This is a genomic window from Micromonospora sp. NPDC049107 (assembly GCF_040648595.1).
GTDB lineage: Bacteria > Actinomycetota > Actinomycetes > Mycobacteriales > Micromonosporaceae > Micromonospora.
Genome location: NZ_JBEZEC010000004.1, coordinates 456,034 through 510,878 on the forward strand (window position 1 = coordinate 456,034; position 54,845 = coordinate 510,878).

At 70.8% G+C, this 54,845-nt stretch carries 58 protein-coding genes and 3 tRNA genes (2 of these 61 only partly in view); 35 read left to right on the forward strand and 26 right to left on the reverse strand.

The features are described 5' to 3' along the window. From AB0B55_RS13300 to AB0B55_RS13315, 4 genes are all read right to left on the reverse strand, one after another. Positions 1 to 564, reverse strand: the 5' portion of a protein-coding gene (locus AB0B55_RS13300) for an iron-containing alcohol dehydrogenase family protein (protein WP_357131568.1). Its footprint begins 504 nt before the window's first position; the window shows 564 of its 1,068 coding nt (coding positions 1-564); its start codon is at positions 562 to 564; the stop codon falls past the left edge of the window. Beyond that, the gene (locus AB0B55_RS13305) at positions 552 to 1,283 is read right to left on the reverse strand and encodes a phosphocholine cytidylyltransferase family protein (protein ID WP_357171787.1); all 732 of its coding nucleotides are present in this window, start codon (positions 1,281 to 1,283) and stop codon (positions 552 to 554) included. The genes AB0B55_RS13300 and AB0B55_RS13305 overlap by 13 nt, the downstream gene beginning before the upstream one ends. Before the next feature lie 77 nt (positions 1,284 to 1,360). Further along, on the reverse strand, positions 1,361 to 2,128 hold the full coding sequence (locus AB0B55_RS13310) for a hypothetical protein (protein ID WP_357171788.1): 768 nt from the start codon (positions 2,126 to 2,128) through the stop codon (positions 1,361 to 1,363). Next, positions 2,125 to 2,304: a hypothetical protein gene (locus AB0B55_RS13315; protein WP_357171789.1), complete on the reverse strand. Its 180-nt coding sequence runs from the start codon at positions 2,302 to 2,304 to the stop codon at positions 2,125 to 2,127. Before AB0B55_RS13315 ends, AB0B55_RS13310 begins: the two co-directional genes overlap by 4 nt. Positions 2,305 to 2,418: 114 nt before the next feature. Between AB0B55_RS13315 and AB0B55_RS13320 the strand changes: the two genes are divergently transcribed. From AB0B55_RS13320 to corA, 4 genes are all read left to right on the forward strand, one after another. Beyond that, a complete protein-coding gene (locus AB0B55_RS13320) occupies positions 2,419 to 2,811 on the forward strand; it encodes a CBS domain-containing protein (protein ID WP_355048683.1) in 393 nt (130 codons plus the stop codon). A gap of 83 nt (positions 2,812 to 2,894) precedes the next feature. Beyond that, positions 2,895 to 3,353, forward strand: coding sequence for an ester cyclase (locus AB0B55_RS13325; RefSeq protein ID WP_357171790.1), 459 nt, complete (start codon positions 2,895 to 2,897; stop codon positions 3,351 to 3,353). A 106-nt stretch (positions 3,354 to 3,459) separates the two neighbouring features. After that, on the forward strand, positions 3,460 to 4,554 hold the full coding sequence (locus tag AB0B55_RS13330; protein WP_357131584.1) for a PLP-dependent aminotransferase family protein: 1,095 nt from the start codon (positions 3,460 to 3,462) through the stop codon (positions 4,552 to 4,554). Between the two features lie 305 nt (positions 4,555 to 4,859). Continuing rightward, positions 4,860 to 6,008 (forward strand): magnesium/cobalt transporter CorA, encoded by a 1,149-nt coding sequence (corA, locus tag AB0B55_RS13335; RefSeq protein WP_357131588.1) that lies wholly within the window; start codon positions 4,860 to 4,862, stop codon positions 6,006 to 6,008. A 79-nt stretch (positions 6,009 to 6,087) separates the two neighbouring features. On the opposite strand, the gene AB0B55_RS13340 is transcribed toward corA, so the two are convergent. Then, complete coding sequence (locus AB0B55_RS13340) at positions 6,088 to 6,855, reverse strand: hypothetical protein (protein ID WP_357171791.1); 768 nt, start codon at positions 6,853 to 6,855, stop codon at positions 6,088 to 6,090. An 84-nt stretch (positions 6,856 to 6,939) separates the two neighbouring features. Between AB0B55_RS13340 and AB0B55_RS13345 the strand changes: the two genes are divergently transcribed. Then, a complete protein-coding gene (locus AB0B55_RS13345) occupies positions 6,940 to 7,470 on the forward strand; it encodes a peptidylprolyl isomerase (protein WP_357131595.1) in 531 nt (176 codons plus the stop codon). Between the two features lie 100 nt (positions 7,471 to 7,570). Further along, entirely contained in the window at positions 7,571 to 8,488 is a 918-nt protein-coding gene (locus AB0B55_RS13350) for a rhomboid family intramembrane serine protease (RefSeq protein WP_357131598.1), read from the forward strand. On the opposite strand, the gene AB0B55_RS13355 is transcribed toward AB0B55_RS13350, so the two are convergent. Further along, on the reverse strand, positions 8,481 to 8,909 hold the full coding sequence (locus AB0B55_RS13355) for a PH domain-containing protein (RefSeq protein WP_357171792.1): 429 nt from the start codon (positions 8,907 to 8,909) through the stop codon (positions 8,481 to 8,483). The two genes, AB0B55_RS13350 and AB0B55_RS13355, sit on opposite strands and share 8 nt — an antisense overlap. A gap of 134 nt (positions 8,910 to 9,043) precedes the next feature. Between AB0B55_RS13355 and AB0B55_RS13360 the strand changes: the two genes are divergently transcribed. From AB0B55_RS13360 to AB0B55_RS13385, 6 genes are all read left to right on the forward strand, one after another. Next, positions 9,044 to 10,216 (forward strand): acetyl-CoA C-acyltransferase, encoded by a 1,173-nt coding sequence (locus tag AB0B55_RS13360; protein WP_357131604.1) that lies wholly within the window; start codon positions 9,044 to 9,046, stop codon positions 10,214 to 10,216. A 54-nt stretch (positions 10,217 to 10,270) separates the two neighbouring features. Next, positions 10,271 to 11,284: an aminoglycoside phosphotransferase family protein gene (locus tag AB0B55_RS13365; RefSeq protein ID WP_357171793.1), complete on the forward strand. Its 1,014-nt coding sequence runs from the start codon at positions 10,271 to 10,273 to the stop codon at positions 11,282 to 11,284. Positions 11,285 to 11,396: 112 nt separating this feature from the next. Then, positions 11,397 to 11,909 (forward strand): hypothetical protein, encoded by a 513-nt coding sequence (locus AB0B55_RS13370; protein WP_357131610.1) that lies wholly within the window; start codon positions 11,397 to 11,399, stop codon positions 11,907 to 11,909. Between the two features lie 78 nt (positions 11,910 to 11,987). Next, complete coding sequence (locus AB0B55_RS13375; protein ID WP_357131613.1) at positions 11,988 to 12,680, forward strand: response regulator transcription factor; 693 nt, start codon at positions 11,988 to 11,990, stop codon at positions 12,678 to 12,680. Then, a complete protein-coding gene (locus AB0B55_RS13380; RefSeq protein WP_357131616.1) occupies positions 12,673 to 14,139 on the forward strand; it encodes a histidine kinase dimerization/phospho-acceptor domain-containing protein in 1,467 nt (488 codons plus the stop codon). The genes AB0B55_RS13375 and AB0B55_RS13380 overlap by 8 nt, the downstream gene beginning before the upstream one ends. Positions 14,140 to 14,195: 56 nt before the next feature. Then, positions 14,196 to 14,789: a hypothetical protein gene (locus AB0B55_RS13385; protein WP_357131619.1), complete on the forward strand. Its 594-nt coding sequence runs from the start codon at positions 14,196 to 14,198 to the stop codon at positions 14,787 to 14,789. Positions 14,790 to 14,844: 55 nt separating this feature from the next. Here the strand turns inward: AB0B55_RS13385 and AB0B55_RS13390 are convergent, their stop codons facing one another. Continuing rightward, positions 14,845 to 17,100, reverse strand: a complete 2,256-nt coding sequence (locus AB0B55_RS13390) for a hypothetical protein (RefSeq protein ID WP_357171794.1) — start codon at positions 17,098 to 17,100, stop codon at positions 14,845 to 14,847. Between the two features lie 124 nt (positions 17,101 to 17,224). Here AB0B55_RS13390 and AB0B55_RS13395 point away from each other — a divergent pair, with 124 nt between their 5' ends. Beyond that, on the forward strand, positions 17,225 to 17,932 hold the full coding sequence (locus tag AB0B55_RS13395) for a glycosyltransferase family 2 protein (protein WP_355240514.1): 708 nt from the start codon (positions 17,225 to 17,227) through the stop codon (positions 17,930 to 17,932). A 48-nt stretch (positions 17,933 to 17,980) separates the two neighbouring features. After that, positions 17,981 to 18,436, forward strand: coding sequence for a redox-sensitive transcriptional activator SoxR (gene soxR / locus AB0B55_RS13400; protein WP_357131626.1), 456 nt, complete (start codon positions 17,981 to 17,983; stop codon positions 18,434 to 18,436). Here soxR and AB0B55_RS13405 read toward each other — a convergent pair. Further along, positions 18,419 to 19,396, reverse strand: coding sequence for an NAD(P)H-quinone oxidoreductase (locus AB0B55_RS13405; RefSeq protein WP_357171795.1), 978 nt, complete (start codon positions 19,394 to 19,396; stop codon positions 18,419 to 18,421). The two genes, soxR and AB0B55_RS13405, sit on opposite strands and share 18 nt — an antisense overlap. Positions 19,397 to 19,788: 392 nt before the next feature. Here AB0B55_RS13405 and AB0B55_RS13410 point away from each other — a divergent pair. Continuing rightward, positions 19,789 to 19,875, forward strand: a tRNA-Ser gene (locus AB0B55_RS13410). Positions 19,876 to 19,893: 18 nt separating this feature from the next. Here the strand turns inward: AB0B55_RS13410 and AB0B55_RS13415 are convergent. From AB0B55_RS13415 to AB0B55_RS13435, 5 genes are all read right to left on the reverse strand, one after another. Then, positions 19,894 to 20,067, reverse strand: coding sequence for a hypothetical protein (locus AB0B55_RS13415; RefSeq protein ID WP_357131632.1), 174 nt, complete (start codon positions 20,065 to 20,067; stop codon positions 19,894 to 19,896). Next, positions 20,052 to 20,435 carry a hypothetical protein gene (locus tag AB0B55_RS13420; RefSeq protein ID WP_357131635.1) on the reverse strand — a complete coding sequence of 128 codons (384 nt, stop codon included), beginning with the start codon at positions 20,433 to 20,435 and terminating at the stop codon, positions 20,052 to 20,054. The genes AB0B55_RS13415 and AB0B55_RS13420 overlap by 16 nt, the downstream gene beginning before the upstream one ends. Further along, positions 20,432 to 20,938 carry a helix-turn-helix domain-containing protein gene (locus AB0B55_RS13425; protein WP_357131638.1) on the reverse strand — a complete coding sequence of 169 codons (507 nt, stop codon included), beginning with the start codon at positions 20,936 to 20,938 and terminating at the stop codon, positions 20,432 to 20,434. The genes AB0B55_RS13420 and AB0B55_RS13425 overlap by 4 nt, the downstream gene beginning before the upstream one ends. A 69-nt stretch (positions 20,939 to 21,007) precedes the next feature. Beyond that, a complete protein-coding gene (locus tag AB0B55_RS13430; RefSeq protein WP_357171796.1) occupies positions 21,008 to 22,165 on the reverse strand; it encodes a low temperature requirement protein A in 1,158 nt (385 codons plus the stop codon). A gap of 71 nt (positions 22,166 to 22,236) precedes the next feature. Continuing rightward, positions 22,237 to 22,392 (reverse strand): hypothetical protein, encoded by a 156-nt coding sequence (locus AB0B55_RS13435; RefSeq protein ID WP_357131644.1) that lies wholly within the window; start codon positions 22,390 to 22,392, stop codon positions 22,237 to 22,239. 141 nt (positions 22,393 to 22,533) lie between these two features. On the opposite strand from AB0B55_RS13435, the gene AB0B55_RS13440 reads away from it, so the two are divergent. Beyond that, positions 22,534 to 23,076: a YbhB/YbcL family Raf kinase inhibitor-like protein gene (locus tag AB0B55_RS13440; protein WP_357171797.1), complete on the forward strand. Its 543-nt coding sequence runs from the start codon at positions 22,534 to 22,536 to the stop codon at positions 23,074 to 23,076. 111 nt (positions 23,077 to 23,187) lie between these two features. Here AB0B55_RS13440 and AB0B55_RS13445 read toward each other — a convergent pair whose 3' ends face one another. Then, positions 23,188 to 23,898 (reverse strand): class I SAM-dependent methyltransferase, encoded by a 711-nt coding sequence (locus tag AB0B55_RS13445; protein WP_357171798.1) that lies wholly within the window; start codon positions 23,896 to 23,898, stop codon positions 23,188 to 23,190. Positions 23,899 to 24,111: 213 nt separating this feature from the next. Between AB0B55_RS13445 and AB0B55_RS13450 the strand changes: the two genes are divergently transcribed. Then, a complete protein-coding gene (locus tag AB0B55_RS13450; RefSeq protein WP_357171799.1) occupies positions 24,112 to 25,941 on the forward strand; it encodes a hypothetical protein in 1,830 nt (609 codons plus the stop codon). An 8-nt stretch (positions 25,942 to 25,949) separates the two neighbouring features. On the opposite strand, the gene AB0B55_RS13455 is transcribed toward AB0B55_RS13450, so the two are convergent. The 3 genes from AB0B55_RS13455 to AB0B55_RS13465 all read right to left on the reverse strand — a co-directional run bounded on the left by AB0B55_RS13455 (position 25,950) and on the right by AB0B55_RS13465 (position 28,416). Continuing rightward, complete coding sequence (locus AB0B55_RS13455) at positions 25,950 to 26,732, reverse strand: IucA/IucC family C-terminal-domain containing protein (protein ID WP_357131656.1); 783 nt, start codon at positions 26,730 to 26,732, stop codon at positions 25,950 to 25,952. Between the two features lie 251 nt (positions 26,733 to 26,983). Then, positions 26,984 to 27,895: a hypothetical protein gene (locus AB0B55_RS13460; protein WP_357131659.1), complete on the reverse strand. Its 912-nt coding sequence runs from the start codon at positions 27,893 to 27,895 to the stop codon at positions 26,984 to 26,986. Then, a complete protein-coding gene (locus tag AB0B55_RS13465; protein ID WP_357131830.1) occupies positions 27,892 to 28,416 on the reverse strand; it encodes a SigE family RNA polymerase sigma factor in 525 nt (174 codons plus the stop codon). Before AB0B55_RS13465 ends, AB0B55_RS13460 begins: the two co-directional genes overlap by 4 nt. A 153-nt stretch (positions 28,417 to 28,569) precedes the next feature. Here AB0B55_RS13465 and AB0B55_RS13470 point away from each other — a divergent pair, with 153 nt between their 5' ends. After that, a complete protein-coding gene (locus tag AB0B55_RS13470; RefSeq protein WP_357131663.1) occupies positions 28,570 to 30,099 on the forward strand; it encodes a peptide deformylase in 1,530 nt (509 codons plus the stop codon). Between the two features lie 70 nt (positions 30,100 to 30,169). Here the strand turns inward: AB0B55_RS13470 and AB0B55_RS13475 are convergent, their stop codons facing one another. Next, positions 30,170 to 31,285, reverse strand: coding sequence for a globin domain-containing protein (locus AB0B55_RS13475; RefSeq protein WP_357131666.1), 1,116 nt, complete (start codon positions 31,283 to 31,285; stop codon positions 30,170 to 30,172). 144 nt (positions 31,286 to 31,429) lie between these two features. Here AB0B55_RS13475 and AB0B55_RS13480 point away from each other — a divergent pair, with 144 nt between their 5' ends. Next, positions 31,430 to 32,200 carry a CPBP family intramembrane glutamic endopeptidase gene (locus AB0B55_RS13480; RefSeq protein WP_357131669.1) on the forward strand — a complete coding sequence of 257 codons (771 nt, stop codon included), beginning with the start codon at positions 31,430 to 31,432 and terminating at the stop codon, positions 32,198 to 32,200. 4 nt (positions 32,201 to 32,204) lie between these two features. On the opposite strand, the gene AB0B55_RS13485 is transcribed toward AB0B55_RS13480, so the two are convergent. Then, positions 32,205 to 33,452 carry a hypothetical protein gene (locus AB0B55_RS13485; RefSeq protein ID WP_357171800.1) on the reverse strand — a complete coding sequence of 416 codons (1,248 nt, stop codon included), beginning with the start codon at positions 33,450 to 33,452 and terminating at the stop codon, positions 32,205 to 32,207. 313 nt (positions 33,453 to 33,765) lie between these two features. Here AB0B55_RS13485 and AB0B55_RS13490 point away from each other — a divergent pair. Then, a tRNA-Ser gene (locus AB0B55_RS13490) sits at positions 33,766 to 33,856 on the forward strand. Between the two features lie 35 nt (positions 33,857 to 33,891). Continuing rightward, positions 33,892 to 33,964, forward strand: a tRNA-Arg gene (locus tag AB0B55_RS13495). 115 nt (positions 33,965 to 34,079) lie between these two features. Here the strand turns inward: AB0B55_RS13495 and AB0B55_RS13500 are convergent. After that, positions 34,080 to 34,748 (reverse strand): hypothetical protein, encoded by a 669-nt coding sequence (locus AB0B55_RS13500; protein WP_357171801.1) that lies wholly within the window; start codon positions 34,746 to 34,748, stop codon positions 34,080 to 34,082. A 15-nt stretch (positions 34,749 to 34,763) separates the two neighbouring features. Continuing rightward, complete coding sequence (locus AB0B55_RS13505; protein ID WP_357171802.1) at positions 34,764 to 36,620, reverse strand: hypothetical protein; 1,857 nt, start codon at positions 36,618 to 36,620, stop codon at positions 34,764 to 34,766. Positions 36,621 to 37,227: 607 nt separating this feature from the next. On the opposite strand from AB0B55_RS13505, the gene AB0B55_RS13510 reads away from it, so the two are divergent. Both AB0B55_RS13510 and AB0B55_RS13515 read left to right on the forward strand, forming a co-directional pair. Further along, positions 37,228 to 37,749 (forward strand): GNAT family N-acetyltransferase, encoded by a 522-nt coding sequence (locus AB0B55_RS13510; protein ID WP_357171803.1) that lies wholly within the window; start codon positions 37,228 to 37,230, stop codon positions 37,747 to 37,749. 78 nt (positions 37,750 to 37,827) lie between these two features. Next, positions 37,828 to 39,108 carry an MFS transporter gene (locus tag AB0B55_RS13515; RefSeq protein ID WP_357171832.1) on the forward strand — a complete coding sequence of 427 codons (1,281 nt, stop codon included), beginning with the start codon at positions 37,828 to 37,830 and terminating at the stop codon, positions 39,106 to 39,108. 305 nt (positions 39,109 to 39,413) lie between these two features. Here AB0B55_RS13515 and AB0B55_RS13520 read toward each other — a convergent pair whose 3' ends face one another. Further along, positions 39,414 to 39,647 carry a GntR family transcriptional regulator gene (locus AB0B55_RS13520; protein ID WP_357131684.1) on the reverse strand — a complete coding sequence of 78 codons (234 nt, stop codon included), beginning with the start codon at positions 39,645 to 39,647 and terminating at the stop codon, positions 39,414 to 39,416. 349 nt (positions 39,648 to 39,996) lie between these two features. Here AB0B55_RS13520 and AB0B55_RS13525 point away from each other — a divergent pair, with 349 nt between their 5' ends. Continuing rightward, on the forward strand, positions 39,997 to 40,314 hold the full coding sequence (locus tag AB0B55_RS13525; RefSeq protein ID WP_357171804.1) for a hypothetical protein: 318 nt from the start codon (positions 39,997 to 39,999) through the stop codon (positions 40,312 to 40,314). A gap of 358 nt (positions 40,315 to 40,672) precedes the next feature. On the opposite strand, the gene AB0B55_RS13530 is transcribed toward AB0B55_RS13525, so the two are convergent. Further along, positions 40,673 to 40,873, reverse strand: a complete 201-nt coding sequence (locus AB0B55_RS13530) for a hypothetical protein (RefSeq protein ID WP_357171805.1) — start codon at positions 40,871 to 40,873, stop codon at positions 40,673 to 40,675. Between the two features lie 410 nt (positions 40,874 to 41,283). Here AB0B55_RS13530 and AB0B55_RS13535 point away from each other — a divergent pair, with 410 nt between their 5' ends. From AB0B55_RS13535 to AB0B55_RS13565, 7 genes are all read left to right on the forward strand, one after another. Beyond that, a complete protein-coding gene (locus AB0B55_RS13535; protein WP_357131693.1) occupies positions 41,284 to 41,499 on the forward strand; it encodes a hypothetical protein in 216 nt (71 codons plus the stop codon). A 100-nt stretch (positions 41,500 to 41,599) separates the two neighbouring features. After that, positions 41,600 to 44,668, forward strand: a complete 3,069-nt coding sequence (locus AB0B55_RS13540) for a type 2 lanthipeptide synthetase LanM family protein (protein WP_357171806.1) — start codon at positions 41,600 to 41,602, stop codon at positions 44,666 to 44,668. Beyond that, positions 44,661 to 44,843: a hypothetical protein gene (locus AB0B55_RS13545; RefSeq protein ID WP_357131699.1), complete on the forward strand. Its 183-nt coding sequence runs from the start codon at positions 44,661 to 44,663 to the stop codon at positions 44,841 to 44,843. Before AB0B55_RS13540 ends, AB0B55_RS13545 begins: the two co-directional genes overlap by 8 nt. A gap of 8 nt (positions 44,844 to 44,851) precedes the next feature. Further along, the gene (locus tag AB0B55_RS13550; RefSeq protein WP_357131702.1) at positions 44,852 to 47,020 is read left to right on the forward strand and encodes an ATP-binding cassette domain-containing protein; all 2,169 of its coding nucleotides are present in this window, start codon (positions 44,852 to 44,854) and stop codon (positions 47,018 to 47,020) included. Between the two features lie 19 nt (positions 47,021 to 47,039). After that, positions 47,040 to 48,293: a sulfotransferase gene (locus AB0B55_RS13555; RefSeq protein WP_357171807.1), complete on the forward strand. Its 1,254-nt coding sequence runs from the start codon at positions 47,040 to 47,042 to the stop codon at positions 48,291 to 48,293. Next, entirely contained in the window at positions 48,290 to 48,886 is a 597-nt protein-coding gene (locus tag AB0B55_RS13560; RefSeq protein ID WP_357171808.1) for a hypothetical protein, read from the forward strand. Before AB0B55_RS13555 ends, AB0B55_RS13560 begins: the two co-directional genes overlap by 4 nt. Next, the gene (locus tag AB0B55_RS13565) at positions 48,876 to 49,640 is read left to right on the forward strand and encodes a hypothetical protein (protein WP_357131711.1); all 765 of its coding nucleotides are present in this window, start codon (positions 48,876 to 48,878) and stop codon (positions 49,638 to 49,640) included. Before AB0B55_RS13560 ends, AB0B55_RS13565 begins: the two co-directional genes overlap by 11 nt. Here AB0B55_RS13565 and AB0B55_RS13570 read toward each other — a convergent pair whose 3' ends face one another. Beyond that, the gene (locus AB0B55_RS13570; RefSeq protein ID WP_357131714.1) at positions 49,641 to 50,018 is read right to left on the reverse strand and encodes a hypothetical protein; all 378 of its coding nucleotides are present in this window, start codon (positions 50,016 to 50,018) and stop codon (positions 49,641 to 49,643) included. A gap of 224 nt (positions 50,019 to 50,242) precedes the next feature. Then, a complete protein-coding gene (gene sigJ / locus AB0B55_RS13575; protein ID WP_357171809.1) occupies positions 50,243 to 51,178 on the reverse strand; it encodes an RNA polymerase sigma factor SigJ in 936 nt (311 codons plus the stop codon). A gap of 140 nt (positions 51,179 to 51,318) precedes the next feature. On the opposite strand from sigJ, the gene wrbA reads away from it, so the two are divergent. The 4 genes from wrbA (at position 51,319) to AB0B55_RS13595 (ending at position 54,729) form a co-directional block, all read left to right on the forward strand. After that, positions 51,319 to 51,927 (forward strand): NAD(P)H:quinone oxidoreductase, encoded by a 609-nt coding sequence (gene wrbA / locus AB0B55_RS13580; protein WP_357131720.1) that lies wholly within the window; start codon positions 51,319 to 51,321, stop codon positions 51,925 to 51,927. A 284-nt stretch (positions 51,928 to 52,211) separates the two neighbouring features. Continuing rightward, positions 52,212 to 52,637 carry a peptidase inhibitor family I36 protein gene (locus AB0B55_RS13585; protein WP_357131723.1) on the forward strand — a complete coding sequence of 142 codons (426 nt, stop codon included), beginning with the start codon at positions 52,212 to 52,214 and terminating at the stop codon, positions 52,635 to 52,637. 140 nt (positions 52,638 to 52,777) lie between these two features. Next, positions 52,778 to 53,980, forward strand: a complete 1,203-nt coding sequence (locus AB0B55_RS13590; RefSeq protein WP_357131726.1) for a low temperature requirement protein A — start codon at positions 52,778 to 52,780, stop codon at positions 53,978 to 53,980. A 152-nt stretch (positions 53,981 to 54,132) separates the two neighbouring features. Beyond that, positions 54,133 to 54,729, forward strand: coding sequence for a TMEM175 family protein (locus AB0B55_RS13595; protein ID WP_357171810.1), 597 nt, complete (start codon positions 54,133 to 54,135; stop codon positions 54,727 to 54,729). 96 nt (positions 54,730 to 54,825) lie between these two features. On the opposite strand, the gene AB0B55_RS13600 is transcribed toward AB0B55_RS13595, so the two are convergent. Beyond that, on the reverse strand, positions 54,826 to 54,845 hold the 3' end of the coding sequence (locus AB0B55_RS13600; protein ID WP_357171811.1) for a cellulose binding domain-containing protein. 1,264 nt of this gene lie beyond the right edge of the window; only the last 20 of its 1,284 coding nucleotides appear in the window; the start codon falls outside the window, past its right edge — the gene reads right to left on this strand; its stop codon occupies positions 54,826 to 54,828.

A 54,845-nucleotide genomic window follows, 5' to 3' on the forward strand; every position in this document is an offset into this window, starting at 1 on the left:
GCGTACCTGCCGGGCCAGCTCCCAGTCGGCCAGCGCGCTGATGTTGCTGACCACGTCGCCGATGCCGGCCCGGTTGTGCCGGTCCGGGCCGCTCTCCACGAAGTCCAGGTCAACGATCACCGCGATCGGGATGTGCACCCCGTAGGAGCCCTTGATCCCGTCCGTGATGAGGCTGGCCACCGGGGAGCCGATCCCGTCGTTGGCGAGGCTGGTCGCCACCGACACCATCGGCAGCCCTCGGCGGGTGGCGGCGTACTTGGCGACGTCTATCGTCTTGCCACCGCCGATGCCGACGACCGCGTCGTACGAGCGGGTGCGGAGCTTGCCGCCCAGGTCGTCGGCGGCCTCGAGCGTCCCGCCGGAGACGGTGAAGACGTCCGCCGAGCGCAGCGACGGTTGGATCAGCTCGGCGATCTGGGCGCCCTGACCCGGGCCGAGCACCACCGCGACGTCGCCGCCGGAGGAGATCCGCCCGTCGGCCAGGATCGCGGCCAGGTCGGCGACCGCCCCGCGTCGCACGTCGATGTGCAGCGGGGTGAGGACGCTCCGGGCTAGTAGCGGCACGCGATCTCCCGCGCGCGGGCCAGGTCGGCGTGGTTGTCGACCTCGACCCACGGGACGTCACCGATCGGCGCGGCCCGGACCTCGCCACCACGGTCGGCGAACTCCTGGTAGCCGTCCTCGTAGTAGAGGTTCGGGTCCCGCCGCCAGGTCGCCTCGAGGGCGTCGGCGAGCGCGTCGGCGACCTGCGGCTCGATCAGCGTCGCGCCGATGTACTCCCCGTACGCCTCGCCCGGATCCATGATCTTGGTGATCCGGGTGAGCTGGCCGGCGGCGTCGAAGGTGGTCTTCATCTCCTCCTCGGCCAGCGGCTTGAGGGTGTCCACCGCGAGCAGGATGCCCGGTCCGCGCTCGGCCAGCAGGGTCTTCTCCACGCTCACTGGGTGCACGGTGTCGCCGTTGACCAGCAGCACGCCGCGCGCGAAGTGCTCCCGGGCCAGCCAGAGGGAGTACGCGTTGTTCCACTCCTCGGCCTTGTCGTTGTGCACCAGGGTGAGCGTGACCCCGTACTTCTTCTCCAGCTCGGCCTGCCGTACGCGGACCGCGTCCGCCGCGTAGCCGACCACGATCACGATGTCGGTGAGCCCGACCTCGGCGAGGTTGCCCAACGCGATGTCCAGGATCGTGATCTCGCCGTCCACCGGCACCAGCGCCTTCGGCAGCGTGTCGGTGTACGGGCGCAGCCGGCGCCCCGCCCCGGCCGCGAGCACCATTCCGATCATCGCGACATCCTCCCTCGTCCTGCTGCCGTCACCGGTGGAGGATAGCCCCGGCAAGCCCGGCGACTCCGGCCAACCGGTCAGCCGGGCAGCGCCGCGAGGTCGGCCAGCATGGTCAGCCGCTCCTCGGCGGCGAGCACGGCGTACGGCCCGGCGGCCCGGCGGTCGGTCTCCAGCTCGATGGCGAGCCGCTCCGGACCGGGTGGCAGGGCGGTGACGCTGGACGCGGTGTGCCCGGCGGCGGTCCAGGCGGCGGCGTGCGCGTCCGCCCGGTGGTAGCGCAGCGCGCCGAGGCGGTTGAGCAGCAGCACACCGGGCGGGCTGCCGTCCGGCTCGTGCGGGGGCGCGAGCGCGGCGAAGGCGGAGCCGCTCCGGGTCCCCTCCTCGTCGGCCAGCACGAGGGCGTACGCCACCAGCCGTCCGAGCACGGCGACCAGTCGCGCCACCCGCTCGTCGTGCCCGGACCACAGTTCCTCGGTGACCTCGGCGTGCACCTGGTACAGCTCGCCGAGGAAGGCGGCACCGCGCTCGGTGGCGGAGAGGGCGCCGTCCGGGCTCCGGTAGATCATCGCGTGGGCCACCTGCTTGTCCACGGCTCGTCGGCAGGCGATCGGATCCCGGTACCTGGTGATCGCCGCGAACCCCGCCCCGTCGACAGCGCCACCGGGCGCGGCCAGTCGGGTGCGCAGGTCGACGAGGAAACCGCTCGCCGCCGCCCCGCCGTAACGCTGGGACAGCTCGGCCCCACCGCCGTGGTGGCCGGCGAGCATGGTGGCGCGGAAGGTGCGGTCCACGGCCGGGGCGAGCAGTCCGGCGATCCGGTGCGGCGGTAGCGCGACGCTGTTCACCGGCCGATCGACCGCAGGAGCGCGAAGCCCTCCTCCGCGATCCGCCGGATCAGGCCGCCCCCGATGTCCCACCAGTCGGGAAGCAGGCGCCGGTGTGGTGAGCGGCGCTGGAAGAAGATGCGGCCGTCGCGGTCGACGATCAACGCGCCGGCGCAGCGCAGGGGCTCGGTGGACACGCGTCGACAGTAGCGAGCGTCGCCGCATCCCGACGATGTCCGGTCTTGTCCTGGAAACATCCACGGACGACCATGTCCGTACCGAATGCCACGGTCCCAAAGGGGTGATGCGTGATGCAGGTACGGGAAGCAATGTCCAGCCAGGTCCTCGTCGTCGGTCCGGAGCACACGCTCCGTCAGGCGGCCCGGATGATGTCGGCCCGCGGTGTCGGGTCGGCGGTCGTGATCGATCCCGAGTCCGAGGGGGTCGGCATCATGACCGAACGCGACGTGTTGAAGGCCATCGGCGCGGGTCTCGACTGCGACACCGAACGCACCGGCGCCCACCTCACCTGGGACGTCGTGTACGCGGCGCCGGAGTGGACGGTCGCCGAGGCGGCCGCCGCGATGGCCCGGGGTGGTTTCCGGCACCTCGTGGTGCTCGACGGCGGGGAGGTGGCCGGGGTGATCTCGGTGCGGGACATCATGCGCGTCTGGGCCCGGAGCGAGGTGGCCGCCACGACCTGAACCGCGCAGGTGTGCCGGGTCGGATCGACGGGTAAGGATCCCTCGCGGGCGCGGAGATGCCGTGGCCCGTGGGGGAGGGCCCGATGCGTGACGCGGAGCGCCTGGTCGAGCAGCAGTACGCGATGCTCCTGCGGCGGGACGTGGCCCGACTGCCGGACCTGTACGCCCCGGAGGCGTTCTACTCCATGCCGGGTGTCACGGTCCGACCGATCGAGCTGCCGGCGCTGCTGCGTACCTGGACGGGGGCCTTTCCGGACCTGCTGGTCGACCCGCTGGGCACGGTGCGCACGTCCAGCGGCGCGGCCGTGGAGCTGCGTCTCAGTGGCACCCACACCGGCACGTTGCACTCGCCGTACGGCACGGTCGCCCCGACCGGCCGTTCGGTGAGTTGGGAGGTCGCCGACGTGGTCCGGGCACGCCGGGGTCGGATCGTCGCGTGGCGCTCCTACTTCGACTGGAGCCAGCTCCTCGACTCGCTCGGCGTGCAGTTTGACGGCCTCTCCCGGGCGGCGCAGCACGACTCGCTCGCACTTCCGGTCTGATCTGTCGCCGTCCGGCCCGGCCGGGTCACCCGTCCCGGTGGCTCAGGATGCGGACATCGCCGTGCCGTCGGCGCGTCCCCCGCCGCCGCCCGTACGCTCAATATCCATGACCGCCGAGCAGCTGATCTCCTTTGCCCGTGGGGCCCCCTCGCTGGACATCGTCGATGTCGAAGGGCTCAAGGCCGCCGCCGTACGCGCCTTCGACGCCGATCCCGCGGGGGTCACGGCGTACGGCACCTCCGTCGGCTACGTGCCGCTGCGCAAGTGGATCGCCGAGAAGCACGGCGTCGCGGCCGACCAGGTGCTGGTCACCAACGGGTCGCTGCAGGCCGACGCGTTCCTCTTCGACCACCTGATCCGCCCCGGCGACGCGGTGGTCGTCGAGCGCCCCACGTACGACCGCACGCTGCTCAACCTCCAGCGGATGGGCGGCGAGCTGCACGGTGTGACGGTCCAGCCGGACGGCCTGGACACCGCCGAGCTGCGCAAGCTGCTGGAGTCCGGGGTGCGCCCCCGGCTGGCGCACGTCATCCCGAACTACCAGAACCCGGCCGGCGTGACGCTGTCGCTGGAGAAGCGCCGTGAGCTGCTCGACCTGGCCGCCGAGTACCACTTCACGATCTTCGAGGACGACCCGTACGCGGACATCCGCTTCCGGGGCGAGGCGCTGCCGTCGATGCTCTCGATGGACACCCGCAACGTCGTCGTGCACGCGTCGAGCTTCACGAAGACGGTCTGCCCGGGGGTACGCGTCGGCTACCTGGTCGGTCCGGCGGATCTGATCGCCGACATCGCCAAGAACGCGACCAGCCTCTACATCTCGCCCGGCATGGTGTCGCAGGCGATCGTGCACCAGTTCTGCGTCTCCGGCGACATCGACCGCTCGATCGAGACCGTCCGGGCGGCGCTCGGCGAGCGGGCCCAGGTGCTGGCCGAGTCGCTGCGCCGGCACCTGCCGCAGGCGCGGTTCGTCGAGCCCGACGGCGGCTACTTCCTGTGGGTGGAGTTCCCCGAGGACGTGCTGGTGGATCGGCTCGCCCCGGCGGCGGCCGAGCGTGGCGTCGCCGTCGTCAAGGGCAGTGACTTCGTCCTCGACGGCGGGCGGCACGCCCTGCGGCTGGCCTTCTCCGCGGTGACGGCCGACCGGATCGACGAGGGCGTCCGCCGGCTCGCCGAGGCCGTCGAGGCCAGCCGAAGCTGAAAATCTGTCGGGTTTCCGACAAAAAGACGATGCCGGCCGTCTCAGGTCTCCCCAGCGGGCGGCCGGCGGCCCACAATGCTGCGAGCGTCATCCGTCAGGTGTAGCGGAGATCACCGCCCGCCCACCTCGGATCACGCGTGCAGCACAACCCCCGCCCCCACGGGCGCCGGGTGGGCCGTGTCGTCCCTTCACCCCCCGATGCGGCCCGGCCCGCCCGGCGCCGCACCCGCGACCGCCGTCACACCTGCCGATGGCCACCATCGGCGTAGCCTGCAAGCCGCAGGCGAGCGCGGGGAGGTGTCGCGATGACGGATCGGGCGGAGCGGGGCCGGACGGCGCCGTTGAACACATCTCGGGTGCTGCGACCCCGAGCCTGGCCGTCCCCGGTCCGGGCGATGACCCGGATGCTCAACGCCGACGGCTCACCACCCACCCCGGCGCCCAGCGGCGCCGGGCGCAGCGGAGTGGTCGACTGCGCGCTGTACATCGACGGCAGGCGGCAGCCCGGCGACTGGTCGTACGCCGAGGCGCTGGAGGCCGCACGTCGCGAGGAGCACGGCTTCGTCTGGATCGGGCTGCACCAGCCCGAGCTGGCCGAGATGAGCGCCATCGCGGAGACGTACGGCCTGCACGAGCTGGCCGTCGAGGACGCCGTGAAGGCCGAGCAGCGGCCCAAGCTGGAGCGCTTTGGCGACGTCAGCTTCCTGGTGCTGCGCACCGCCCGGTACTGCGAGCACACCGAGCTGACCGAGACCTCCGAGGTGGTCGAGACCGGTCAGGTGATGCTCTTCATCGGCCCGAACTTCCTGATCAGCGTCCGGCACGGTGACGCCTGCCGGCTCTCCCCGGTCCGGGCGGATCTGGAGACCAAAGAGGAACTGCTGCTCCAGGGCCCGTGGGCGGTGGCGTACGGGGTGACCGACCGGGTGGTCGACCTCTACCTCGAGGTGGCCGAGCAGCTCGAGGACGACCTGGACCAGTTGGAGGCCGAGGTCTTCGACCGCAACAGCCACGGGCGCATCCAGCGGATCTACCAGATGAAGCGGGAGCTGGTGGAGTTCAAGCGGGCGGTGGTCCCCTTGCAGCGGCCGCTGATGAACCTGACCTCGCAGGTCAACCGGGACGTACCCAAGGAGATCCGCAAGTACTTCCGGGACGTGCAGGACCACCTGAGTCGTACGGTCGAGCAGGTGAACTCGTACGACGACCTGCTGAACTCGATCCTCCAGGCGCGGCTGGCCCAGGTGTCCGTCGACCAGAACAACGACATGCGCAAGATCGCGGCGTGGGCGGCCATCGCCGCCGTCTGGACCTCCATCGCCGGGGTCGAGGGCATGAACTTCGAGAACATGCCCGAGCTGAAGATGACCTACGGCTATCCGGTGGCCCTGGCCCTCATGCTCGGCGTCTCGCTGGCCCTCTACCGCTGGTTCCGCCGCAACGGCTGGCTCTGACCGGCCCGGCAGACGCGCGAAGCGCCGGTGCGCGGGGGCAAGCCCGCGTCGCCGGCGCTCGTCGCGCTGCTGTCAGGGGTCAGCGGCGGCCGTTGGTGCGGGCGGTGTCCTTGCCCAGCGCCTTGGTGAGGTCGTCGGCCGGGCGTCCCGAAACGTCCTTGGCGCCCTCGGCGACCGACGGAACCTTGTCGGTCGGGCGGACAGCGGTCGGCTTGGCCGTGGCGGTGGTGCTGGCGCTGTCGCCGCCGGCCACCGCCGAGCTGCCCGCGCCGGTCATCCCGGAGATGGCGGACCCGTCGGAGCCCTTGGTCGCGGCCGGGGTACGCACCTCGATCGAGTCGACCTCGTCGCGCATCGGCTCCAGGGTGTGGGTCGGGTCGTACTCGGCCCACTCCTGCTGCTCGCGGCGGCGGCGCAGGGCCACCGCACCGACCAGACCGACGACGGCGCCCGCGGCCAGCAGGCCGGTCATCTTCGAACCGCGACGGCGCGGCTGCTTCTTCTTCCCCGTGATCCGCATGGTCTTCGACTTGGCCTTCCTGGTCAGCGGCCCTGCCTGCGCGGCGCCGTCCCGAGCCGCCGCGGCCAGCGGTGCCAGCGTGGTGAGTGTCGTACCCCAACCGGTCGACGCGCGGTCGCGCACCTTCACCGCGGCCGGCCCGACGTAGCCCCGGGCCGCCTGGACCCGCGGGCCGACCGAGGAGCCGGCGCCCTTGGCGGCGTGGTTGGCTGCCTGCATCAGGTGGCTGATGCTCTGGTTCAGCTCTGCCTTCGCGAGCTGGCCCTGGGACTTACGCCGCCCGATTCCAAACACGGTCCTACCTCCTGGGAGTTGTTCCTTCGTCATCCTCCACCTTCGGATGCCTCCGCGATGCCAGATCGGGCACATGGGAGGATCCGCATGGAACTGACCAACAAGTGAGGAGTACCCGTGGCCGAGGCTGTCTACGCCACCCTGCACACCAACGCTGGCCCGATCCGGCTGGAGCTCTTCCCGAACCACGCGCCGAAGACCGTCCGCAACTTCGTCGACCTGGCTGAGGGCAACCGGGAGTACACCGACCCGCGCACCGGTCAGCCGGGCAACGGGCCGTACTACGACGGCACCATTTCGCACCGTGTGATCAGCGGTTTCATGGTCCAGATGGGCGACCCGACCGGCACCGGCCGGGGCGGGCCGGGCTACAAGTTCGCCGACGAGTTCCACCCGGAGCTGCGGTTCGACCGCCCCTACCTGCTGGCGATGGCGAACGCCGGACCGGGCACCAACGGTTCGCAGTTCTTCATCACCGTGTCCCCGACGCCGCACCTCAACAACCGGCACACCATCTTCGGCCAGGTCGCCGACGAGGAGTCGGTGAAGATCGTCGACTCGATCGCGAACACCCCGACCGGCCCGAGCGACCGTCCGCTGCAGGACGTCGTCATCGAGCGGGTCGAGATCGAGCGATCCGCTTCCTGACGACATCGCGAGGTACCTTTGCTCGCATGATTGAGCGCTCCGGAGCATCACGCCGGCCGGCGTCGGTGCCTCGCGCGGTGGCGGACGGAGGGTCGGCCCGGTGAGCGAGTCTCCGCCGACCACCCCGGTCTGCTACCGGCACCCCGGTCGGGAGACCTACGTCCGGTGCACCCGCTGCGACCGGCCGATCTGTCCGGAGTGCATGCGGGAGGCGTCCGTCGGGCACCAGTGCCCGGAGTGCGTCAACGAGGGTCGTCGTAGTGTCCGGCCGGCGCGTACCGCCTTCGGAGGCGGTGCCGCCGGCCGGCACGGCTACGTCACCAAGGCGCTCATCGCCCTGAACGTGTTGTTCTTCCTGCTCTCCGTCGCCTCCGCCCGGTCCTTTACCGCGGTGCTGGGCGGCTCCGGCTTCGGCGGGCTGGCCGGGGACGGAACGCCGCTGACCCGTTGGGGTGGCGTGCTCGGCTACGCCTCGTACGTTGCCTTCGGCCCGGTGCACGGTGTCGCGGCCGGTGAGTGGTACCGCCTGGTCACCGCCATGTTCCTGCACTACGGCGTGTTCCACCTGCTGCTGAACATGTGGGCGCTGTGGGTGCTCGGGCGGGAGTTGGAGGGCGCGCTCGGGCGGGTGCGTTTCCTCGCCCTCTACCTGATCGCGGGGATCGGGGGCAATGTCGCCGTCTTCCTGACCAGTGCTCCCAACGAAGGTCTGACTGTCGGCGCGTCGACGGCCACCTTCGGGCTCTTCGCCGCGATCTTCGTGATCATGCGTCGTCTCGGCCTGAACACCTCGGCGATCGTTCCGCTCCTCGTCATCAACCTGGTATTCACCTTCGCCGTGCCGGGCATCTCGAAAGCCGGGCACATCGGTGGCCTGGTGGTCGGCGGGGCGATGGCGGCGGTGCTCGCGTACGCGCCACGGGAGCGGCGCACGCTGGTGCAGGTCGTCGGCGGCTCGGTCATCGTGCTGATCCTGCTCGCCGCGGTGATCTTCCGAACCGTGCAACTGCTCAGCTGACCGGGCGGGCGGCCCGCAGCGCCGTGGCCACCTCTTCCGGGGTGGCTCCCAGGTCGTACCTGCCGAACAGGTGCAGCGACTCGCCCGCGTCGATCTCCAGGACCTCGCCGGTCAACCCGAGCCGTTGCCGGCGGTCCACGCTGATCACCTCGACCGTCGACCAGGGCAGCAGTCGCCGGCCGGCGAAGCCGTGGATGACGGTGAGCCCTGCCGGGTCGACCGCCAGCCGGACCGGCGCCACCAGGTCGCGTACCGCCCAGACGGCCAGCGCGGCGGCGGCCACGCCGGCCACGACCAGCCGCACCGGGTCACCGTCGGCGAACAGCAACCCGAGTGCGATCAGCAGAACGGCACCGGCGAGCTTCGCCGTGGGCAGGGTCGACGGCACCCGCCACTGCCGAGTTCCGGGAATGTCATCCACCCGCCCAGCATGCCAGCGGTCATGGCCTCCCGCTTCTGCCCACCACCACTCCATGATCGACGCCGGAGAGGGGCGGGCGGCGGCCCGCCGCGTCAGCGTAGGATCGGGACAGCCCAAGTTACCGGGGAGTAAACATGAGTGACGCGGTCATCGTCGGCGCGGTACGCACCCCGGTCGGGCGGCGCAAGGGCGGTCTCGCCGGTGTCCATCCGGTCGACCTGTCGGCGCACGTGCTGCGCGCCCTCGCCGAGCGTACGGGGCTCGACCCGGCGCAGGTCGACGACGTCTTCTGGGGCTGCGTGTCCCAGGTCGGCGAGCAGTCGTGGAATATCGCCCGCAACGCCGTCCTCGCCGCCGGCTGGCCGGAGGCGGTGCCCGGCACCACGCTCGACCGGCAGTGCGGTTCCAGCCAGCAGGCCCTGCACTTCGCCGCCGCGACGGTGCTCTCCGGCCAGGCCGACCTGGTGGTCGCCGGTGGGGTGGAGTCGATGACCCGGGTGCCGATGGGTTCCAGCGTGGCGGACGGCCTGCCGTTCAGCGACCAGCTCCGCGCCCGCTACCGGGGTGTGGAGGGCTTCGCGGACGACGCGCCGCTCCCCTTCAACCAGGGCGTCGGGGCCGAGCTGATCGCCCGGCGCTGGCGCTTCTCCCGTACCCAGCTCGACGAGTTCGCCCTGGCCAGCCACGAGAAGGCCGCCGCCGCGCAGGACGCCGGCGCGTTCGACCCGGAGCTGGCGGCGGTGCCCCTCGACGACGGTGGCACGGTCGCGGCCGACGAGGGCATCCGCCGGGACACCTCACTGGACCGGCTCGCCGAGCTGCCCACCCCGTTCCGCGCCGACGGTGTGGTCACCGCCGGTTCCGCGTCGCAGATCTCCGACGGCGCCGCCGCGCTCGCGGTGACCACGTCCGACTGGGCCAGCCGGCACGGCCTGCGCCCGCTGGCCCGCATCCACACCGCGGTGGTCGCCGCCGACGACCCGGTCACCATGCTCACCGCGCCCATCCCGGCCACCGCGAAGGCGCTGCGCCGCGCGGGGCTGGGCATCGAGGAGATCGGGGTGTACGAGGTGAACGAGGCGTTCGCCCCCGTACCGCTCGCCTGGTTGGCGGAGACCGAGGCGGACCCGGAGCGGCTGAACCCGCGTGGCGGGGCGATCGCCCTCGGGCATCCGCTCGGTGGCTCCGGCGCCCGGATCATGACGACGATGTTGGCGCACATGCGGGACAACGGAATCCGCTACGGCCTGCAGACCATGTGCGAGGGCGGCGGCATGGCCAACGCCACGATCGTCGAGCTGGTCTGATCCGCCCCGGAAATGCTCTCGCCGAGGTCGGGCACGCCGCCTAGGGTGCCCATCGTGACGACGATCGCCGACGAGCGCGCTCCCGACTGGTCCAGCGTGCAGTGGCAGGAGCAGGCCCGGTCCTGGGTCGACGAGCGACTCGCGGGCACCGGCCGGCGAATCAGTGGGCCGGTCGAGCCCCGGGTCCGGCCGTGGTCGCTGGTCTGGCGGGTGCCGACCGACGACGGGCCGGTCTGGTTCAAGGCCAACAACTCCGGCACGACGCACGAGGCGGTCCTGATCGCGACGCTGGCCGCGCTGACGCCCGAGCGGGTGCTGGCCCCGATCGGGGTGGACCGGGAGCGGGGCTGGTCGCTGCTCCCCGACGGCGGGGAGACGCTGCGCGACGTGCTGGGCCGCGACCCCGACCTGACGCGCTGGGAGCGGGCCCTGCCCGGGTACGCGGCGCTGCAACTCGCCACCGCGTCGCGCGCCGACGAACTGGTCGCCCTCGGCGTGCCGGACCACCGTCCGGAGGCGCTGGCCGGGCTGCTCGCCGACCTGCTCGACGATGCCGAGTCGCTGCGCGTCGGCGCGGAGGGCGGACTGACCGTCGAGACGTACGAGCGGTTGCGGGCGGAGGTTCCGGCGTACGCGCGGCGGTGCCGTCGGCTCGCGGACATCGGCATCGAGGCGACCGTGCAGCACGACGACCTGCACGACGGCAACGTCTTCGCCGGGCCGGCCGGGTACCGCTACTTCGACTGGGGCGACGCCTCGGTGGCGCACCCCTTCGGCACGCTGCTGGTGACCCTGCGCTCCATTCGGTACGCCACCGCGCTGTCCGCCGACGACGCCAGCCTGGCCCGGCTGCGCGACGCCTACCTGGAGGCGTGGACCGACCGTTACGACCGCCGCACCCTCGTCGAGGCCGCCGACCTGGCGATGAACCTGGGCGCGGTGAGCCGGTCGCTCTCCTGGCGGCGGGCCCTCGACACGACCGACCCGGCCCGCGCGGAGTACGCCGAGGCGGTGCCCGGGTGGCTCGCCGAGCTGTTCGCCGCTACCCCGCTTCAGCCCGAAAGCTGACCGGCATCCGTCCAGGTCGGAAATCGGACAGGCAGTGCGACGGGCCGGCGTGGAACTTCCAAAAATTCGCCGTGACCCACGTCACCCCGCCGGGCAGGTCGTTGGGCAGGTCATGGACGTCTTCTCCCGAACGTTCCTCCCGGCCGCCACCGAGGCCGGCCTCGCCGTGCAGACCGTGAGCCGGCACATGCCGGTGTTCCGCCGCTGCGTCGGCTCCGGTGACGCGACCATCCTCGTCACCCGTTGTAGCCGCCCCGACCGCCCGGTCACCGGCGACTACCTGCTGCTGCTCACGCACCGCCGACTGGTGGTGACCCAGCAGACCCGACTCCTGCACCGACTGCGCCTGCACCTCAACACCGAGCTGCGCGAGCTGAGCAACGTCACGTGGAGCCCCGACCCGCGGCTGCACTCGGTCGAGCTGGCCGCCACCGCGATCGACGGGATCCGCGAGCGGTTCCTCATCCGCACCACCCACCCGAAGCAGGTGTGGCAGCTCGACGCGCTGCTCAACCACGCCTTTCGGACCCGTCTGCGGGCACCCCGCGAACGGGTTCTCGCCACCATCGGCGACACGCCCGCCCCCGTACGGCCCAGCGTGTTCCGTCCCGCCGTCGCGCGCTGACGCCGTACGACGAGCGCCTTTACCGAACTCGAACACGTACCGATCGCGCCGAGCCACCGGGTCGGGAATCATGGGCCGGTGACTTCGGAACCGCCGCACCGCGGACTCGTCCTCGTGGTCGAGGACGAGCCGGCCATCGCCGACCTGGTACGGCTCTACCTGGGCCGCGACGGGTTCGGCGTCCACCTCGAACGCGACGGTGAGGCCGGCCTGAACGCGGCCCGCCGGCTGCGCCCGGTGGCCTGCGTCCTGGACATCGCCCTGCCCGGCCTTCCCGGCACCGAGATCTGCCGACGGCTGCGCGAGGCCGGCGACTGGACGCCGGTCATCTTTCTCACCGCTCGCGACGACGAGGTCGACCGGATCGTCGGGCTGGAGTTGGGCGCCGACGACTACGTGACGAAACCGTTCAGCCCGCGCGAGCTGGTCGCCCGGGTACGCGCCGTGCTGCGCCGTAGCGCCGGTGGCCCGGAGGGCGCGGAACGCCCGCGCGTCGTCGGCCCGGTGACCCTCGACCCGGCCCGCCGGACGGTCACCGCCGGAGGGCTGCCGGTGCAGCTCACCTCGACCGAATTCGACCTGCTGGCCCATCTCATGGCCCGGCCGGGGCGGGTCTTCACCCGCGAGGAGTTGCTGGCCGGGGTCTGGGGATACGCCGCGCACGCCGGCACCCGCACCGTGGACGTGCACGTCGCGCAGGTACGCGCGAAGCTCGGCCCGGCCAGCGTCATCCGCACCCACCGCGGCGTGGGGTACGCGGTCGATGCCTGAGCAGCCGGTACGCGTCGAGTCGCCGACCATGGCGCTGCCGGTGGTCGGCGACCGCCAGTCGGCCGCCCCCCGTCGCAACCGGCTCGGCCGGACCCTGACCGCCCGCGCGGTGCTGGTCACCTGTGCGGTGGCACTGGTGTCGGTGCTCGTCACGGCGATCGTCGCCGTGCCGCTGGCGATCCGGGGCGCGGAGCGACGCGATCAGGACGCCCTCGCCGCCCAGGCGCGACTCGCCGCCGAGGTGCTGCGGACCCGGCTGGACCGGGGACGCGCCGCCGACGAGGAGAAGCTCATCCAGCAACTCCGTGACCAGGGCATCGACGCGTACCTGATCCGGCGCGGGACCGTCGACCGGGCGGGCCTGCCGCCGCGCGTGGTGCAGCGGATCGGGCAGGGCCGCAACGTGTCGGCCCGCCGGTCGGTCAACGGGCACCGCGCCCTGGTGGAGGGCCGGGCGCTGCCCGACGGCAACGGGGTCGTGCTCTCCCGCGCCACGTCGGACGGGCTGTGGGCGCAGGTGCTGCTCAGCCTGTGGCTGCCGCTGCTGGCCGGCCTGGCCGCCGGTGTGGTGGCCGGTCTCCTGTTGGCCCGCCGCCTGGCCCGACCGATCCGCGTTGCGGCCACCGCCGCCGCCCGGTTGCGCGCCGGCGACCGCGCCGTGCGGGTGCCGGTCGAGTCGCCGGACGAGGTCGCCGACCTGGCCGAGGCGTTGAACGGCCTGGCCGCCGCGCTGACCACCAGCGAGGGCCGGCAGCGGGAGTTCCTGCTGTCCGTCTCGCACGAGCTGCGCACCCCGCTGACCGCGATCCGGGGGTACGCCGAGGCGCTGGCCGACGGGGTCATCGACGCGGACGGCACCGCCGACACCGGCCGGACCATGCTGGCCGAGGCCCAGCACCTCGACCGGCTGATCGGCGACCTGCTGGCGCTGGCCCGGTTGGAGGCCGCCGACTTCCCGCTGGAGCCGGTACCCGTCGACCTCACCCGACTGGCCGCCGACGCGGAGCCCACCTGGTCCGGCCGCTGCGCTGCGGTCGGGGTGCCGTTCCACCTCCAGACGCCCGGCGCGCCGGTGTCCGCGTACACCGATCCGGGTCGGATCCGGCAGGTGCTGGACGGGCTGTTGGAGAACGCGCTGCGGGTCGTACCCCCGGGTGCGCCCGTGGTGCTCGCGGTCCGGCCGGTCGGTCCGGACCCGGCGGCCGGCGGTGTGCTGGAGGTCCGCGACGGCGGGCCCGGCTTCACCGACGACGACCTGGCGGTGGCGTTCGAGCGGGGGGCGCTGCACGAGCGGTACCGGGGGGTGCGCAAGGTGGGCAGCGGTCTCGGGCTGGCGCTCGCGGCCGGGCTGGTGCGCCGGCTCGGCGGGGAGATTGTCGCGGGTCACGCGCCCGAGGGTGGCGCTGCCTTCACGGTCCGGCTGCCCGGTGATCCTTACCGGACCCGTACATCGGCCTGACGGTCCGCTCGTCCTCGCGGGGAAGGCTGAAGGCTCCACGGACGAGAGGGAGAGTCATGCCACGTTGGGGATTCGTCACCGGCACCACGGCACTGTTCGCAGCGGTGGCGCTCGGCGTCAGCGGATGCGGCGCGGCCGAGGTGGCCAGCCAGCCCGCGCGGGACGCGGCTGTCGAGGTCGCCGCCGCGATGGGTGTGGAGGGCCAGGCGCTCACCGCGATGGGCTTCGACGCCAACGACCTGGACGTGCAGACCCTCGCCGCCCCGGCGACGCCCGCACCTTCTCCCACGGCGGCCGAGAAGGGTAAGCAGAAGCGCGGCGAGGAGTTGCGCAAGCGCCACCAGGCCCGCGTGCTGCTGCGGAAGAACACCCTGCACGGCGAGGCGGTGGTGCAGACCAAGGAGAACGGTACGCAGACCGTCGCCGTCCAGCGTGGCGCGGTGACCGCCGTCGACGGCGACTCGATGACCGTCAAGTCCACCGACGGTTTCACGATGACGTGGACCTTCGGCGAGGACCTGCGCGTCGTCGAGAAGCGGTCGACGGTGCAGCCCAGCGAGGTGAAGGTCGGCACGACGGTCGGCGTCGCCGGCACCAAGGACGGGGACAAGGGCGTCGCCCGGCTCGTCCTCATCCCTCGCGCCAAGTAGCCGAAAGCGAGGGCCCCGCACGTCGTACGTGCGGGGCCCTCGCCTGCCGTAGTTGTCAGCGTCCCGGGGGCAGGGCGTAACCGACGTAGTCGCGGAACTCCAACCGCCACCCGGCCGGGATCAGCTCGGCGCAGGCCGGCTGGCTACCGGTGCAGACGATCGCGTCCACCGAGGCCGGGTCGGCGGGCGGTCGCTCCGGCAGGACCGACTGCAACGACACCAGATCCGGGGAGCTGCCGTCCGGCTGGCGCAGCAGCAGCCACCACGGGTACTCCCAGTCGTCGTTCCGCTCGACCAGACCGATCCGGCGCGCGCCGCTCTCGCGGACCGCCGCCGCGGCCCAGCGGAACTCGTCGGCCCACTCGGGTCGGCGCAGGAACCGGGTGTCCCAGTCCGAGGTCGTGAAGACCGAGCCCGAGCCGACGAGCCGGCGCGGAAAGCCGTACGACAGCGCGAGCACTCCGGCCAGCGCCGAGGTGGCGAGCACGACGACGACCGCCACGGCGGCCACCGAGCGTCGCCTCCGATCCGGGTCGGCGGGCTCCGGCGTCCGGTCGGCGTGGCGGCGCAGGAGCGCGTCGAGCCAGAGGCCGGCGAGCGGGACGGCGAGCACCAGGGCGTAGAGGATCAGTCGGTTGCCCCACGGCTGCCACTTGATCATTGAGGTGTGCAGCAGCACGGCGGCCAGCACCACCACGGCGTACGCCCGCAGCGGCCCCGCCTGCGCCGGATCGATCCGGCGCGGGCGGACGAGGGCGACCAGCGCGCCGAGCAGCGCCACCGACCCGGCGATCGGGAACGCCACCCGATCCTCGTCCGGGTACCAGGCCGGCACCGGGAACACCTCCCGGCCGAAGGTGATCGCCCGGTCCTGCGGGTCGACGCCGATCGCCTCCGCGCCGCCGATGATCGCGTCCGCGCCGGCGGTGCGCAGCGGCGCGACCGGCGTGTCGAAGGCCGTGTGCCCGATGCGCAGCGCGTTGACCAGGATCGACGCCGGGTCGTGCCGCTCCATCGGGATCGACTCACGCAGCCGGGGCGGGCCCAACGGGTGCCCGAACTCGGCCGTCACCCGGGCCAGGAACGGGCCGACGACAAGCGCCGCCACCGCCAGGATCAGCACCGAACCGGTGACGACGCGGAACACCGGCCGCGCCCGCCCCGCCGACGCCCCGGCGGTCGCCGCCCGACCCGCCGCTCCGGCGGTCGCCGCCCGACCCGACGGTTCGGCGGCTGATGGCCGAGCCGCCAGGGCCAGCCGGAGCTGGGCCAGACCCCAGAGCACCAGCAGCGGGCCCACCGCGATCAGACCACTGGTCTTGGTCACCGCGGTCAACCCGGTGGCCGCCCCCAGGCCGAGCACGGTTCCCCAGCCGGTGCGTCGGCGCAGACCGTCCAGAGCGAGGGTCGCCGCGCACGCCACCCACGCCGCGCAGACCAGGTCGGTCTGCGTGCTGGTGGCCTGTAGCGCGACCATCGGGGTGCTGGCCAGCACGAACGCGGTGATCAACTGGGCTCGCCGGCCGCCGCCGAGCTGCGCCGTGATCCGCGCGGCCACCAGGAGGCAGAGCACCCCGGCGGCCCACTGCACCAGGTTGTGCAGCGCGTCGCCGCCGGTGAGTAGGCGCAGGTGCAGCAGCAGGTACTCCGCGCCGGGCGGGATGGTCACCTGCCGGTGGATGGCGGTGGGCCAGAAGTCGAGGTCGCCCTGGGCCACCCAGTGCTCGACCTTCGGCAGGTGGTACGTCTGCGAGTCGAAGTTGTTCGGCTCGGCCAAGAGCGCGATCAGCAGCTCCAGCAGCACCAGGCCGCCGATGCCGCCCGCGAGCAGCCGTTCGCCCCGACCCGCCGTACGCCAACTCTCGGTCGCCCGGGTGAGCAGTCTGGCGCGTACTCCCTTGGGCTGGATCGGTGCGGCCGTGCGCCCGCCCACCGGGCCGTGGTCGACGGCCGGGGCGGGTGTGTCCGGGGCGGCGCCGGCGGGCACCGCCGCGCCCACCGGCACCGGCTGCGGCGTCGCGGCGGCGGCCGGTGTGGCCGGGGTGTCGCGTCGCCGGCGCAGAGCCACCGCCGTCGCGGCGGCGAGGAGAAAGAGCAGCCAGGCGGCGACGAACGCCGGCCGGGTCAGGGCGTGCAGCGCGCCGAGCACCTCGACGACGAGCACCGCGTACGCGCCGGTGAGCAGCGCGGCGCGCACCGCGGCGAGCCGGGACGGGGCCACCGCAGACGTCCCGCGCGGCTTCGACGCGATCGTGAGCAGGAGCACCGAGGCGGCGGGGAGCACCGCGAGCAGGGGGCCGGCAGCCGACATGGCGGGAAGTAAACACCATCGGGCTGAAACCGCCACGCCGGCTGTCCGACGGTGGCGGCCACCGTTGGGCTGACCAGCCAGGCTAGGCTAGGCCCGACGTGTTGTCGCCACCGTGGAGATTCCCGTGAAGCTCTCGATCCTCATGCCGGTCTACAACGAGGAAGAACGCATCGCGGATGCCCTCAAGCAGGCGTTGGCGGTGGACTACCCCTGCGAGATCGAGCTGGTCGTGGTCGACGACGGCAGCCGTGACGGCACCGGCGAGGTCCTCGGTCGCGCCGACGACGCGCGCCTGCGGGTGATCACCCACCAGCGCAACGCGGGCAAGGGCGCGGCCATCAAGACGGCGGTCGACAGCGCCGAGGGCGAATACATGGTCATCCTCGACGCCGATCTGGAGTACGACCCGCAGGACATCCCGAAGCTGCTCGCCCCGGTGCTCGACGGGCGGGCCACGGTCGTCTACGGCAATCGCACGTTCGGCAGCCACAGCGCCTACAGCTTCTGGTACGTGATGGGCAACAAGGGCGTCACGATGGCGGCGAACGTCCTCTTCAACTCGTACATCGGTGACCTGGAGACCTGCTTCAAGCTGATGCCGGTGGAGCTGTACCGGTCGCTGGAGGTGCGCTCGCGGGGCTTCGGCATGGAGGCCGAGGTGACCGGCAAGCTGCTGCGCCGCCGGATCCGCCCGTACGAGGTGCCGATCAGCTACCGGGCCCGGGGCCGCGAAGAGGGCAAGAAGATCACCTGGAAGGACGGCGTCGAGGCGATCTGGATCCTCGGTCGCGAGCGCGCCCGCCGTCGCCCGGCGGTCTCCTCCGCGCGTTGATCGCCGGTAACCTTGAGTTGAAGTCCACTTCAACTCAAGGACCCGGTGATGCAGGACGCGTTGACGATCGGTGAGCTGTCCGTCCGCTCCGGCGTGGCACCGTCCGCGCTGCGCTACTACGAGCGCCTCGGCCTGATCCGCGCCGACCGCACCGGCGGCAACCAGCGCCGCTACGCCCGCGCCGAGCTGCGGCGGGTCGCCTTCATCCGGATCTCCCAGCAGGTCGGCGTCTCGCTCGACGAGATCCGCGACGCGCTGGAATCGCTGCCCGAGCGCCGTACCCCCAGCCCGCAGGACTGGGAGCGCCTCTCCGCGAGCTGGCGCGGCCGGCTGGACGAGAAGATCCGGCTGCTCACCAAGCTCCGCGACGACCTCGACGGCTGCATCGGCTGCGGCTGCCTGTCCCTGCAACGCTGCATGCTCTACAACCCCGGCGACACCCTCGCCGCCCAGGGCCCCGGCGCCCGCCTCATGCTGCCGCCCGCCTCACCCGAGGGTGAGTAGCACCTTCCCGACGTGGTCGCTCGACTCGACCAGCCGATGCGCCTCGGCCGCCTCGGCCATCGGCAGCCGCCGGTCCACCACCGGGCGGACCGCGCCAGCCGCGACCAACGGCCACACCTCATCGCGTACGCCCCGCACGATCCCCGCCTTCTCGGCCAGCGGCCGGGAGCGCAGCGCGGTCGCCGACACGCTGGCCCGCTTGGTCAGCAACGCGCCAAGATCCAGCTCGGCCTTGCGGCCACCCTGCATCCCGATCACCACGAGCCGGCCGCCGGTGGCCAGCGCCTCCACGTTCCGCCCCAGGTAGGAAGCGCCCAGAATGTCGAGGATGACGTCCGCGCCGTGGCCGTCGGTGGCCTCACGGACCTCCTCGACGAAATCCTGGTCCCGGTAGTCGATCGTGTGCGCCGCGCCCAGTTCGCGCAGCCGGGCGTGCTTCGTCGTCCGGGCGGTCGCCAGGACCGTGGCGCCGAGCGCCGCCCCGAACTGGATCGCGAACGTGCCGATCCCACTGCCCCCGCCGTGCACCAGCAGCGTGTCGCCGGCGGTGAGTCGACCCACCCCCACCACGTTCGACCACACCGTGCAGGCCACCTCCGGCAGCGCCGCAGCGTCGACCAGGTCCACGCCGGCCGGCACCGGCAGCAGTTGGCCGGCGGGCACCGCCACGCGCTCGGCGTACCCGCCACCGGCCAGCAGCGCGCAGACCTCCTGGCCGACCGCCCACCCGGTCACCTCCGGGCCGACCGCGTCGATCACCCCGGAACACTCCAGACCGAGGTACGCGGGCGCGCCCGGCGGCGGCGGATAGTGCCCCTGCCGTTGCAGCAGGTCCGCGCGGTTGACCCCGCTGGCCCGCACCCGGACGATCACCTCACCCGGGCCGGGCTCGGGATCGGGCACCTCGGCCCAGACCAGCGCGTCGGGTCCACCAGGCTGCGGAACGGTGATGGCTCGCATATCCCCAGTCTCACCCGCCGCGCTCGCCGCCGCAGACGCACCCCTCGCGGCGACGCGGTCCGGCCCTGGTCGGCTTGGTCCCCCCGGCTTGCGGGAAACCAGGCGGTCCGCGGGCTTGGTTCCCCGGCTTCCGTGAAACCGGGCGGCCCGCGGGCTTGGTTCCCCGGCTTGCGGGAAACCGGGCGGTCCGCGGGCTTGGTCAACTCGGCTTTCGTGAAATCGGGGCGTCCCGGCACGCGGGATGCCCCGGTTTCAAGGAAGTCGAGTCGATCAGCGCCACAGTGGACGCTGGAGCTGCCGCCTGGCCGGCGCTTTTCGGGGAGGGACGCCGAGCCGGCCGCCGGGTGCCGTGGCAGACTGTTCACGGCCGCGCACCCACGGGTGGCGGTCCGGGAGGGTTCGCCTAGTGGCCGATGGCGCTGGTCTTGAAAACCGGTAAGGCAGCGATGTCTTCGTGGGTTCGAATCCCACACCCTCCGCAGAACGCCGCGTAGCCGTCAGATCGCCGGCAGATAGCTGGCGATCCAGTCCCTCAGTCGTTTCCGCACCAGCGGATGCACGTCAACCATCTCGATCCGCTCCGCCACCATTGCTGGATCGACGAGCCCGGCCCGGATCAGCGCGTCGGCGAAGGCGTGGTCCTTCTCCCTGCCGGCTACCAGCTTGGACACAACGCAGTCGTGCGGTTCGAGCGTGTAGCCCCGCCCCGGTGGGTGCTCTGAGACTCCACCAGGACCAGCCGATCCCGCCAGCCGTCGGGCAGCCTCGCCGTCGACACGCTCACGCCTTGGGCGTAGTAGCCGTTCGTCTCGTGGAAAAGCGAAAGCTCGCCGATGGCACCGTCGACCTGGTCAGCCTTCCGGTCGTCGGGGTCGTCGAAGAACGCCACGTCGACCTCCATCGAGGCGGTGGCTTCGAGCGGAAGTCTGCTCTCCGGGATGGCCCCCAGGACCGACTGGCTGCCGATGACGAGGACGTCCGGGTCTCCGACAATCTGGCAGGCAGACCGCAGGACATGCTCCAGTTGTTCGCGTCTCACGCCACCCGCCCCCAGCCGCTGCGCGTGAAGGAGTCGAGAACCTTCGTGCGCTGGGGCTGCGAGAGGACCCCGGCGAAGGGCGAGTTCTGTCGTAGCTCCACAGCTTCCGGGTCATCCGAGGTCAACGTCTTGAGGACGGCACCCACACCCTCGTTGATCTTGTCCTGCCAACGCTTGAGCCAGACTTCTGTCATGGTCCCCTGGTGTTGCCGCAGGAGTCGATCAAGATTTTCCCCGGCCTTGTTCAGTACCGCGTCCGGGTCGGTGACCAAACTCCCCGCTATCGCCTGGTGCAGCCACAGCGACTTGAGCTGATCACGGGTCAGTTCCGGCTTGGGGCGCAGCAGCGCCTCGACATGTTCTCGCCGGAGCCGTCGATGCGCGCCGACCTTCACAAACGGCAGTTCGCCACGCTCGCACAGGTTGACCACCTGCTGCCGCGACGTCCCCAGCAGCTTGGCAACCTGACCGGTGGTCAGAAGGTCGTCACCCGTAGTCGACACAGGGGAAGCATGCGTCACAAACGCCAAAAACACAAATAACCTCATCGCGTTCCGCTGGCCAAGCCGCTGTCAGTCGGAGGTCCGGCTCGCACGTCTCGTCCACGCCTCGTAGCCGAGTAGGGCGGCGAGGAACGCCGTCAGCAGGCCGAGGGCGGCCAGGGCCGGCAGATGTCGGCCGACGGGGAGCAACAGCAGCGCCACACCGGGCGCGACGAACTGCTCTGATCGTACGCACCGGACGCTGAGGACGAGGAAGGTCGCCCGGCCCGCGAGGTACAGGGCCGTTCCGCCGAACAGTGCGGTGGCCGGGATCCACCCCAGCGTGCCGTGCCCCAGCTCGGTCAGCACCTCCTCGACTCCCAAGGCCACGTAGATCGTCCCGGCGAGCAGGGGGAGATGGGCGACGCTATAGGCGTTGCCGGCGACGAACCCGCGCCGCAGCCCGGACCGAGTTGTGAGCGCTCGGCCGGCGTTTCCCGCGCTCGTGAAGTACAGCCAGTAGAGGCCGCCCGTCACGCTGAGGGTGAGCAGGCCCGCCACCAGCGTCTGCCCGCGGATCATCTGGGTCCCGACACCGGCGCTGACCGAGATCAGGGACTCGCCGAGCGCGATGATCACGACCAGGCCGTGCCGCTCCACGAAGTGACCGGGGCTGCGTACCGGCCACCCGCTCAGCAGCAGGGCGAGCACCCCGCCGCTCATGTCGACGACGAGCGCAACCGCCCACAGCAGGATCTGCGGGGTGCCGCCGAACGTGGCACCGAGGACGAGCGGGATCCAGGACAGCGCGGTGGTGAGGGCGTAGAGCCGGACGGTCCGCAGTAGCCGGGGATCGTCCGAGGCCACCCAGTGGAAGAGGATGAACTGGATCGTCCGCACCACGATGTACGCCAGTACCAGCGTCAGCCGCGGCATCGCCGTATCCGGGCCGGTCTCCCAGACCTCCGGGATGACGAGCGCGATGAGGAAGATGGCCCCCATCGCCATGGTCACGCCGATGCAGATCGGCCCGACGTCGATGCGGACGGAGTTGCCGAGCCAGGTGTACACCAGCCAGGAGTTCCACAGCAGCATGAGGACGAGCAGTCCCTGCACCAGGGTTACCGGCGCGGGCCGTTCGCTCATGAACGAGGTGACCCGGATGAGCCCGAAGACGAGTACCAGGTCGAAGAAGACCTCGAACAAGGTCGGTCGGTGGGTCTCCGTCGTGACCACTGGCCGCGCCATCCGGTCATCTTCACCGTCCGAGCGGGCGGCGTCCGGTGCCTGGCTCTCCGGTCACCCCCGCGGGTCTGCGGCTACGTACCCTCGGGCTCGTCCCGTCGGGCTTCGCGGATCGTCGTGTCGGCGAGTCGTTCGACGGCGCGTCGACGCTCCTCGGCGAGCGCCCGCTCGTCCGGTTTGCGCAGGACGCCGACGACGGCGACCAGAAAGTCCCGCCAGATGCTGAGCAAGGAATTCCCCCCGTGGAACGCTTCAGGGGCCTCACCCTAGCCCGCTCCCGTGATCCGGCACACCCCGACCAATCGGTCGTTCCATGCCGTGGAAAGGGGTATGAAGGGGCTGGTATCTGCCCACTCCGGAAGGACGTACCGATGACCCTGGAACGACCGATCGCCCCGGACCCGTACGAGCTGCTGCCGACCGTCCCCTCGTTCACGCTGACCAGTGACGACGTGCAGAACGGCGAGCCGATGGACGTCCGGCACATGCACGGCAGCGCCGGCGGTGAGAACGTCTCGCCGCAGCTCACCTGGTCGGACTTCCCCGCCGAGACCAAGAGCTTCACCGTCACCTGCTACGACCCGGACGCGCCGACCGGCAGCGGCTTCTGGCACTGGGTGCTGGTGAACGTGCCGGTCGACGTCACACAACTGCCGACCGGTGCCGGGGGTGCGGCGGGCAGCGATCTCGGCGGAGCGTTCTCGGTCCGCAACGACTACGGCGAGCAGGGGTACGGCGGCGCGGCGCCGCCGCCCGGTGACCGCCCCCACCGGTACGTCTTCGCGGTGCACGCCCTCGACGTAGACCGTTTAGAGCTGACCCCCGACGCGAGCCCCGCCTACGTCGGCTTCAACCTGACCTTCCACACCCTGGCGAGAGCGGTCATCCGCCCCACGTGCCAGATCAAGGAGTAACCCCACCTCGTCGATCTTGCACTTTCTGCGCTGACATATCCCCGCACAAGGGACGTGTCGGCAACCGAAAGTGCAAGATCGACGAGGAGGGGTGAGGGAGAGGGCGGGGGGTTAGGCGGGGACGCGGGCCACGGCGAAGACGGACTGGCCGAACGGGGGGCGGACGACCTGCTCGGCGGCCTTGGTGGCGGGGAGGACCAGGGTGTCGTACACCTTGACCATGGGGCCCTCCTTCGGCATGAGCCGGAAGACCTTGGTGGCCATGAAGTAGCCGATCAACCCGAGCGCGTTCGCGTAGTGGATCTTCTCTACGGTCAGGCCGGCCTCGGTCATCGCCGTACCGAGCGTCTTCTTCGTGTAGCGGCGGACGTGGCCGGTGGCGATGTCGGCCGGGCTCATGGCGAATTGGAACGCCGGCACGATGATGATCACCGCGCCGCCGGGTCGGACCAGGTCACGCATGCTGCGCAGCGCGCCCACGTGGTCGTCGATGTGCTCCAGCACGTTGTACGAGACCGCGGCGCTGTAGTTTCCCCGATCGTTGTGCGGCAGCAGCATCTGCCGGACGTCGACGCCCGCCTGGCTGGCGAGCCGCTCCTTGAGCTGCACGAGCCGGTCGGGGTCGGCCTCCGTGGCGGTGAACCGGGGCAGCCGCTGCGACCATTCCAACGCGTAGTCGCCGAGGCCGCTGCCGATCTCGATCGGGTCGTCACCGAGGTACGGCACCGCCAGTTCGACGAACCAGCGACGGTGGTTGACGGCCATCGCCAGGCCCTCAAGCACCTCGGACTGGACGCGCTGGTCCCCAGTGATTTCTGCCATGCGTCGATTCCTCACGATATGAACTCGACCCGTGCCTGGACCGACAGAGTGAATCATCCGCTTGGATGGCAGCGGAATCGGGGGAGCTGTTGGCCGAATTGCGGGTCGGGGGGGTGGGCACGTGATCGGCGGTCGGCGAACCCGGCACATAGTACGGCAGTACCTCGAAACATGTCACGGCACCGCCATACGCTGACTACCCTATGAATTGTCATGACTACTCCCGAATCGGACGCTCCCGGCGACGGTCCGTCCACCGCGTCGCGGGTGGAGGAGCCCGGCGACGGCGATCGGTTGCGCCGTAACGGGAAGTGGGCCGATCTGGCCGCCGTGCTGAGCTTCGTGGTGCTCGCCTTCTGGATCACCGGGCGTCTCTGGTGGGACCCGGGCAGCGGAGTGCGCGACAACCGTTCGGACCAGTCGCAGTTCGAATGGATGATGGCGCACGGTGCGCGGGTGGTAACGCAATTCGCGTACCCGTTCCACTCGGACCAGATGAACGTGCCGGACGGCGTCAACCTCATGGCAAATACGTCCGTATTATCCATTTCATTGCCAATAACGCCGATCACCCTGTTGTTCGGGCCACGGGTGTCATTCCTGCTCTTTCTCACTCTCGGAATGATCGCCACGGCCACGGCCTGGTACTTCCTGCTCTCCCGCGTCCTGGTCAAGAGCCGGGGGCCGGCCTGGCTGGGCGCCGGCTTCTGCGCGTTCGCGCCGGCCATGGTGTCGCACGCCAACGGCCACCCGAACATCGTGTCGCAGTTCGTCGTCCCGCTGATCATCTGGCGTACGCTGCGGCTCGCCGACCCCGGCCGCTGGCTGCGTAACGGTGTGCTGCTCGCCCTGGTGATCGTCTGGCAGGCGTTTCTCAACCTGGAGATCCTGCTGATGACCGCGATCGGGCTCGGCGTGGTCGTCGGCGCGCTGGCCCTCGCTCGCCCCGCTCTGCGGTCACGGACCCGAGGCTTCCTCGCCGGCCTGGCCGTCGCCGCCGTGGTCGCCGGTGCGCTGCTCGCGTACCCGCTGTACGTGCAGTTCTTCGGCCCCGGCGCCTACTCCGGGTTGTCCAGCCTGATCCGTGGCTACTCCAGTGACCTGGCCTCGTTCGTCGCGTACTCCCGGGAGTCGCTGGCCGGCAGCCCGCGCACCGCCGCCGGCCTGGCCAAGAACCCGACCGAGGAGAACAGCTTCTTCGGCTGGTCGCTGCTGGTGCTGGTGGTCGCCCTCGTCTGGTGGCTGCGGCGCTCGGCGGTGGTGCTCGCGCTGGCCGGGCTCGGGCTGCTCTTCGCGGTGCTCTCGCTCGGCCGGGAGATCCGCTTCAACAATCGCGGCACCGGGGTGCCGGGGCCCTGGGCGGCGCTGGAGAACCTGCCGATCCTGCACTCGGTGGTGCCGACCCGGTGGGCGCTGGCGATCACCCCGATCATCGGGGTGTTGCTCGCCTACGGTGCCGAGCGCGCCCGCGAGCTGGCCCGCGCCCGACCGGCGGCCCGGCTGCAGATCCGCTTCGCCACCGCGACCGTGCTGACGATGGCCCTGCTGCCGATCCTGCCCACCCCGCTGCCGGTGGTCCAACTGGATCCGGTGCCCACCTTCGTGACCAGTGGGGCCTGGCGGCCGTACGTGGCTGGTGGGCGCAGTGTGGTGACCCTGCCGCTGCCGGACACCACCTACGCGGAGCCGCTGCGCTGGGCTGCCGTCACCCGGCTCGACATGCCGCTGGCCCGGGGCTACTTCCTCGGCCCGGACACCCGCCCGAGCGCTCAGCCGCCGAAGGTCGCGCTGTTCACCGCGCCGCCGCGACCCACGAGCAGCTTCTTCGCCACCATCCGCCGTACCGGCGCGGTGCCGCCGATCACCCCGCAGAGTCGGGTCAAGGCGGTCGACGACCTGCGCTACTGGCGGGCCGGCGTGGTGATCCTCGGACCGCACGAGCATGAGATGGAGCTACGTCGCGGTATGACCGAGCTGACCGGTATCCAGCCGACCTTCACCGGCGGCGTGTGGGTGTGGGACGTCCGGTCGCTGACCGACTGAAAAGGGGGTCAGCCCTGGCGGACGCAGCAGCCCTGGCAGACCTTGGGGCTGGGCAGCGTGAAGGCCAGGCAGCAGGTACGGCGCTGGACGCTGGGCTCGCCGGCCGGGCCGGGGACCAGCTCGACCAGGTCGGCCAGGTCGAGCGCGCCGAGCAGGGTGTCGATGCTCTGCACCGTCGAGCCGGGCAGCGCGTCGGCACCGCGCAGGATGCCGTGCGCGATGCCGGAGGCGACCGAGCCGAGCAGCGTCCGGGTGCCCACCCGCACCTCGGCCTGGATCGCCGCGATCAGCGGGGCCAGGTGGGCGTCGAGCAGGGAGGCCCGCAGCTCGGCGAGCAACTCCGCCTCACCCGCGACGACGCGTACCTCCGGCAGGCCGGACAGCGCCAGCGGGTCGCTCGGCAGGACCGCCACGGTGGTGCCGCGGCGCAGACCCAGCGTGATCAGGGGCCGGTGGTCCTCGAAGTGGATCAGCACGTCGGCCGGGTGGAGCAGCGGAACCCGGCGGGCCGAGGCCCAACCGAGCACGACCGGCAGCGCCGTCCAGTAGCTGTACGACTTCCAGGCCAGCGCGGCGCAGGCGTGCGGGGTGCCGCCCCAGCGGACACTCGCGGCGCGCAGCAGCTCCGGCAGGCGGGTGCCGTCGACCAGGGTCGTGGCGGGGGCCCAGCCCAGCTCGTCGTCGACCAGCAGCCCCCGGGCGAGCCCGGGGAGGTCGTCGGTGCCGAACATGGTCCGCAGCGCGGCCGTGACGGGGGCGAGCGGCGTGGCGGTCACGTCCCGCCTCGGCATCACCGCAGTCACCTGAGCCGTCCCCCGTCCGGATGGCCGAGGAGCCTCCCCCGGCGGACGGTCAGATGCCGTCCTGAGCTAAGGCTAGCCTAACCATGCTCGCCGGCATACCCGAGTGTTCTGTAATCCGGGCGACAGCGGCTGCCCTGTTCGGGCAGGCCGAGAGGCCCCGGACCGCGTACCGCGATCCGGGGCCTCGTAAACACGACTTGATGGCCTGTTTCATAAGAGCTGGCCCTTATGAACAGCCCCTAATCGTTCAAGCCGCAGTCCTTGGCCGGCGTGGGCGTGCACGACAGCTTCCGGTACTCGGCCGGAGGAGTCACCGTCACCTTCGCCAGGTTCTCCTTCGTGCGGGGCAGCCACTCGTAGTCGCTGGTGGTGGTGCCGCTGAACACCTTGTTGACGACCCGGACCGGCTGGTAGGACTTCGCGTCGACCCAGATCTGCATGGACTCCTCGGCGGTCTTCGCCGTGTCCATGGCGCTGTCCGGGCCGCCCAGCCACTGCAGGTGCACGGTCTGCCTGCCGTCCAGCCGCTCCTTCCCGACGAGCGTCACCTTCCCGCTGTCGACGGCGCGCTTGAGGTCCTTGGGGTTGAGCGACGGCGGTAGGTACTGGACCTGCTTGGTGTCGGCCGGCTTGAGCGAGGAGACCTGGTAGGTCCACCACTTCTTCTTGTCATGGTTCAGCTCGACGGCGGTGGAGCCGTCCAGCGCCACGGTGTACGAGCGGACGTCGCCGTAGTAGATCTTGTTGTCCTGCCGCTCGCGGCTGGTGGTGCGGTCGGCCCAGAGCTCGATCAGGCTCGCCTGCTTGCCGTCCCGGCCCTGGTGCTTGGCGGTCTCGTGCTGGACGTACCCCGGTAGTTGGCCCAGGGCGGTGGCCGTCTGCTCGGCGACGTAGCCGACGGTGAGCATCTCCGGCGCCTCCTTCGGGGCGCCGCCGCCTCCCACGCCTCCAGGAGCGAACGCCAGCGAGGCGCCCACGGCCACGGCGGCGACCACCGGCGCGGCCACGGCCAGACCCAGTGCCCGGGTACGACGGCGGTTCTTACGGTGCAGGGTCTCGGTGAGATTCGATGGTGCGGTCATGGTGTACGTCTCCTCGTGGAGCCGGTCGCCCAGTAGGCGGCCCAGCTGTTCGTCGTCGAGAGCGGTCATCGCAGGGTCCTTGCCTCTTCGGTTTCGTGAAGGTCGCCGAGTAGTTCGCGCAGCCGCGCCAGCGCCCGGGAGGTGTACGACTTGACCGTTCCGATCGAGCAGCCGATCAGCTCCGCCGTCTGCTCGATGGAGAGGTCTTCGAAGTACCGGAGCACGATCACCTGTCGCTGCCGCACGGGAAGTTGGGCGAGCGCCGTGGCGACCGTCTGCCGCTCCCCGACGCCGTCGAATCCGGGATCGGTGGAGCGGAAGGCGTCGGGGTTGTCCGGCAGCGCCGTCTCGCGTGGGCGTCGCAGCAGGTCCCTGATCCGGTCCCGGGACAGGTTGACCATGACCTGCCGGACGTACGGCTCAGGGGCCTCGCGGGCCTTCGACCAGCGACGCATCGTGCGCAGCAGGGCCGTCTGCAGCAGATCCTCCGCGTGGCCCCGATCCCCGGTGAGGAGGAACGCGAGCCGCAGGAGCGCCGCCGACCGTTGCTCGACGAAGCTGTCGAAACTCGGATCAACTCTCACGGGGATAAGGACTCCAGCCGCCCGGCGGGGGTTGCCACCGCCGGCCGCCGTCACAGGCGGCAAGACATGAGCTGTCAAGCGGTGTGTCGGGAACATGCCAGATGAGTGTGCGCTCGGCCACGGAACGTGAAACTGATACTCCCGGCCGCGAGGAAGCCGATGACGACCTCACCCCTCGAGCGGGCTGCCGAGTCCTTTGCGGCCGAGCTTGCCCGCCAGCGCGCCGGGCGGGGCCTCTCCAAGAAACAACTGGCCGTGCTGATGGGTTTCGACCCGTCCTACGTGAGCCACGTCGAAGGGCGCCGACACCGCCCGACCGAGGACTTCGCCCGCCGCGCCGAGGCCGTCCTGGAGGCCAGCGGCGCGATCTGGCAGCGTTTCCGCGAGTACGACGACCTCCGGCACGCCCGCTCCGGCCAACCGCAGCGCGAACCCCCGCTGTCCAGCCAGTGGCTGCCCCCCGGCACCGGCCTCGTGGTGGAGCGGGAGTTGGCCACCCTCACCCACACCGATGACGGCTACCGGTGCGTCATCCGCCGCGAGCTGTACAACGCGGGCACCGAGCCGGTCACCCGCTACCTCGTCCGCGTCGCGGTGGACCGCTACCCGAACGATCCCGGTCGCTCCAACCGGCACCACCGGGAACACCCGCTCACCTTCGCCGAGCTGCAACTACAGGCCCGACGCGACGACGGCACCGGCGACTCCGAGCCGATGCACTGGCGGGCGAAACACGACCGGGACGCGTTCAAGGAGATCTGGCTCCTCTTCGAGAACGGCGAACGCCGCTTTCCGCTGTACCCCGGCGACCGGACCACCATCGAGTACGCGTACAGCGTCGGCCACGACAAGTGGGGCCCCTGGTTCCAGCGGGCCGTCCGGCTGCCCACCCGGCGTCTCGCCGTACGCCTGGATCTGCCGGCGGCGTTCGATCCGCAGGTCTGGGGCGTGGAGACCTCGCTCTCGGCGGAGGAGGGCCCGCTGCGGACGGCCCCGCAGCGGCACGACGAGGGTGACCGGGCGATCGTCGACTGGCAGACCGACGACCCGCCGCTGAACGCCCGCTACCGGATGCAGTGGCGCTTCCGGGCTCGGCCGGACACCGAGCCGGACGTCGGCCCCGGCGCCACCCGGGTCCGCCCCAGCGACCGCATGCGCGGGATCGGCATCGTGCAGCGCGGCGACGACCTGCTCCGACAGCCGGTGCGACAGTTCGACCTCCCCGGCGAGGAGCAGGCGGCCCGCGAGATCGTGGACCGCCTCATCATGGCGCTGGCCCGACTCGACGAGCTGCACCCGTTCAGCAAGGGGGTCGGTATCGCCGCCCCACAGCTCGCCATCGGCCGTGCCGCGGCCGTCGTCCGACCCCCCGACCGCTCGGCGGAACCGGTCGTCCTGCTCAACCCCCGGGTGGTCGACGCCGACCCGGAGACCGACGAGCAGTACGAGGGGTGCCTCTCCTTCTTCGACCACCGCGGTCTGGTGCCCCGGCCGCTGCGGCTCGACGTCGAACACGCCCAGTGGGACGGCAGCCGGATCATCACGTCGTTCGAGTTCGGCATGGCCCGGCTCGTCGCGCACGAGATCGACCATCTTCAGGGCCGGCTCTACGTGGACCGGATGGCGCCGGGCGTGCCGCTGGTGCCGGTCGAGGAGTACCGGGAGACCGGGCGACCCTGGCGCTACTGAGACAGCGAGGGGACCGGGGCGCGCGCCCCAGGGGGCAGGGGCACGCGCCCCGGTGTGGGGGGAGGAACGTCTAGAGATCGCCGAACGTGTCGTAGCGGACGGTCGACGGCGGCACCTCGTCGGCGGCCAGCACCCGCAGCGTCGACCGGACCATCTGCGCCGATCCGGAGACATAACAGTCGTGCGTGGTCCACGGGCCGTACCGGGACACCACGTCCGGGATGTCGCCCTGCTCGCCGTCGAAGTCCGGGTCGTCGCTGCACGCGGCGGTGACCGACAACCACGGGTGTGTGGCCACCAGATCCTGTAGCGCGGCCAGCGCGTACAGGTCCGTCGCCTGCCGGGCGCCGTAGAAGACGTGCACCCACCGCGTCCGGTTGTAGGTGGCCAACTCCTCCACCAGCGCCTTGATCGGCGCGAGCCCGACGCCACCGGCCACGCAGAGGATGTCCCGCTCGGAGGAGCGGTCCAGGGTCATCGACCCCATCGGCGCCGCCAGCCGCAGCAGGTGTCCGGGCCGCACCCGGCGGACCAGCGCCCCGGACACCCAGCCCGCGCCGGGGCTCCGGACGTGGAACTCCAGCACGTTGTCGTCGTTCGGGGCGTTCGCCACCGAGTAGTTCCGCCACACCCTCGGGTGGAAGCGGGGTAGCTCCAGGCTGACGTACTGGCCCGCCCGCCAGGGCAGCGGGTGTTGCAGGGCCCGGCAGGTCAGCACGGCGATGTCGGGGCCGTGGCGCTCGTGGGTCAGCACCTCGGCGTGCCAGAACGGCGGGTTGTCGTCGTCGGCCGCCCCGGCCACCATCTTGGCGGCGATCGCCGCGTACGCGTCCCGCCACGCCTGGTCGTACTCCAGGTTCCAGCCGTCGCCGGCGGTGCTGCGCAGCGCGTCGAGCAGCGCGACGCCCATCGTGGCGTAGTGCCGGTCGTCGACGTGATACTTGCGGTGGTCGCGGCCCAGCGCGCGCAGGAACTCGTCGAAGCTCTCCGGGTCGTCCACGGTGTGGATCGCCGTGATGATCGCCTCCAGCAGGCGGTCACCCTGGCCGGCCATCTGCACCGGGAAGAGCTGGCGCAGGGCGGGATCGAGCAGGAACACCCGAGCGTAGAAGTGCCCGGTCAGCCGCTCCCGGTCCTCCTCGACCAGGGTCCAGCTCTCCTTCAGCAACCGTGCGACATCGTCCACCGGTGCTCCTTCTCCAGACGGCAGCGGATCGGGCACCCATAGAATCTCCACGGAGCGTGTGCACCGGTCGCACAGAATGTGCGATCGGTTCATGCCGGCCGGTCGGCCCTGCCCGCTGGCCGGTCCGTCGGGCAGAGTGGTGCGGTGACCGTTGAGCTGACCCGCCCGGTGTCCCGCCGGCTGCTGGGGACCGAAACGTTGCTGGTCCTGGGCCTGTCCCTGGGCCAGTCCGCCGTCTACGCGGTGGTCTCGATCATCGCGAAGCTGACCGCCGAGGGCCCGCTCTCCAAGCAGACCGCCGCCCTGAACACCTCCGCGTCGGCCCGCCCCTGGCTGGACCTGACGTACCAGCTCCTCGGCATCGTGTTCGCGCTGCTTCCGGTGCTGCTCGCCGTACACCTGATCAGCCGGGACCCCGGCGACCCGGCGCGGACCCTCGGCCTGGACGCGCGGCGGCCCGGCCAGGATCTGGCCCGGGGCGCCGGCCTGGCCGCGCTGATCGGCCTGCCCGGCCTGGCCCTGTTCTGGGTGGCGGCGCACCTCGGCCTCAACGCGACGCTGGTGCCGGCGGCGCTACCGAAGGTCTGGTGGGCGGTCCCGGTGCTGATCCTCGCCGCCGTGCAGAACGCCGTGCTGGAGGAGGTGATCGTGGTCGGTTACCTGGTCACCCGGCTGCGCCAACTCCAGTGGCGGCTCGCCGCGATCATCGCGGCCAGCGCGCTGCTGCGCGGCAGCTACCACCTCTACCAGGGCTTCGGCGCGTTCGTCGGCAACGCGGTGATGGGCGTCGTGTTCAGCCTCTTCTACCTGCGTACCCGCCGGGTGATGCCCCTGGTCATCGCGCACACCGTGCTCGACGTGGTCGCCTTCGTCGGCTACGCGTCGCTGCCCCGCGAGTGGTTCGACTGGTTGTGACCGCTCAGCGTCGGTGCGGCCGGTAGGCGGCCACCGCCCGCGCCGCCAGCCGATCGGCCGCCGCCGCGTCGCCGAGCGTGGCGGCGACCACCGCCGCCCCCGGCACCAGTCTTGACGCCAACCGCAACGCCACCCACCCGCCGGCCTGCGCGGTCAGCGGCGCGGCGAGCCGCCAGGCGGCCTCCGCCGCCTTCGGCCACGTCCCCTCCACCGGATCACCGGCCTCCCGCGCACCGAGCAGCGCGGCCCGCGCGCTCGCCGCGTCGGGATGCACCTGGGTCAACACCAGCAGCTCCTCGGCCCGATCGGGATGCGCCGGGTCGCGTCCGTACGCCGCCGCGAGGTGCAGCACCAGGTTCGCCTGGGTCCAGAGCACCGACACCAGCTCCGCCAGCGGCGCGAACAGACCGGCCAGCGCCGCCGCCGCCCCTCCCGCGCCCGCCGCCCGCACGTACCGCCGGGTCGCCAGCCGGGCCAGACCGTCCGCCGGAGCGTCCGGGTAGCGGTCCCGCAGCCGCCGCGTCCACTCGGCCGCGCCGGGTCCGAGCGTCCGCACCGCCTCCATCGCCAGGAACTCCGGAGCGAAACCGGGATGGTCGCGCAGGCGCGCGACCACCGCCGGCAATTCGGGGGTACGCGTCGAAGCCGCCTCGGGGTTGCCCGGGGGGACCGCCGCTGCGGCCGGCTCGGGGGTGATCGCGGAAGCCGCTTCCGGCGCGGGTGCCGGTGCGACTGCGGGTGCGCCCGCCTTCGCCGTGGCGGCTCTACGGGTGGGCGTGGCGCGCTTGCGAGGGGTTGGCGTGATCTCGGTCGGCTCTGGTGTGACGGGCGTCGCATCCGGGATGACCGGCGCTGGCGGAGGTGGTGTCGGTGCGACGGCCGCCGTGCTGGTGGCGGTCTTCCGGGGCCGGGGCGCCCGCGCCCTCGGTGGCTGGCCCGTCGGCTCTCCCGCCGCGCCGGGAAGCGCCTCGTCCTGGGCGGGTCGAGCTGCGCCCTGGGCGGGTTGAGCTGCCTTCTTGGCGGACTTCCTGGTGGGGTGCGCCCCGGTGCCGGCGGGTTCCTCGGTGGGGTGTGCCGTGTCGTCGGCGGGTTCCCTGGTGGGGTGCGCCGCGGTGCCGGCGGGTTCCCTGGTGGGGTGCGGCGCGTCGCTGGCGGCAGCGGGCGGCTTGACCGGGGTGCTCTCCGGGTGGGCGGGGGCGGGCTCTGTCTGCCGGGGCAGGGGACGGTCCGGATCCGGCGGTTGGAAGATCACCGGCGCCGCCTTGGCCCGGCGGGGACGCGGGCTCGCCGGTGCCGCCGGTGCCGTTTCGGCAGGCTGATCGGTCGCCTGCGGCGGCGTGAACGTGGCCCGCGCCGGGCGCCGACGCGGGCGCTCAGCAGGCTCCTGGCGGGTCGGTTCGCTGGGCGGCTGCTCCTGCATATCGATGGAGCGTAGTCCCGATCACGCCCCCGCACAGCGGTGAAATACCGGGGCGCGCTGCCCGGGTCGGCGTACCCCGGAAGTCGTTTTGCCCCCGGTGGGTGCCGACCTGTATCCTCGGGCGCGGTGGTCTGCGGGCCACCAGGGAGACTTCGCCTAGTCTGGTCTATGGCGCCGCACTGCTAATGCGGTTGGGGTCTTAAAGCCCCTCCCGGGTTCGAATCCCGGAGTCTCCGCGCGAAAGCCGGGTGTGTACACTGGCTGAGCACGAGCGCCCGTAGCTCAATGGATAGAGCATCTGACTACGGATCAGAAGGTTAGGGGTTCGAGTCCCTTCGGGCGCACAAGATCAGGGCCGTTTCGGGAAACCGAGACGGCCCTTTTCCGTTCCCGCACAGCGGCGAAGTACCGCAACGTTCTAATCCGCCTCGGTGCCGCTCATCCGCTCGCCCTGGCGCTTCAACGCGGCATGGAGTAGGGCAGGGACAACGCGGCCGCCGTTGTGGCCGCGTTGCGGGCGAGGGCCTCGCGGGCGCCGTCCGGGCCGAGGGCGATCACCGCACGAACGCGTTCGAGGATCTCATCCTCCCAGGCGATCGGGTGCGGGCGGGAACGGTTCAGTTCGCCGGCCTCCTCAGCCAGCGCCGCAGCCGCCAGCGCGGCGTCCCAGTCACCGCGGATCACATGCAGGTAGGCGAGTTCCTCGGCTGCACGTATGTCGGGGTCGGTCAGGCCACGCTCCGCGTCCTGGGCTTCCCACTCCAGTCGGTAAGCGAGCAAGCCCTCGACATCTCCGTAACGGTCCAGGAACGGGATGCCCTCCCGGAGTACGACGTCCCGGATGTCGGCCATCACCGGTTCGTAGCCGGCCAGGGCGTCCGGCTCCGGGAACACTCCCTCCAGCCGCCGTGAGCACGTGTGGCCGTCGGCCGCTGGCACCGCGAGCAACCAGACGATCACCTCGACCTGGAAATTGGGCCGCCGGCGCAGTGGTGGAATTGGTTGCACCGTCTGGGCGGTCCAGCCGACCGGACCCCGCACCAGTCGGCCCTCCGCAGCACGCCAGCCATCACCCAGAGCGGGCAGCAGGTACGCGTCGACGGCCTTCTCCCACCTGCCGACATCCACGTGATCATCCCCTTCTCAGCATCGAACGGTGATCGCCGGAACGTTCCGATACCTTGCTGGGAGCTGGTTCTGTAGGTCCCCGTACCACTTGGTTTCGAGCCCCTTGGCGCCGGTCTTCAGGTCGAGGATGAGTTCCGGTCGCAGTTCGTCCACGCCGAGCACGACATCCGGCGCCTTGGCGCCCTTCTCCCAGCCCTCTCGTGCGGTGACCGGATTCTTCCACCTCCTGGCGAGCAGACCGTTGCGGTAGCCGACCTCCGCGAACAGGTTGGCCGATGCCGGTTCCGCACCGACGAGCTCGGCGAGTCGTTTGTGCACCCGGTCGCCCCAGTGCTGCGGGGACTCTCCGGGCCACCGCTGCACGTCTTTGCAAGCCTGCTTCGCGAGCTGTTCGACGCGGGTCCTCGCCTGCTGCTGACGGGTGTTCAGCGCCGGCGGGTTCGCGCCGGTCGGCAGGTACTCATGAGGCTTGTCCGCCGGCTTGACGCCCAACGTGCCGTTGCGTTTGATCTCGTCGGCGAGGTCAGCGGCCATCTTCTTGGCATCCGCCGTGGTGACCGCCCGGGCGACCGCCGTGTACGCGGCATACACCTGGTGGGTCTTGGGTTTCCGGGCCGGCGGGATGTAGTACGACGCGCGGCACCGTACCGTTTTGGTGTCCTTCGGCTTCATGATCAGGACTTCCGGGCAGGTCTGCACCGGCCTGCCGTCCAACGTCATGGTGATGTTCACCTCGACGGTGACCTGCTTGTCGATCGTCACGTACTTGGATGCCGACGTCACCCTGCTGCGGAGCTTCAGGTTCGCGGTGCAGCCGTTGGTGGTGCAGGGGCTGAGGCTCGCGTCGCCGGTGAGCGACACCTGGACGATGCTGTCGAGGGACTGCGCCAGTACGCCCATCTGACGTTTCACCTCGTCGAACAGCAACTGCCGCTGGTCGTCGGTGAGAACCTGCAGCTTGGCGCGCAACTCGACGTCACTCACCCGGTGCGCGATCGTCTGAAAGCCGCTCCCCGACTCGGCCACCGGGGTGGTGCTCATACCCAACAGCCGTTTCGGTTCGGCCGTACTGATCAGGTACGTGACACCGTCGAGGACCACCGCTCGTGCCTCGACGCCATCCACCGAGGTGACCACGCCGAGTCCGAGTGACTCCTCCTGCTGCGGATAGCCGTTTTCCTCGATGCTCGGCACCATGCCGGTGGCGAGCAGAGCCGGCGCCAGGACGTCACCGAAGTCGAATCCAAAGAGGTCGCCCGCGACCCGCACCCACCGGTTGGCAAACTTTTTCTCGCGCCCGTCGGTGATCCCGGCCTTACGCCAGAACGCCTCGCCGACCTTGAGGAACGTACGATCGCCAAGGTCCAGGATCTCGGCGGTCTGGCCGTCGGTGATCAGCTTGCCTCGCACCGTGCCTTCGTTTGTCACCTGGGCGTCCATGCTGATGCGGTCGCCGTCCGGTCCGGAGAACGACCCCTGGTAGCGGACCGCCGGCGTGGTGAGCAGCCGCTCAGCCGCCTGCCTCAACTCCTGATCGGCGGTATTCACCGCCACCTGCGCCTCAGTGGCCCGTTCCTTTTTGCCACCCGGGTTGCCGGTGAAGCGGGGCACCACGACAAGCGCGCCGATCGTGCAGATCAGCAGGAACGCCAGGGCCAGGCCACCAAACAGCAGCAAAAGCCGTCGCGGCCGTGCCGGTTGCGGCGGCAGTGGCGGTGGCGGTGGGGGCAGAAGAGGCGGTGGCGGCGGGGGAAACGGTGGCGGCGTCGGGTAGTTCATGGCGTCTCGATCCATCGACAGCAAACCGGCGCTGGTCAATGTATACGTTTCGGCCAAGCCCGCGTGGTGCCGCTGTGCACGGCGGACGCGCAAGCGAAATCGGGTTCACCTTCTGCCGCGATCAGTGCGCCGAGGTGTGGCAGATCAGCTGGCGGACATGTGGCGCGCGGCAGTCGGCGGTGGACAATCGCCACCGGTGATTGTCTGGTCCGACCACCCGCTTGACGAATACGTCCCAGGACATGCTTGACGTTCGGTCTGGAACTCTGTTCTGAGGAGGGTTATCGGGCGGTCATATATCGATGCGCCGCTCGACGGCGGTCGGGTCGTCCGGCTCGCCGAAGCGGAGGGTGGCGTGGGCTGGCTTGGTCGGGAAGGCCCGCAGCAGCGGCTCTACAAACCCCAGGCCGCCGAACTGCCGACCGCACGCGGGCGGCGAGTCGGAGGATCGCCGACGGTTACGGCCACTCGGGTATGACGCAAGTCACAAAATGGCCGTCCGTGGGGCTTACCAAGCTCCTGGCTTTCGTCATCTGGGTTGCGTCCCTGACCAGGCTGACATTGCCCAGGAGGGCGGCACGGCACCTTCTGGTTGCTGTCGAAGCACATGGACTATATGGAGGTGGATCGCCTTCTGGGCATGATCAATTCTGGTAAGACGCGGCTCGCCCGGCGGTCCGGCTCTTAATACCGTGACCTCATGCCCGAGTTGATTCTGCCGACTGTCCGCCTGCACGCCGCGTTCTTGAAATGCCGCGACGACTGGGGCCCTGGCCTTCACGAGGACGGCTTCGGCCTGAGGGCTGACGACGATGTGGACTCGCCCGAAGGCTTCGCCGCTTGGGTGCACGAGCGGGTCCGAATGGTCCATCCGGCCGGCGATCCGTGCCCGGACGAACAGCACGGCTCACCCCGGTGGATCGTCGAGAACGGCCACGTACTCGGGGGTATCGCCCTCCGGCACAAGTTCGATGACGAGATCGGCCAGATCGGCTACGGCGTCCGGCCGTCCGCGCGCCGCCGAGGACTGGCGAGTTGGGCACTCGGCGAGATGCTCACAGAGGCTCGCGTCGTCCTGGGCCTAGATCGCGTCCTCATCCCTTGCCTGGCCGACAACATCGCGTCGGCCCGGACGATCGAACACCACGGCGGCGTCCTCGAGGGCATCCGCGACACCGAGCACGGTCCAGTAAGGCGCTACTGGATCGCCTTGGATCGGTGAGGTCACCCGGCCGAAGCCGTAACTAGGAACTACCCGTATTAGGCAAGGGCGGCCCGGGAGGTGCGGACCGTGTTGGATGTGAAGCCGTACCGGTACGCGCTCGCGCTGCCAGGGTTACGGCCGCTGCTGCTGGTAGCGATCCTGGCCCGAGTGCCAGTGGCGGCCACCGCCGTGGTGATGACGCTGCACGTCCTCGATCTGGGCCGCGGCTTCTTCGCCGCCGGGCTGGTCGGGGCCGCGATGACGGTCGGTTCGGCGCTCGGCGCGCCATTGCTCGGCCGGCTGGTCGACCGACGTGGCCTGCGGCCGATGCTGCTGCTGACCACAGCGGTCTCGGCGTTGTTCTGGGCTACGGCACCGGTTCTGCCGTACCCGGTGCTGCTCGGTGCCGCGTTCGTCGGCGGGCTGCTCACCCTCCCGGTCTTCTCCGTGGTCCGGCAGTCGATCGCCGCGCTGGTCCCGCCAACCCAACGCCGTCAGGCGTACGCGCTGGACTCGATGTCGGTCGAACTCAGCTTCATGATCGGGCCAGCCGGGGCGGTGGCCTTGGCCACCAGGGTCTCGCCCACCCTGACCATGTACGCCGTCGGCGCAGGGATCGTGCTGGCCGGACTCACCCTGCTGGTGCTGAACCCGCCGACCCGGGCGCGTGACGAGGCGACGACGCCGGCACCGGCACTGCCGCGCCGGCAGTGGCTGACCCCACGGCTGATCGGACTGCTCGCCGGCGGCGCGGCGGGCACGTTGGTGATCGCCGGCATCGATGTGTCGGTGGTGGCGGTGCTGCGTGATGCTGGCCAGCTCGACTGGACCGGTGTGGTGCTGGCGCTCTGGGCGTCGTGCTCGTTGATCGGTGGCTTCACCTACGGCGCGCTGTCCCGCCCGGTGCCGTCGCTGATCCTCACCCTGGTCCTCGGTCTGGTCACCGTTCCGGTCGGCCTGGGCAGCGGCCAGTGGTGGCTGTTGGCCCTGATGCTGCTGCCGTCCGCAGCCTTCACCGCGCCGACCGTGGCGGCCACCGCCGACGCCGTGAGCAGGCTGGTGCCGGCGAGCGTACGGGGTGAGGCGATGGGCCTGCACGGCTCAGCGATGGTGGTAGGGGTTGCGCTCGGCGCCCCGCTGGCCGGGGCGGTGATCGATGCCACCGTGCCAGCCTGGGGCTTCGCCGCGACGGGCCTACTCGGCGCGCTGATCGCGCTGGCGGTACTGCCGACCCGGTCGAGTCACCAACACCCCGAATCCGCGGCCGGACCCACCACCATCCCCACCGTCGCTCCCTGCTCGATTCCGCCCCCGCTCGACCGTGCTGTCTCACCATCCGCCCTGTCCGCAACCCGCCGGCGACGCGCGAGAAGTTGACCACCACAAGTGCGGTGACCACCGCGGCGTACGCAGCGGACGGCCCGACCAGCCCCAGCGGCGGCGGCCCCGACCAACGCCGCGATGGTGGCCGACCTTCGCGCGGTGGTCGCGGTGACCGCGCTGGGCGCGGCGACGTTCGTCGGTTTCCTGGCGCACCGCTACGGCGAGCTGACCGGTCCCGGCGATGCCTGGTCCTACACCGTGCTCATCGGCTTCGCCGCCGTGCTGGGGACCGCTTACCGGTACGCCCGATCGGTGACCGCGCACCTGGCTGACGCCTCGGTGAGTGATGGTGGTGCTGGCTACGGCTTCTCGGCGACGAACGTCCCGCGCGCTGGAAGCGTCACGACGAGACCCCGTTCCCGCAGCAGGCGGATAGCCGCTCGGACCGTGCCGCGAGCCACGCCGTACTCCTGCTGGAGGTGGGCCTCGGAGGGGAGCGGCTGACGGGGCTTGAGCTTTCCGGACTCGATCTTCTTGGCGAGGAGATCCGCGAGCTGGATGTAGAGCGCTACCGGACTCATCTCGTCGATCATGATCGACACCTTATGGACGCCTAGCACGGGCGGGCCGTTGGGTACCTACCAAACGTTCTGTACTTATAGAAACAGCTATACGAACTGTACAAGTTGAACTAGATTGAGGTCAGACCTTCGCCCAGGTAGGAGGCACCTCGTGAAGCTCTGGCCGTTCGCCTGTCCTGCTCCACCCCACCCGGAGCGGGAGGGGTCGCGGTGAGCGCGGTGCCGTTCGAGGTCGAGCTTTCCTGGACGGTGATCGATTACCACCGCATGCAGAGATGTAGCCGCTGCCACCCGGACGGCTGGTGTCCGAGGGTCGCGGTGGCCCGAGCGCGGATCGGGGCGTGGCGACGGGCGGTGGGGCGTGCGCCCGTTCAAGGGTGGTGACCTGCTGCACCTCACGCCGGCGGCCAGCGTCCAGTTCTCCCGGCCGTTCTACTTCCGGCTCATCCGCGTACTGGAAGACCGGATCACGTACGACGGGTGGGCCTGGATCGAGGGGTACGAGCTGGACACCCGGGGAGATGCGGTAGCCCGGCGGCAACTCTTCGTCCAGCCCGCCGGTCTCCGGAAGCTCGCTCCGTCGCCCCGTCCGGCGGCCTCCCCGGTCCGTAGGGAGCCTGCGCCCGTCCGGAAGGGCTCGGGGAAGACCTCGGCCCGCAGGGTGAAGGGATCTCTGTAGTTCAGATCCGTACAGGGTCTCGGGTGGGGTCGGTTCAGACCCGCTAATCCCGGCGGGTTTTGGTGCTCTCGATCATGTGTTTCCGCTGTTCAGTAGAACTGGTCCACAGGGGACGCCTACGGATCGGCTGGCACCGGTCTATCACCCTGGCCATGCTCGCCTTGGCCGTCCTTACCGTCCTCGCCGTGGCGCTCCCCACCAGAGCGCACCCTGCCCCTGGTCGATCTGGCGACGAAGATCCTCAAGCCGCGCCCGACGAACCCACCACAAGTACAGGCAGGGGAGGTGACGTTGGAGTAGTAGGCGATAATGGCGACCCTTCCGGATCGCGCCCGCAACGGCGGGCAGGCGCCTCGGGTCAGGCGAACAATGCGATCACGGCGAGGATGAGGCCGAGTGCGGCCATCACCATTCCGGCGGTGCGGTACTCGGTAGTTCTTGCGGGGTCGAATTTTACCATGCCGAAGTGGCCGACCAGGCGTGCCATCCCGATCGGGCGCCATGCCAGAAGGGCGCCAGCCACCAGTGAGAACAATCCAACGATAAGGACGATCGTCATCGTCCAAGGGTATCGCGGATTCCGCCGGGGCGCTGCCCGCAGAAGGTCCGGCCGGCGGTCAGCGGCGCCGTCGGCGGTGTCGGGTGATCACGTTGGCCAGCATCGTTGCCAAGGCCGCCACTGCGGCCACCCCCAGTACGATCCCTGCTCCGGCAAGTCCCATAGGGACGATCCTACGTCGCGCCCCGCTTGCTCGCACGCGAGGCCGGATCTGTGGGCGCCTCGTTCGGAATGAGGGCCGGATCCGCTCTGTCAAGAATTGTTTGACAAGGTGTCCAGAGGCGTCCGTCAATGCCAATTTGACAGACGGTCGAGCGGATGCCGAGTAATTCACAAAGGGGTGTTGCCCGTCACTGTTGTGGATATCTTGGGGTCTCCGTTGTTCGCACGAACGAAAGGGAGGACGAGCAATGATCATCAAGGGTATGACGGACGCCTGGCAGAACCGAGGGTCCGAGGAGGCCACGATGCCGGCCGTTCCGGCGGGTGCTTCTCCGCTGGACGAGATGTACCTGGAGTCGATCGTCGGTGGCGCCGCCGACAGCCTCGACTTCTTCACCTTCGTCTGCAGCAGCAGCGTCCCGCCGACGGTCGTCTGCCCGACGACGTCGAACCTCTGCGCCTGATCGCGCGGAAGCGCTGCGCCGAGTAGTCCGGTGCACCGGCCGCCCGTCCCGGCCCGACCGGGGCGGGCGGCCGTCCTCATCCATGACGCGGGGAGGCTCCATGTCGACTGACCTGATGCGGCGCTGGTCCACGGTGCCGCCGTTCCGGACGCTGCCGGAGGACGCACTGCGTACCCGACTCTCCCTTCCCGTCGGCGGCAGCCCACCACCTGCGGGTGACGCGCCTGGATCCGGGCCTGCGGAGCTGCCGCATACGCTGGCGGAGTCGCCGGTCGGCTGGATGACCGAGGAGCCGGTTCTCTGGCCACTGCTGCCGTTGTGGCCCCGGCTCGCCGACCTGCACAGGGCCCTCACCGAGGCGGGACGCGCCGAGGGTCAGGGGGCGGCGGCCACGGTGGCCGATCGCTACCTCCGCGGTCTGCTGGGCGACGTTCGCCGGCTCGCGTGTCGCGCGGCCGCAGAAGATCTCGACGCCCCGGTCGACGAAGCCGGGAAGGCCGGAGAAGCGCCGACTGCCCGGCGGACCGAGGCGGAAGCGGCGAAGACGCTGGCCGTCCGGTACGCGGCCCGCCCCGCCGCAGCCGAATTCGCCGACCGTTACGCCCCTCTGCTTCGCCAGGTGAAGCACATCCTCGACGGATACCTGCGCACGTTCACCGAGATGCTGCAAAGGCTGCGCGCGGACGGTCCGCTCATCACGCCGCTGCTCGGCGGGGTCGAGGCCGGGCAGATGCGAGCCGTACGCGCCGTGGGCGACCTGCACGAGCCGGGCGCGGTGCTGCTGCTCACCTTCGCCGACGACACCCAGCTCCTCTACAAGCCTCGCAGCCTCGCCCTGGAAGTCCAGCTCACCACGGTTCTGCAGTGGCTGGACAGCCACGAGCCGGGACTCGCCCCCCGGGTTCCCCGATCGGTGGACCGCGGTCGCTACGGGTGGCAGGAGTTCGTCGCGTGGTCGCCGGCTCGCTCGGCCGACGAGGTGCGGGCCTTCTATCGCCGCTCGGGAGCGCTCGTTGCGCTGGCGTACCTGATGCGGGCGACCGATCTGCACTACGAGAACGTGCTGTGTGACGGCCGGTCGCCCGTCCTGGTCGATCCCGAGTGCCTGTTCACCACCTCCTTCCGCACCCGTGGCGACGGTGTCGAGGAGATGGGTGGGGTGAAGGCCACCACCGTCCTGGACTCCGGTCTGCTGCCGGAACCCGGCCACCGCGGCGACCTGCCGACGGCCCTGGACCTCTCGATGCTCGGCGCCGTCGGCGAACGGCGGCAGCCCCGGCAGATCCGCGAGCTGCGCGTCGACGAGCACGGCCGGTCCGAGTTCGTGATGCGGTCCCTGCCGGCGGAGGACGCGACGCACATGCCGGTGCTCGACGGCCGCGTGGTGCCGGTGGTCGGGTACGAGGACACGGTCGCCGACGGTTTCGTCGCTGCGTACCGAATGTTCCTGGCCGACCGTGATCACCTCGACCAGCTCCTGGCCGGGTTCGCCGGGGCCCGCGTGCGGCACATCGTGCGACCGAGCTGGCAGTACGGCAAGTTGCTGTACGAGCTGGGCCATCCCGATGCCGCCCGGTCGGCACTCAAGCAAGAGGAAGTCGTCAACACGATCTGGCCGGCGAACGCCCACGAGCGGCAGCTCGCCCTCCATCTGTTCGGCAGCGAACGCCGCGGATTACTGCACGGTTGCATACCGACGTTCGAGCGCCGCGCGGGTGATGTCGACCTGCTCTCCAACGGCGAACTGGTGCACTCGTCGGCTCTGCTGGTCAGCGGGCTGGACCTGGTCCGCCAGCGGCTGCGCTCGCTGTCCGCCGAGGATCTGCGGGTGCAGACCGGGATCATCCGAGCCACCCTGTCACTGTTGCGCATCCCGGCCGATGCACGGCACCGGCAGTCGTACTCCCCGGTCCGCGCTGCAACGCCGGACAGCGACACCGTCCTTCGCGCGGCGACCGACATCAGGGACGCCCTGACCGCCGACATGGCCGACAATCGCGGCCGAGCCTGGTGGCTGGGCGGTGTCGAGGTGTCCAGCGGAATGTTCGGCGTGCGACCGAGCCCCTTCGGTCTCTACGACGGCGTCGCCGGGATCGCCCTGTTCGCGGGGTACCTGGACCTGATCACCGGATCACGCAGCCGGCTGGCCACCTCCGCCCGGTCGGCGATGCTGGTCGATGCCGAGTCCGTGCTGCAGCACAGCACGCTGGAGCAGCTGGCCCGCAACCGTCAGCTTGGCGTGCTGAACGGGCTCTGGGGAACGGTGTACGTGGCGGCGTGCCTCGGCCACTCCGCCGGGGATCCCGGCCTGGCTCGCTGGGCCCGCGACGTCGCTGGCCGGCTGGCACCGGCCCCGCTGCCGACCGACTGCTGGGACCTGCTCGGTGGTTCCGCCGGAATCGCCGCCACGGCGGCCGAGCTTGCCACGGCCTTCGGCCCGGAGGTGTACGCGGCGGCCGCCGACCGGTTCCTCCGATCGACCGCGATGCAGCTGGAATCCGTCCTGCGTGCCGAGGAGATCCCGGCGGGCGTGGCACATGGCATGTCCGGCGCGGCCCTCGCCTTCGGTCGGGGAGCCGGCCTGTTTCCCGGCGCCGGATGGGACACCGCCGCCCGGGTGTGCATCGACGCCGAGCGTTCGCAGCGCCGTCCCGACGCGGGTGGCTGGCACGACGCCCTGCTGGCGCGCGAGGGAGTGCCGCAGGAGGGCAAGCGGCAGAGCTGGTGCCGTGGCGGGGCCGGGATCGGACTGGTCCGACTGGCACTCGGCGAGGAGGCGGCCGGCGGTGGCGCACTGATCGACAGCGAGGAGAAGCGCGACATCGACCTGGCGGTCCGGCTGACCGTCGAGCACGGTTTCGGGTACGACCAGAGCCTCTGCCACGGCGCCATGGGAGCACTGGAGCTGCTGCGAGCCGCCGGATGCGAGCAGGAGTACGGCGTCCACCTCGGTGGACTCCTCGCGGCCGCTGAGCGGCACGGCTGGCGGACGGGCCTGCCGCGGCCGCTGCCGGATCCGGGCCTGTTCACGGGCGTCGCGGGCGTCGGCTTTGGTCTGCTGCGGCATCTGGAACCACGCGCCGTTCCGCGCGTCGTGACGCTCAGCCTGCCGGCCGGCTGCCGGTCGCCGGAGGGGCCCGTCGAGGAAGGAGCGCGGGGCGATGCGTGACAGCGTCACCGATCCGTACGAAGGCGTCGAGGCGTCCGCCGCCGGGGTGGAACGTGCGGCGCTGTGTGGGCTGGCCGCGCAGCGCTCGATCACCCGCCTGTGGGTGGCGCTCGCGGTGTGGATCCTGCTCGCGCTCGGAGTGCTGGTGCTGGTCGTGGACCGGATCGGGAGGTAGCGGCAGCGATGGCGAAACGGGTTCAGACGATCCTGCAGATGTCCCAGTCGGACTGCGCCGCGGCCTGTCTGGCGATGGTCGGCAGCGCTCTCGGCCGCAGCGCCTCGACCGGCTTCTGGCAGCGCGCTCTCGGTAGCGGCCGGGACGGTACGTCCGTCGCCCGGATCTTAGCGACGGCCACCGCCCATGGACTGACCGCGCGGGCGTACGCCGTGCAGGATCTGCGCGCCGCGGTCACCTCGACCGCGATGCCGGCGGTCCTGCACGTGGACGGCAACCACTTCGTGGTGCTCACCCGTGTGCGGGGTGGCCAGGTCGAGATGGTCGATCCGGGGCAGGGCCGGCAACGCTGCGATGCGGAGGCCCTTGCGCGGCGGATGTCCGGGCCGCTGATCGTCTTCGGCGTTGCCGGTGACGGGCGGCAGCATTCGTCGCCGGACGTCGCGTCGCGGTTGTCCCTGCGGGGAGTGATCACGCGGAGTTCTCGCGGGTTGCGCGGTCAGTTGATCGCCGCCACCGCGATCATGGTCGCCGCCACTCTCGGCCCGGCGTTGCTCACCCGCGAGGCGGTCAACGCCGCCGTGGCCCGCGAGGGGCACCTGTCGCCCTGGCTGGTCGGCGTCGCGGCGGCCGGCTGTCTGGGCCTGCAGTTCCTGGGCACTCTGCTGCAGTCGGGACTGGTCCTGCGCCTACGGGCCCGGATCGACGCGCGGTTGATGACCGCCTTCGTCCACCACCTCCTCGGCAAGGACCTGGAATTCCTCGAGCAGCGTGCGGCGGGGGACATCCTCTCCCGGATCTCCGCCAACGCCGCCCTCCGGGATTCCCTGACCCTGCTGCTTCTCGCCGCCGGCCTGCACCTGCCCCTGACCCTGATCTATCTGGCCGCCCTGGTGGCCGTCTCGCCGGCCCTGTCGGTGATCGCGCTGCTGGGCGCCGCGTTGCAGATGGGCGCCGCAGTCGCCTTCGGTCGGCGGGTGGAGGCTGCCCAGCGGGAGGCACTCCGCGCCGATGCCGAGCTTCAGATCAACTCGGTCGACGCGGTGAACAACTACGCGGTGATCAAGGCGATGCGGCTGGAAGCCGGGGTGACCGGACGCTGGCTGCGGACCTTCGCGGCGTCGGCCGCCCGGGGCCTCAAGCGCGACTCCGAACTGCAGACCCTGCAAGCCTTCACCGGCCTCGTGCAGTTCGCCGTCCCCATCACCATCGTGCTAACCGGCGTCTGGCTGGCGGCCGACGGCACCGTACGGCTCGGCTCCGTCCTGGCCATGCTGACCGTCGCGGGCATGTTCCTGGCTACCCTCGGGCGCCTGGTGACCGGGGCGCAGGGCATCTTCCTGGTCCGCGGCCAGCTGGAGCGGCTGGAGGACATCATCGACGGCGCAGCGCCGGCGCCGGTCGCGCATGCCGGCGATACGGCTACCGGCCAGGACACCGCTGACGTCACCGGCGCCGACCGGCAGCCGGCCCGAGCGGCGATCCGGCTGGAGCGGGTCAGCTATCGCTATCACCAGGACGGCGCCGATGTGGTCGACGACGTGTCACTGGAGGTGCGCCCCGGCGAACTGCTCGGCATCGGTGGGGCCACCGGTGGGGGCAAGACCACCCTCATCCACCTTCTCCTCGGCCTGTACCAGCCGCGATCGGGCACCGTGACCCGGGTGCGCGTCGACGCAGGCGGCCGGCGGACGCCCGGCGAATTGTCCTATGCCTACGTACCGCAGGACCCGGAGTTGTTCTCTGGCACTATCCGCGACAACGTGCTGGCGTGGCGCGCTGGCGTGCCCGACCGGGCGGTATGGGAGGCGCTGGAGCTCGCCGCTGTCGAGGAGGACGTCGCGGCGATGCCGCTGCGGCTCGACACTCCGATCGGCAGCCGAGGCATGCACCTCTCCGGCGGGCAGCGGCAACGCCTCGCCCTGGCCCGCGCCTTCCTGGCCCGGCCGGACCTGCTGGTGGCCGACGAGCCCACCAGCCACCTGGACCCGGGCACCGAGCAGACCGTGCTCACCGCGCTGCAGATGATGCCCGGTACCCGGATCGTGGTCGCCCATTCGGCGCCGGTCCTCGGCGCCTGCGATCGGGCGCTGCGGATGACCGCGGGTGATCTCACCCCGCTCACGGTCGTCCCGGGTGGCCCGCGGTCCCTCACCGACGTCAGCGCCGTCAACTGATCAGACTGGAGGTAACGCCATGACGAGCGAGCCGCGCACCAGCACCGACGGCCCGGTCTTCATCCTGTGCTTCGCCCGGTCAGGGTCGACCCTGTTGCGGGTTCTGCTGGACGCCCATCCGGAGCTGGCGAGCCCACCCGAGACGAGCGTGGCCCGGGTGTGCGAGACCACCGAACGAGCCTGGCGGCAGGTCTGCCTCTCCGGTGGTCGAGGTCCGCTGCCGACCGAGGTGATCGACGAGATCCGCACGGCGGTGGACCGGCCGATGCGCGCGTACGCCCGGGCCCGCGACAAGCGCCTCTGGTGCGACAAGTCGCTCGATAACCTCTGGCTGGCACCGCTGCTCTCCGACGTCTTTCCGCAGGCCCGCTTCGTCGCCCTGCACCGGCACTGCCTCGACTTCGTGATGTCCGGCCTGGACGCGAGCCGCTGGGGCTTCGCCGCGTACGGTTTCGAGAAGTACGTCCAGAAGTCCCCCGGCAACACCGTGCACGCGCTCGTGCGGTACTGGTGCGATCACACCGAGGCGCTGCTGAGCTACGAGCGACGCAACCCGGACCGCACGGTGCGCGTCCGGTACGAGGACCTCGCCCGCGACCCGGACCGCGAGCTGCGCCGGCTGACCGGATTCCTGGGCGTCGAGGACGTCCCCGGCCTGTCCCGGTCGGCTTTCGCCGGACAGCACGACATCGGCGCCGGCGACCACAAGCTGCCGTTCACCGACCGGGTCTCCGCCGACAGCGTGGGTACGGGACGACGCGTACCGATCCACCTGATCCCGCCCGACCTCATGCAGCGGATGAACGAGTGCCTGCGACAGCTGGACCACCCGGAGGTCGGACCCGACTGGAATGCCCTGCCGTCCGAAGGGCCGGCGGGCGAAAGCCCGGGCCGGTCTGCCGTCACTGCGCTGGCCGACGTGCTGGGCGGCGACGATCCGGCCCCGCGGCTCTGCTCCCACGAGCAGGACCGCCTGCGGGACCACGTGCTGGTGACGATCGAGGACCGGCAGTCCTCCTGGCTGATCGACCCCGCGACCGGCGAGGCGTCGTTCTGCGACCGGCCGTGCCTGCCGCGGGCCCGCATCCTGACCGACTCGGCCACCCTGCGGGGCGTCGTCACCGGGGAGGCCAACATCGGTGGTGTGCTGCGCACGGGGGCGCTGCGTGCGGTCGGCGGCGTCTCCCGCGTGGCCGACGTCGTGGCCGGGTTGCGCGACCGGCACCAGGCCACCGGCCCACGGGCCCTGGCGGACACGGTCGGTGCGCGATGATCGGTCACCTCCTGGCGTGGTGCTTCCTGCTGCTGTTCTCCGCCTACACCGCGGCCGCGATCATCAGCTTCGTGCCGGCGGTGGACCGCCGGATGCGACAGGTCCGGATCGGGGTCGCAACGCTGCGGTCGATCCTGCCGTTCTGGGGGCTGTTCGCTCAGCGCTTCGGCATGTTCGACCTCGACCTGTCCTACCGGATGCACAGCAGATCGGCGGCGGCCACCTCGGCCGACGCGGACGAGCACCCCTGGACACCGCTGACGAGCAACCGCTGGCGCTGGTGGTCCGCGATGTGGCGGCCCAGCCAGCGCGCCGATCAGAGCGCGCAGATCCTGGCGTACCGGCTGATCAGCGGGGGTGCGGCCGACGGCCGCGACATGCGTGACGACCCCGCATACCGGCGGGTCATGGCGTCGGTACGCCGCTCAGCGCTGCGGACCGCCGACCCCACAACTGCGGACCGGGCCGAGTTCCGGCTGGTGCTGACCCGTGGGTACTGGACCACATCGCCGCCTCGCACGATCTTCGTGTCCGCCCGCGAACCCGTCCTCCCCGCAGCAAGCAGCCGATCGGAGATCCGTCATGACAGCTGAATGGTTCCCGAGCGGTCTTTTCGCCGACGACCTGTTCCCGCTGGCCGCCCGGGTGGCCGGCATCGCCCTGCTGGTGACCGGCGCCGAGCTGACCGCCGCGCTTCCCGGGCTGGCCCGCTGGCGGCGCCCGGACGCCGCCGCCGGCCCGCGGTGGGTGCTCGCGCACCGGATGATCGCCCTGCTGCCGGCCCTGCTCGGCGGCTGGTTCCTCGTCGACCCGCGAGCGTGCCTGTCCGGTGGAGGGCTGGCGGCCGTTCTGATCCTCGGTTACCTGATGGTCGCACTCCAACCGCTCGGTGACGGCGCGGACATCATGCTCATGATCGTGCTGGCCGGCCTCGGCGTGCTCTGGCTGGTGCCGTCGACCGCCCTGACCGACTGGGCGGCGTGGCTGGTCGCCCTGAACGTCTGCCTCGCCTACCTGTGGAGCGGCGTGGCGAAGCTCCGGGTGCCGGCGTGGCGGCACGGACGTCAGGTCGCTCTGGCGGTCAACTCGCCGCGGTTCGGCTCGGCGCAGATCGCCTGGCACATGCTCAACCGGCCCACGATCACGCGGCTCACCGCCTGGAGCGTGATCCTGATCGAGGTCTCCTGCCCGATCTTCCTCATTCTCGGTGGATGGCCGCTCATCGCCTGGATGGTCTGCGCGATCCTCATGCACGTGTCGGTCGCCATCATCATGGGCCTCGGACGGTTCCTGTGGTCGTTCGGCGCCGGCCTGTTCGCCATGGCCGGCGCACGCCTGCTGGTCTGATCACGTGGGACACCGGTGCTGCTGCACGATGTTGCTGAAATGGGCGTGAGCTGCTTGTCGGCTCACGCCCAGCAGATCCCCGATCTGCCGCCACTTGACGCCTCGGTAGCGGGCGTGCGCGACGGCGCATTCCACCATGGTGACCGAGCGCGTCTGCAGCGTCAGCACCTTGGTGATCAGCTCAACCGCATCGGACTCGGTATCTTGCTGGCTGACATCCGCGCACTGGTCGAGGATCGCCTCGGCCAATTGTTCCAGGTCCTGCGAAAGCTGAGCCAGCCGATCGATGGCGACTTCCGGCGCCTGCGGTGAGCCCGCGACCGAGCCGGCCTGAGCGCCTTCTTGCGTGAACTGCTGCCCTGGCGTGTGCGACTGCACGTCCTGTCGTCCCCCGCAACTCATGGAGACACCGGGCCTGATCATCATCTCACCCGGCATTGCGGCGCGGCGGTGGCCGGGCGGCACTGACTCGGCCGCTGAGCCGATCCCCCGTACCACTATCCCCCGTGGATAGTCGAACGTGATTGAAGTATCCCCCGGCCGGGTGACCAAACATGACAGTCTCATGACACTCGCCCGAAACCTCCACAGTGGACCCGTGGTCAACAGGTCGCTCTCCAGGAGCGGAGCTTGTCGGGATTGAGTACGGCCCAGATGTGGTGGATGTGGTCGTCGCTGACGTCGAACGCCATCACCGACACCGGGACGCCGTACCGCCGAGCCACCAGACCGGGCTGGCCGTTGACCGTGCAGTCCTGAAGTGTCACGCCGGCCGCCGCCGTGGGCCGGTCGACGAAGAAGCGGGCTACCTGCTCGGCTCCCTCGATCGGGCGGAGCGCGGCGGTGACGTGCCCCCCGCCGTCGCCGGTCGCCGTGGCGTCGGACGCCAGCAGGCCGATGAGCGCGTCGATGTCCTTGGCCTCCCACGCGCGTTTGAAGGCCCGGACGAGATCGGCACGTCGTGCCGACGAGCCCGCATCGGGCCGCGGCACGTGAATGCGGCGGCGGGCCGACGTGGCGAGCTGACGGCAGGCTCCGGGGGTACGGCCGACGATCGCGGCCACCTCGGCGAAGGGGTAGCCGAAGACGTCGTGCAGGATGAACGCGACCCGCTCGGCAGGGGTCATCGCGTCGAGGACGACCAGGAAGGCCATGCTGACCGACTCGTCGAGGGTGACCCGGTCGGCGGGGTCGGCGTCGCCGCTTGACCGGCCGCTGATCCATTCGGCCCGGTCGGGGAGCGGCTCCGGGATCCATTCGCCCACGTAACGCTCGCGCCTGACCCGCGCCGAGCGGAGCAGGTCCAGGCAGATGCGGCTGGCAACTGTGGTCAGCCAGCCGCCGGGAGCGTCGATGCCCTCCTGCTGTCGGGGGGACATGGCGTACCAGCGGGCGTAGGTCTCCTGCACGACGTCCTCCGCGTCGGCCAGGGAGCCCAGCAGTCGGTACGCCAGGTTGGTCAGCTGACGGCGCTCGCTGATGATCGCGCTGAGGCTCGGATCGGGCCGGTCGTGCAGCCGCTCGGGTGGGTGGGCCATGGGTTCACCGACTCCTTCGAACGATCTGGCTCACCCCTTACGACGAACCGTCGCCGCGAATTGTGCGGTCGCAGGTCGCCTCACATCTTCTCGCGCTGTCTCGTCGTACCGGTCAGAACCGCAGAGGGAGGAGATCGACCGTGGAACCCGTGCATGTCGCGATCATCTACTACAGCTCCACCGGCACCATCCACACGCTGGCGCAGGCCGCCGCCGAGGGCGCCGAGAAGGCCGGCGCCACCGTGCGACTGCGCAAGGTGCTCGAAACCGCACCGGCGGCGGCGGTCAGCGCCAGGCCGGAGTGGGACCGGCACCTGCAGGAGACGGCGGACATCGCCGAGGCCAGCCACGACGATCTGGACTGGGCCGACGCGGTGCTCTTCGGCACCCCGACCCGCTTCGGCAACCCGGCCAGCCAGCTACGCGCATTCATCGACACGACGGGCCCGCTGTGGTTTCAGGGCAAGCTCGCCGACAAGGTGTACTCGGCGTTCACCTCATCCAACACGGCGCACGGCGGCCAGGAGTCCACTCTCCTGGCGCTGGCGAACACCTTCTGCCACTGGGGCGGCATCATCGTGCCCCCCGGCTACACCGACCCCGTCCAGTTCCAGGCCGGCAACCCCTACGGCACCTCCCACGTGGTCGGCGACGGCCCGCCCGGCGAGGTGGTCCTCCAGGCGGCCCGCCATCAGGCCCGACGGGTCGTCGACATCACCGCCCGCCTCAAGGCGGGCGCTGCCGCCTGATCACTCGCGACGACGTACCGGACCTGGTCGTGATAGCGCGCCGTCGGGACCGGTGCGGGGTTGGAACCGGTGGCGTACGGCGAGCGTCTGCGGGGCTCTCCGGGCCTTGCACGACCGGGACGTTCCCGTGGGGCGAGCCGTTCGAGCCCGGGGCCTTTCGGGCTCTTGCCGGAGCCCTGGAGCAGAACGCCGCAGCTCGTCTGAACGGGATGTTCAGAAGGAATCAAGAACTGGCCCGTAGGTTCGTGGCAAATTTCTGCCGGCTATTTCTTGTTGGAGATGACGTGAAGAAGCGCAAAGCTCTCGCGGCTACGTTCGCTACCACCGCGGCCGTCGTGGTCTCGGTGACGGTCGCCCCGACGGCCGCACAGGCGGTGTACAGGTGCGCCGAGAAGTATGTGGAGGTCTGCTTCTACGAGAACTTTGGCTGGACGGGTTCGACCATGGCGTTCCGGACCGTCGATGCCGGTGCCAGCTTCGCCGATTTCCGCTGGTACCAGTACACCAACGGAAAAAACCTGAACGATTCAGCGTCCTCCGTGTGGAACGGCAGTAATCACACGATCGGTGTCTTCGAGCACGGCTTCGCCGCCGGCAGTGGCGGCGGCAGGATCACGTTCGTTCCCGCGCACAGTGGAGTGGATTTCAGGGGTGGCGGAGACGAGATCCCGAACGACTCCGCATCAGCGTTCATCGTGTTCTACGACTGAGCGGAAGCCGGTCTCCGTGGTCCGGACGCCTCGGGTGGTGACGCCAAAGGGCGGCGGTATGTCGTACCGGCCCCGATGGGCCGCCGAAGGTGGTATCAATTCCCAACAGGTGAAGAATCCGGGCAAGGTCGGGCGGCGGGATGTCGACAGGCGCAGCAACGCTGCTTCGCAAGCCGGAGCAGCCGCAGCGGCCGAGCCTCCTGGAGCTCTTCTTCGACCTGGTGTTCGTCTTCGCGCTCAACCGGGTCTCCCATCGGCTCGTCGAGGACCTGACCGAGGGGCGAATGGTCCTCGCCGAGGTCGGCGAGACGTTCCTGTTGCTGATGGCCTTCATGTCGCTCTGGTTCGTCACGGCGTGGGTCACCGATCTCTACAACTCCGAGCGGCCGCAGGTCCAGTTCGTGGTCTACACGGCCATGCTCGGCGCCCTGATGATGGCGGTCGCGGTGCCGGAGGCGTTCGGTGCCGGGGGTCTGGTCTTCGCCGGCTCGTACGTGGCGGTGCACATCGTCCGTGGCCTCGTCATCGTGCCGGCGTTGCGCGGTCTGAAGGCGCAGAGTCGAGCGGCGGGGGTGCTCCTGTGGTTCTCGATGTCCGCCGTCCCGTGGATCGTCGGAGCGCTGCTGCCGGGTGCGGCGCGGACGGTGCTGTGGGCGCTCGCCCTCGCCATCGACGGTACGGCGCTGCTGCTCTTCTACCCCGCGCCGTGGAACATCTCCAGCCGACCGGGCTGGCCGGTGTCGGCGGAGTACATCTCCGAGCGGTACCGACAGTTCTTCATCATCGCGCTCGGTGAGCTGATCCTGACCACCGGATCGGCCTACAGCGACACGTCGTTCCAGGAGGGCGGCGCCGCTGCGGCGTTCGCCGTCTCGTTCGCCACGACCGTGCTGTTGTTCCGGGTGTACCTCTTCAAGGCGGGCCAGTTGCTGCCCGGGGCGCTCACGGCCGCCCGTGACCCGGCGCACCTCATCCGGGAGGCGTTCATCGCCCACATGCTCATGGTCGTCGGCACCGTCGCGATCGCCGTCGGCTACGAAATCGTGATCACCCATCCGTTCGGGCCCACCGGTGCCTCCTGGATCATCGCCATCCTCGGCGGACCGGTGCTGTTCCTGGCTGGACGCATGCTGGTCGAGCACGCGGTGTTCGCGCGGGTGTCCCGCTCCCGGCTGATCGGCGCCCTCCTGCTGGTCGCCGTCGCGCCCGCGATGATCCTCGTGCCGCCGCTGGCCGTGGCCGGCACCGCCGTCGCCGTCCTGGCCGGCATCGCCATCTCGGACGCGATGCGCGCGATGGGTAAACCCCCCGAGCAGCCCTCTCCACCCGACGTCGGAGGTTGACGGGACGATTTCCCGACTATGCTCCAATCTATGGCTTTTTGTCCGTTCGGCCGGGCAGGCTGATGGCCAGGCGGTGGCGCTTCCGGCGGCGGACACGACCGGGGGATGAGGCTGCGCTACAGGACAGCGCTCTCCGGGACCCCAGCCGGACCGTGTTCTTCAGCGACGGCGTCTTCGCCATCTCCATCACGCTCCTGGTGCTGGAGATCCACCCGCCCGAGGACACCTCCAACCTCGGTCGGGGTCTGGTCGAGCTGTGGCCCTCGTTCCTGGCGTACGTGCTGAGCTTCTTCCTGATCGCGTCGATCTGGACCAACCACCATGTCATGTTCGACCAGGTCGTCGCCGCTGATCGAGGGGTGCTCCTGCTCAACACCGTGCTGCTGATGACCGTTGCGTTCCTGCCGTTCGCGGCCTCCGTACTCGCGGCGGCCTTTCGCAACGGGTCGGGTGAGCCGCTCGCCGTGTTGTTCTTCGGCGGCTCCTTCGGCCTGGGCGCGATCTTCTTCAACGCCCTCTGGTGGTACGCGATGCGCGCGCCGAGGCTGTTGAATCCGCGGGTCAGCGCGCACGCGGGCAGGCTCGTGGGGAGACGCTTCCTGGCGGGACCGGTGCTGACTCTCCTCGGTGCGGCGGTCGGTACGGTCGCCCCCGCCGCCGGGCTGGTCATCTACGCCCTGATGATCCCCGTCTTCTGGCTGCCCCTGCCCGCGCTCGAACCGGTTCCGCTCGACGACGAGGATCGCTGACCGCGCCGCTGGGCATGACGGCGCTGACCGGGCAACTGCTCGGACCCGCGTGGCGGTCGTCAGCGGACTCCAGGCCGACGACCGCCACGCGGCTGTTCACGGGCTGGTGCAGGTTG

Excerpts from the sequence above, each read along its gene's own strand:
- AB0B55_RS13305 (WP_357171787.1), bottom strand. The coding sequence starts at position 1,283 with ATGATCGGAATGGTGCTCGCGGCCGGGGCGGGGCGCCGGCTGCGCCCG.
- AB0B55_RS13320 (WP_355048683.1), top strand. The coding sequence starts at position 2,419 with ATGCAGGTACGGGAAGCAATGTCCAGCCAGGTCCTCGTCGTCGGTCCG.
- AB0B55_RS13325 (WP_357171790.1), top strand. The coding sequence starts at position 2,895 with ATGCGTGACGCGGAGCGCCTGGTCGAGCAGCAGTACGCGATGCTCCTG.
- AB0B55_RS13330 (WP_357131584.1), top strand. The coding sequence starts at position 3,460 with ATGACCGCCGAGCAGCTGATCTCCTTTGCCCGTGGGGCCCCCTCGCTG.
- corA (WP_357131588.1), top strand. The coding sequence starts at position 4,860 with ATGACGGATCGGGCGGAGCGGGGCCGGACGGCGCCGTTGAACACATCT.
- AB0B55_RS13340 (WP_357171791.1), bottom strand. The coding sequence starts at position 6,855 with ATGACGAAGGAACAACTCCCAGGAGGTAGGACCGTGTTTGGAATCGGG.
- AB0B55_RS13360 (WP_357131604.1), top strand. The coding sequence starts at position 9,044 with ATGAGTGACGCGGTCATCGTCGGCGCGGTACGCACCCCGGTCGGGCGG.
- AB0B55_RS13370 (WP_357131610.1), top strand. The coding sequence starts at position 11,397 with ATGGACGTCTTCTCCCGAACGTTCCTCCCGGCCGCCACCGAGGCCGGC.
- AB0B55_RS13380 (WP_357131616.1), top strand. The coding sequence starts at position 12,673 with ATGCCTGAGCAGCCGGTACGCGTCGAGTCGCCGACCATGGCGCTGCCG.
- AB0B55_RS13385 (WP_357131619.1), top strand. The coding sequence starts at position 14,196 with ATGCCACGTTGGGGATTCGTCACCGGCACCACGGCACTGTTCGCAGCG.
- AB0B55_RS13390 (WP_357171794.1), bottom strand. The coding sequence starts at position 17,100 with ATGTCGGCTGCCGGCCCCCTGCTCGCGGTGCTCCCCGCCGCCTCGGTG.
- soxR (WP_357131626.1), top strand. The coding sequence starts at position 17,981 with ATGCAGGACGCGTTGACGATCGGTGAGCTGTCCGTCCGCTCCGGCGTG.
- AB0B55_RS13405 (WP_357171795.1), bottom strand. The coding sequence starts at position 19,396 with ATGCGAGCCATCACCGTTCCGCAGCCTGGTGGACCCGACGCGCTGGTC.
- AB0B55_RS13430 (WP_357171796.1), bottom strand. The coding sequence starts at position 22,165 with ATGGCGCGGCCAGTGGTCACGACGGAGACCCACCGACCGACCTTGTTC.
- AB0B55_RS13440 (WP_357171797.1), top strand. The coding sequence starts at position 22,534 with ATGACCCTGGAACGACCGATCGCCCCGGACCCGTACGAGCTGCTGCCG.
- AB0B55_RS13445 (WP_357171798.1), bottom strand. The coding sequence starts at position 23,898 with ATGGCAGAAATCACTGGGGACCAGCGCGTCCAGTCCGAGGTGCTTGAG.
- AB0B55_RS13450 (WP_357171799.1), top strand. The coding sequence starts at position 24,112 with ATGACTACTCCCGAATCGGACGCTCCCGGCGACGGTCCGTCCACCGCG.
- AB0B55_RS13455 (WP_357131656.1), bottom strand. The coding sequence starts at position 26,732 with ATGCCGAGGCGGGACGTGACCGCCACGCCGCTCGCCCCCGTCACGGCC.
- AB0B55_RS13460 (WP_357131659.1), bottom strand. The coding sequence starts at position 27,895 with ATGACCGCTCTCGACGACGAACAGCTGGGCCGCCTACTGGGCGACCGG.
- AB0B55_RS13470 (WP_357131663.1), top strand. The coding sequence starts at position 28,570 with ATGACGACCTCACCCCTCGAGCGGGCTGCCGAGTCCTTTGCGGCCGAG.
- AB0B55_RS13510 (WP_357171803.1), top strand. The coding sequence starts at position 37,228 with ATGCCCGAGTTGATTCTGCCGACTGTCCGCCTGCACGCCGCGTTCTTG.
- AB0B55_RS13520 (WP_357131684.1), bottom strand. The coding sequence starts at position 39,647 with ATGATCGACGAGATGAGTCCGGTAGCGCTCTACATCCAGCTCGCGGAT.
- AB0B55_RS13530 (WP_357171805.1), bottom strand. The coding sequence starts at position 40,873 with ATGACGATCGTCCTTATCGTTGGATTGTTCTCACTGGTGGCTGGCGCC.
- AB0B55_RS13535 (WP_357131693.1), top strand. The coding sequence starts at position 41,284 with ATGATCATCAAGGGTATGACGGACGCCTGGCAGAACCGAGGGTCCGAG.
- AB0B55_RS13540 (WP_357171806.1), top strand. The coding sequence starts at position 41,600 with ATGTCGACTGACCTGATGCGGCGCTGGTCCACGGTGCCGCCGTTCCGG.
- AB0B55_RS13545 (WP_357131699.1), top strand. The coding sequence starts at position 44,661 with ATGCGTGACAGCGTCACCGATCCGTACGAAGGCGTCGAGGCGTCCGCC.
- AB0B55_RS13550 (WP_357131702.1), top strand. The coding sequence starts at position 44,852 with ATGGCGAAACGGGTTCAGACGATCCTGCAGATGTCCCAGTCGGACTGC.
- AB0B55_RS13555 (WP_357171807.1), top strand. The coding sequence starts at position 47,040 with ATGACGAGCGAGCCGCGCACCAGCACCGACGGCCCGGTCTTCATCCTG.
- AB0B55_RS13560 (WP_357171808.1), top strand. The coding sequence starts at position 48,290 with ATGATCGGTCACCTCCTGGCGTGGTGCTTCCTGCTGCTGTTCTCCGCC.
- AB0B55_RS13565 (WP_357131711.1), top strand. The coding sequence starts at position 48,876 with ATGACAGCTGAATGGTTCCCGAGCGGTCTTTTCGCCGACGACCTGTTC.
- sigJ (WP_357171809.1), bottom strand. The coding sequence starts at position 51,178 with ATGGCCCACCCACCCGAGCGGCTGCACGACCGGCCCGATCCGAGCCTC.
- AB0B55_RS13590 (WP_357131726.1), top strand. The coding sequence starts at position 52,778 with ATGTCGACAGGCGCAGCAACGCTGCTTCGCAAGCCGGAGCAGCCGCAG.